This window comes from Streptomyces sp. NPDC057099 (assembly GCF_042671245.1).
Classification (GTDB): domain Bacteria; phylum Actinomycetota; class Actinomycetes; order Streptomycetales; family Streptomycetaceae; genus Streptomyces; species Streptomyces purpurascens.
Genome location: NZ_JBHUTX010000058.1, coordinates 1 through 47,393, shown reverse-complemented (window position 1 = coordinate 47,393; position 47,393 = coordinate 1). Strand labels below are relative to the sequence as shown.

The 47,393-nt window shown below is 71.4% G+C and carries 37 protein-coding genes and 1 pseudogene; 7 read left to right on the top strand and 31 right to left on the bottom strand.

Annotation, left to right across the window (positions count from 1 at the left end; all coding sequences use genetic code 11):
• Positions 1–53: 53 nt before the first annotated feature.
• The 8 genes from ACFT4A_RS37920 to ACFT4A_RS37885 form a co-directional block, all read right to left on the bottom strand.
• The gene (locus ACFT4A_RS37920) at positions 54–551 is read right to left on the bottom strand and encodes a hypothetical protein (RefSeq protein WP_003987988.1); all 498 of its coding nucleotides are present in this window, start codon (positions 549–551) and stop codon (positions 54–56) included.
• 59 nt (positions 552–610) lie between these two features.
• Entirely contained in the window at positions 611–1,210 is a 600-nt protein-coding gene (locus ACFT4A_RS37915; protein ID WP_382839935.1) for a CGNR zinc finger domain-containing protein, read from the bottom strand.
• Between the two features lie 40 nt (positions 1,211–1,250).
• Positions 1,251–2,144, bottom strand: a complete 894-nt coding sequence (locus tag ACFT4A_RS37910) for a universal stress protein (protein WP_382839932.1) — start codon at positions 2,142–2,144, stop codon at positions 1,251–1,253.
• A gap of 162 nt (positions 2,145–2,306) precedes the next feature.
• A complete protein-coding gene (locus tag ACFT4A_RS37905) occupies positions 2,307–2,549 on the bottom strand; it encodes a DUF397 domain-containing protein (protein WP_215123856.1) in 243 nt (80 codons plus the stop codon).
• Between the two features lie 106 nt (positions 2,550–2,655).
• Positions 2,656–3,822: a thiolase domain-containing protein gene (locus tag ACFT4A_RS37900; RefSeq protein WP_382839930.1), complete on the bottom strand. Its 1,167-nt coding sequence runs from the start codon at positions 3,820–3,822 to the stop codon at positions 2,656–2,658.
• Entirely contained in the window at positions 3,819–4,883 is a 1,065-nt protein-coding gene (locus tag ACFT4A_RS37895) for a thiolase domain-containing protein (protein WP_382839928.1), read from the bottom strand. Before ACFT4A_RS37895 ends, ACFT4A_RS37900 begins: the two co-directional genes overlap by 4 nt.
• The gene (locus ACFT4A_RS37890; protein WP_382839926.1) at positions 4,880–5,821 is read right to left on the bottom strand and encodes a Zn-ribbon domain-containing OB-fold protein; all 942 of its coding nucleotides are present in this window, start codon (positions 5,819–5,821) and stop codon (positions 4,880–4,882) included. The genes ACFT4A_RS37895 and ACFT4A_RS37890 overlap by 4 nt, the downstream gene beginning before the upstream one ends.
• A gap of 43 nt (positions 5,822–5,864) precedes the next feature.
• On the bottom strand, positions 5,865–6,665 hold the full coding sequence (locus tag ACFT4A_RS37885) for a crotonase/enoyl-CoA hydratase family protein (protein ID WP_382839924.1): 801 nt from the start codon (positions 6,663–6,665) through the stop codon (positions 5,865–5,867).
• 175 nt (positions 6,666–6,840) lie between these two features.
• Here ACFT4A_RS37885 and ACFT4A_RS37880 point away from each other — a divergent pair, with 175 nt between their 5' ends.
• Positions 6,841–8,460 (top strand): acyl-CoA synthetase, encoded by a 1,620-nt coding sequence (locus tag ACFT4A_RS37880; protein WP_382839922.1) that lies wholly within the window; start codon positions 6,841–6,843, stop codon positions 8,458–8,460.
• A gap of 115 nt (positions 8,461–8,575) precedes the next feature.
• Positions 8,576–10,558, top strand: a complete 1,983-nt coding sequence (locus ACFT4A_RS37875) for a sulfatase (protein WP_382839920.1) — start codon at positions 8,576–8,578, stop codon at positions 10,556–10,558.
• On the opposite strand, the pseudogene ACFT4A_RS37870 reads toward ACFT4A_RS37875, so the two are convergent.
• The 3 genes and pseudogenes from ACFT4A_RS37870 to ACFT4A_RS37860 form a co-directional block, all read right to left on the bottom strand.
• Positions 10,530–11,243: pseudogene (locus ACFT4A_RS37870) on the bottom strand (alpha/beta fold hydrolase); the annotation flags it as partial. The gene ACFT4A_RS37875 and the pseudogene ACFT4A_RS37870 sit on opposite strands and share 29 nt — an antisense overlap.
• Positions 11,244–11,308: 65 nt before the next feature.
• Positions 11,309–12,151, bottom strand: a complete 843-nt coding sequence (locus ACFT4A_RS37865; protein WP_382839918.1) for an alpha/beta fold hydrolase — start codon at positions 12,149–12,151, stop codon at positions 11,309–11,311.
• Between the two features lie 61 nt (positions 12,152–12,212).
• Entirely contained in the window at positions 12,213–13,742 is a 1,530-nt protein-coding gene (locus ACFT4A_RS37860) for an acyl-CoA synthetase (protein WP_382839915.1), read from the bottom strand.
• Between the two features lie 155 nt (positions 13,743–13,897).
• On the opposite strand from ACFT4A_RS37860, the gene ACFT4A_RS37855 reads away from it, so the two are divergent.
• On the top strand, positions 13,898–16,312 hold the full coding sequence (locus ACFT4A_RS37855; protein WP_382839913.1) for an acylase: 2,415 nt from the start codon (positions 13,898–13,900) through the stop codon (positions 16,310–16,312).
• A 38-nt stretch (positions 16,313–16,350) separates the two neighbouring features.
• On the opposite strand, the gene ACFT4A_RS37850 is transcribed toward ACFT4A_RS37855, so the two are convergent.
• From ACFT4A_RS37850 to ACFT4A_RS37840, 3 genes are all read right to left on the bottom strand, one after another.
• Positions 16,351–17,610, bottom strand: a complete 1,260-nt coding sequence (locus ACFT4A_RS37850; RefSeq protein ID WP_382839911.1) for a DUF418 domain-containing protein — start codon at positions 17,608–17,610, stop codon at positions 16,351–16,353.
• A gap of 102 nt (positions 17,611–17,712) precedes the next feature.
• Positions 17,713–19,263 (bottom strand): acyl-CoA synthetase, encoded by a 1,551-nt coding sequence (locus ACFT4A_RS37845; RefSeq protein WP_382839909.1) that lies wholly within the window; start codon positions 19,261–19,263, stop codon positions 17,713–17,715.
• Positions 19,260–20,372: an NAD(P)H-dependent flavin oxidoreductase gene (locus tag ACFT4A_RS37840; protein ID WP_382839907.1), complete on the bottom strand. Its 1,113-nt coding sequence runs from the start codon at positions 20,370–20,372 to the stop codon at positions 19,260–19,262. Before ACFT4A_RS37840 ends, ACFT4A_RS37845 begins: the two co-directional genes overlap by 4 nt.
• A gap of 138 nt (positions 20,373–20,510) precedes the next feature.
• Between ACFT4A_RS37840 and ACFT4A_RS37835 the strand changes: the two genes are divergently transcribed.
• Positions 20,511–22,301: a serine hydrolase gene (locus ACFT4A_RS37835; protein ID WP_382839905.1), complete on the top strand. Its 1,791-nt coding sequence runs from the start codon at positions 20,511–20,513 to the stop codon at positions 22,299–22,301.
• 4 nt (positions 22,302–22,305) lie between these two features.
• Here the strand turns inward: ACFT4A_RS37835 and ACFT4A_RS37830 are convergent, their stop codons facing one another.
• From ACFT4A_RS37830 to ACFT4A_RS37820, 3 genes are all read right to left on the bottom strand, one after another.
• Positions 22,306–23,883 carry a phytoene desaturase family protein gene (locus ACFT4A_RS37830; RefSeq protein WP_382839903.1) on the bottom strand — a complete coding sequence of 526 codons (1,578 nt, stop codon included), beginning with the start codon at positions 23,881–23,883 and terminating at the stop codon, positions 22,306–22,308.
• A gap of 409 nt (positions 23,884–24,292) precedes the next feature.
• The gene (locus ACFT4A_RS37825) at positions 24,293–26,521 is read right to left on the bottom strand and encodes a tetratricopeptide repeat protein (protein ID WP_382839901.1); all 2,229 of its coding nucleotides are present in this window, start codon (positions 26,519–26,521) and stop codon (positions 24,293–24,295) included.
• 66 nt (positions 26,522–26,587) lie between these two features.
• A complete protein-coding gene (locus ACFT4A_RS37820) occupies positions 26,588–27,436 on the bottom strand; it encodes an oxygenase MpaB family protein (RefSeq protein WP_382839899.1) in 849 nt (282 codons plus the stop codon).
• Positions 27,437–27,642: 206 nt separating this feature from the next.
• Between ACFT4A_RS37820 and ACFT4A_RS37815 the strand changes: the two genes are divergently transcribed.
• The gene (locus ACFT4A_RS37815; RefSeq protein WP_382839896.1) at positions 27,643–29,166 is read left to right on the top strand and encodes an ABC transporter substrate-binding protein; all 1,524 of its coding nucleotides are present in this window, start codon (positions 27,643–27,645) and stop codon (positions 29,164–29,166) included.
• A 5-nt stretch (positions 29,167–29,171) separates the two neighbouring features.
• A complete protein-coding gene (locus tag ACFT4A_RS37810) occupies positions 29,172–30,926 on the top strand; it encodes an ABC transporter permease subunit (protein ID WP_382839894.1) in 1,755 nt (584 codons plus the stop codon).
• Between the two features lie 35 nt (positions 30,927–30,961).
• On the opposite strand, the gene ACFT4A_RS37805 is transcribed toward ACFT4A_RS37810, so the two are convergent.
• From ACFT4A_RS37805 to solA, 9 genes are all read right to left on the bottom strand, one after another.
• Positions 30,962–31,945 carry a D-2-hydroxyacid dehydrogenase gene (locus ACFT4A_RS37805; protein WP_382839893.1) on the bottom strand — a complete coding sequence of 328 codons (984 nt, stop codon included), beginning with the start codon at positions 31,943–31,945 and terminating at the stop codon, positions 30,962–30,964.
• A gap of 1 nt (position 31,946) precedes the next feature.
• Complete coding sequence (locus ACFT4A_RS37800) at positions 31,947–33,437, bottom strand: NAD-dependent succinate-semialdehyde dehydrogenase (protein WP_382839891.1); 1,491 nt, start codon at positions 33,435–33,437, stop codon at positions 31,947–31,949.
• 41 nt (positions 33,438–33,478) lie between these two features.
• Complete coding sequence (locus ACFT4A_RS37795) at positions 33,479–34,759, bottom strand: NAD(P)/FAD-dependent oxidoreductase (protein ID WP_382839889.1); 1,281 nt, start codon at positions 34,757–34,759, stop codon at positions 33,479–33,481.
• A 104-nt stretch (positions 34,760–34,863) separates the two neighbouring features.
• Complete coding sequence (locus ACFT4A_RS37790; RefSeq protein WP_382839887.1) at positions 34,864–35,703, bottom strand: ABC transporter permease; 840 nt, start codon at positions 35,701–35,703, stop codon at positions 34,864–34,866.
• The gene (locus ACFT4A_RS37785; protein WP_382839885.1) at positions 35,700–36,602 is read right to left on the bottom strand and encodes an ABC transporter permease; all 903 of its coding nucleotides are present in this window, start codon (positions 36,600–36,602) and stop codon (positions 35,700–35,702) included. Before ACFT4A_RS37785 ends, ACFT4A_RS37790 begins: the two co-directional genes overlap by 4 nt.
• Positions 36,603–36,605: 3 nt before the next feature.
• Positions 36,606–37,742 (bottom strand): ABC transporter ATP-binding protein, encoded by a 1,137-nt coding sequence (locus ACFT4A_RS37780; RefSeq protein ID WP_382839882.1) that lies wholly within the window; start codon positions 37,740–37,742, stop codon positions 36,606–36,608.
• Positions 37,735–38,832, bottom strand: a complete 1,098-nt coding sequence (locus ACFT4A_RS37775) for an extracellular solute-binding protein (RefSeq protein ID WP_382839880.1) — start codon at positions 38,830–38,832, stop codon at positions 37,735–37,737. Before ACFT4A_RS37775 ends, ACFT4A_RS37780 begins: the two co-directional genes overlap by 8 nt.
• 35 nt (positions 38,833–38,867) lie before the next feature.
• Positions 38,868–39,542, bottom strand: a complete 675-nt coding sequence (locus ACFT4A_RS37770) for a haloacid dehalogenase type II (protein WP_382839877.1) — start codon at positions 39,540–39,542, stop codon at positions 38,868–38,870.
• 112 nt (positions 39,543–39,654) lie between these two features.
• Positions 39,655–40,791 (bottom strand): N-methyl-L-tryptophan oxidase, encoded by a 1,137-nt coding sequence (solA, locus tag ACFT4A_RS37765; protein ID WP_382839874.1) that lies wholly within the window; start codon positions 40,789–40,791, stop codon positions 39,655–39,657.
• Between the two features lie 281 nt (positions 40,792–41,072).
• On the opposite strand from solA, the gene ACFT4A_RS37760 reads away from it, so the two are divergent.
• Positions 41,073–42,695, top strand: coding sequence for a PucR family transcriptional regulator (locus ACFT4A_RS37760; RefSeq protein ID WP_382839872.1), 1,623 nt, complete (start codon positions 41,073–41,075; stop codon positions 42,693–42,695).
• 229 nt (positions 42,696–42,924) lie between these two features.
• On the opposite strand, the gene ACFT4A_RS37755 is transcribed toward ACFT4A_RS37760, so the two are convergent.
• The 5 genes from ACFT4A_RS37755 to ACFT4A_RS37735 all read right to left on the bottom strand — a co-directional run bounded on the left by ACFT4A_RS37755 (position 42,925) and on the right by ACFT4A_RS37735 (position 46,977).
• On the bottom strand, positions 42,925–44,310 hold the full coding sequence (locus ACFT4A_RS37755; RefSeq protein WP_382839869.1) for an aldehyde dehydrogenase family protein: 1,386 nt from the start codon (positions 44,308–44,310) through the stop codon (positions 42,925–42,927).
• Positions 44,307–44,741, bottom strand: a complete 435-nt coding sequence (locus tag ACFT4A_RS37750) for a cupin domain-containing protein (RefSeq protein WP_382839866.1) — start codon at positions 44,739–44,741, stop codon at positions 44,307–44,309. The genes ACFT4A_RS37755 and ACFT4A_RS37750 overlap by 4 nt, the downstream gene beginning before the upstream one ends.
• A gap of 23 nt (positions 44,742–44,764) precedes the next feature.
• Entirely contained in the window at positions 44,765–45,067 is a 303-nt protein-coding gene (locus ACFT4A_RS37745; RefSeq protein ID WP_382839864.1) for a putative quinol monooxygenase, read from the bottom strand.
• A complete protein-coding gene (locus ACFT4A_RS37740) occupies positions 45,064–46,146 on the bottom strand; it encodes an Ldh family oxidoreductase (protein WP_382839861.1) in 1,083 nt (360 codons plus the stop codon). Before ACFT4A_RS37740 ends, ACFT4A_RS37745 begins: the two co-directional genes overlap by 4 nt.
• Positions 46,147–46,251: 105 nt before the next feature.
• A complete protein-coding gene (locus tag ACFT4A_RS37735; RefSeq protein WP_382839858.1) occupies positions 46,252–46,977 on the bottom strand; it encodes a GntR family transcriptional regulator in 726 nt (241 codons plus the stop codon).
• Positions 46,978–47,393 lie beyond the last annotated feature (416 nt).

Below are 47,393 nucleotides of genomic sequence, written 5' to 3'. Positions count from 1 at the left end.
ACGCCTGTCCAGGCGTACAGCGGCCCTTTCGTGTGGGGCATACCACCGCCGGTTCAGCCCTGCTGGAACAGCTCCGCGGGCAGGGGTTTGAGGAGGGCGTACAGGTCGTCCGTGATGGGGCGGTCCCAGGCGGCGATGGTCACCAGGACGTTGTCGCTGCGGTCGAACTGCACGCAGGAGATCCGGCCCTCGGAGAGCTTGACGCGGCGCACGATCAGAAGGTTGTCGCCCTGCATCACCGGCACGTCCTCGGTGCTGACGACGGTGACCTCCTCGTCGTTCTCCAGCGCCAGCAGCAGCTGGGCCACCTCGAAGGGGACCTGCCCCTCGGGGACCTCGCGCGCCGGGGAGCCCTCGGGCAGGTTGCCGATGATCATCGCGGGGCCGCGGCCGCCGAACAGGTCGTAGCGCAGGAAGACGCCCTGGCAGGTGCCGTCGGGGGCGGGCAGCAGTCCCGCACCGAGGTTGCCGGGCCAGTCGCCCGGGTCCATGGCCAGTACGTCGAAGTCAGGCCCGGCGGGAGTGGCGCTGCGGCGGCGGAGGAACGACATGTCGCCAATGGTACGTGTCCCGGCCTGCGAAGTGTCGGGAGGGCGCCGTCCCGGTCGGCCTAGACCGACGCCCGGTGCCGCTGGTGGTGGCGGGCGACCCGGGCGCGGTTGCCGCAGGACGGTTTGCACCACTCCTGGCGTGGGTGCTCCTTGAGGAAGTACCGCACGCAGCGCGGTGCGTGGCAGGCTCGCAGCCGGTCGCGGTCGGGGCTCGCGAGGAACGCGATCACGGCGTGCGCGAGGGTTGCCGTCAGGTCGTCGGCGCCGTGTACCGGCCGCTGGTGGACGACGGGTCCGGACTCCCGGGGCCAGTGCAGGACCGGCACGGTGGGGGTGCGGGCGGCCGCCTCGTTGAGGCGCCGCACGGCCTCGGCCTCGGGCAGGAGGCGGGCCGCGTCCGCGGGGCTGGGCTCGCCGGGGCGCACGGCACGGGCGAAGAGCGCGCGGGCGGCGGCACGCAGCTCGCGGACGGCGGCGAGCCGCGCGGCGTCGACGGTGAACCCCTCGGCGTCCGGCAGGACCTCGGCGTGATCCCGGAGCCAGGCGGTCAGGCCCGCCGGGTCGGTCAGATCGTCGGCCACGCCGCCGTCGCCGTCGTGCCGGACGGTGAGGGCCAGGTCCAGGGCGAGCCGGGCGTCCCTGCTGATCGGTTCCCGCATGGGGCTAATGATAGGCCTGCCGGTATCCATTACAGCGAGGTCAGTCCTCGGGCGGTGCCGGCGGGACCACCGCGACGGGGCTAGCGGCGTGCAGCAGGACGGCGTGGGTGACCGAGCCCATCATGCGGGCGGGTGCCAGCAGGTGCCGTCGGTGCCGGCCCACCACGACGAGGTCGGCGTCCTGGGAGGCCGCCACGAGGTGTCCGGCCGCGTCGCCCGCCGCGGCGAGCGGCTCGGCCCGGACGTCGGGGTGCCGTTCGCGGTACGGGGCGAGGAAGCCCTCGGCGAGGACCCGGGCCTCGTCCTCGATGACGTCCTGGTCGACCACCGGCGGGGGCATCTCCCCGGGCATCATCCAGGGCTGCGCGGGCCACGGGTAGGCGGCGACCGCCTGGAGCCGCGCGCCGCGCCGGGCGGCCTCGGCGAAGGCGAACTCGAGCGTGGCCTCGTCGGGGCCGTCCACCTTGAGGCCGACGACGACCCGGCGGCCGGGGCCGTCGTCCCGCACATCGCCTCCGGTCCGGGGCACCACGACGACAGGGCACTCGGCGTCACGGGCGGCGGCCATGCCGTTGGAGCCGAGCATGAGGCCGGCGAACCCGCCACGGCCCCGGGAGCCCAGCACCAGCAGTTGGGCGGAGGCTCCCAGTTCAGGTAGGACGGCGCCGACCGCGCCCTCCAGTCCGACGTACTCCGTATCGGGCTGGTCGGAGCGTGCTTCCAGGCGGGTGCGGACCCGGTCGAGGACGGGGTCGTCCTGTGGGTCCGCCGGCCCGGCGTCGAGGACCTCGGGCTGTGCCCAGTGGGCGTACTGGCGTACATGGACCACGCGCAGGGGCGCCGAACGCCGACGGGCGGCGTCGAGGGCCCACTCCAGGGCGCGCAGGCTGTCGTCCGAACCGTCGACCGCCGCGATGACCGGCAGGGTGCTCATGGATACCTCACCTCCGGGATACGACCGTCCCTTCCGGGGGCCAGCCTGGCTCAGGGGCCGGCCCCGGGAGGATGTCTCAGGTCGCGTGTCCGGAAATGCGGGCGCAACACCCCCGGATCGGCCGTCGGATCACGGCCTCCGGGACGGCTCACCCGGCCCGCGTCACGTGAGGTCGAACTCCCCTTCCCGCGCTCCCGACACGAACGCGCCCCACTCGTCGGGCGTGAAGATCAGGGAAGGGCTTTCCGGGCGGCCACTGTTCCGCATGGCGATGAAGCCCTCCACGAAGGCGATCTGGACATCCCCCACGCCACGGCTGCTGGACTGCCAGTCGGCGTTGGTGAGGTCCAGCTCCGGCTTGTCCCAGCCCATGAGCGGGCGCTGCTGGGTGGTGGTCTCGGCCACGTCCGTGCTCCTCCCGGTTCGTCGTCCGCGGCCAGCCTAGCGATCGCTTCCCATGGCCAACAGGGCACGTGAGGGGGACCTTTAAGGAGTCGTATCGGGAGTCGTTTCAGGACTTGGGGGGCTGTGCCCCCACGAGCCACATCGAGAAGAACTGTGATCCCCCGCCGTAGGCGTGTCCGAGGACCCTGCGGGCGCCGTCCACCTGGTGCTCCCCGGCCTGGCCGCGCACCTGGAGCGCCGCCTCCGCGAAGCGGATCATGCCGGAGGCGCCGATGGGGTTGGTGGACAGGACGCCGCCCGACATGTTGACGGGCAGGTCCCCGTCCAGTTCGGTCACGCCCGCCTCGGTGAGCTTCCAGCCCTCGCCCTCGTCGGCGAAGCCGAGGTTCTCCAGCCACATCGGCTCGTACCAGGAGAAGGGCACGTAGATCTCGGCGCCGTCGATCTCCCGGCGGGGGTCGGTGATCCCGGCCTGCCGGTAGACGTCGGCCGCGCAGTCCTGTCCGGCCTGCGGGGAGACGAAGTCCTTGCCGGCGAAGAGGGTGGGTTCGCTGCGCATCGCGCCGCCGAGCATCCAGGCGGGTGGCCGTGGCGCCCGGGCGGCTCCGGCGCGGTCGGTGAGGATCATGGCGCAGGCGCCGTCGGAGGAGGGGCAGGTCTCCGAGTAGCGGATCGGGTCCCACAGCATGGGCGAGGCCGTCACCTTCTCCAGGGTGATGTCGTGTTCGTGCAGGTGGGCGTAGGGGTTCTTGAGCGCGTTGCGCCGGTCCTTGTAGGCGACCAGGGCGCCGATCGACTCGGGTGCGCCGCTGCGCCGCATGTAGGCGCGGATGTGCGGGGCGAAGAAACCGCCGGCCCCGGCCAGCAGGGGCTGCTGGAAGGGGATCGGCAGGGACAGGCCCCACATGGCGTTCGACTCGGACTGTTTTTCGAAGGCGAGGGTGAGGACGGTGCCGTGGACGCGGGCCGCGACGAGGTTGGCGGCGACGAGCGCGGTGGAGCCGCCGACCGACCCGGCGGTGTGCACACGGAGCATCGGCTTTCCCACGGCTCCGAGCGCGTCTGCGAGGTAGAGCTCCGGCATCATGACGCCCTCGAAGAAGTCGGGCGCCTTGCCGATCACGACGGCATCGATGTCGGCCCAGGTCAGCTCGGCGTCGTCGAGCGCGCGTCGTGCCGCCTCCCGGACCAGTCCGGCGATCGACAGGTCCCGGCGTGCCGCGACGTGCTTGGTCTGGCCGATGCCGACGACGGCCACGGGCTCCCTGCTCATCGGGGATCCCCTTCGAGTACGGCGACCAGGTTCTGCTGCAGGCAGGGGCCGGACGTGGCGTGGGCGAGGGCGCGGTCGGACTCGCCGCGGTGGATGCGGGCGGCGGCCTCTCCGAGGCGGATGAGTCCGGCGGCCATGATCGGGTGGGCGGCGAGCGCGCCGCCGGACGGATTGACGTGGACGCCGTCGCCGAGCCGGAGGGCCTTGCGCAGGACGATCTCCTGCGAGGTGAAGGGCGCGTACAGCTCGGCGGTGTCGACGGGCCGTTCGAAGGCGCCGGCCCGCTCGGCGGCCAGGCGGGTGGAGGGCGAGTCGGTCAGGTCGCGCACGCCGAGGCCGTGGGCCTCGATGCGGTGGTCGATGCCTCGGATCCAGGCGGGGCGTGCGCACAGTTCACGGGCCCGGTCTCCGGCCGCGAGGATCACGGCGGCGGCGCCGTCGCCGATGGGCGGGCAGTCGCCGGTGCGCAGGGGTCGTACGAGGTAGTCGCCCTGCGGCACGGGGCCCTTGAGCTGCGCGTGCGGGTTGGCGGAGGCCGCCTCCCGGTTGCGGGCGGCGACGGCCGCGAGGGCGGGCTCGTCGGTGTCGCCGGCGTCGATGAGGGCCTGTGCCTGGAGGGCGGCGAGCGCCACGGAGTCGGGCCACAGGGGTGCCAGGTAGTACGGGTCGAGCTGGCGGGTCAGGACGTCGCGGACCGGGCCGGGCGAGGACTTGCCGTACGAGTAGACCAGGGCGGTGTCGGCGTCGCCGGTGAGGAGTTTGGTCCAGGCCTCGTACAGGGCCCAGGCGCCGTCCATCTCGACATGGGACTCGGAGATCGGCGGCCAGGCGCCGACGCCGTCGAGGGCGAGGGTGAAGGAGAAGGCGCGGCCGGCGAGGTAGTCGCTGGAGCCGGAGCAGGTGAAGTCGATGTCGGCGGTCTTCAGGCCGGTCCGGTCGAGGACCTCGTGCAGCACCGGCATCAGCATCTCCACCTCGGAGTGCTCCTCGCTGGTGCGCCGGTGGGCGGTCTGGGCGAAGGCGACGACGGCGATCTCGCGGTCCCGCGGTGCGCTCGTCACAGCAGCTCCTTGTAGGTGTCGTAGTCCGCGTCGGGCTCACCCGTAGGCCGGTAGTGGTCGGGGTAGCGGGCGCCCTCCGTCCACACCGGTTCGACCCGCAGCCCCATGCGGACCTCGTCGTAGGGGATGCCGCCGATGCGACCGTGCAGGGCGAGGCCGGCGCCGTCGAGGGCGATGTGGGCGTAGACGTACGGCACCTCGATGTCCAGGTTCTTCGCCTTGATGTTGACGATGCAGAACGTGGTCACCGTGCCGCGCGGCCCCACCTCGACCTGTTCGGCTGTGGCCACCCCACATGTGGGGCACGCGCCCCTCGGCGGGACGTAGACCTTCCGGCAGGACGGGCAGCGCTCGCCGACGGTGCGTCGGCCGCCGAGGGCGTCGATGTAGGCGGTCTGGGCGCGGCCGGGCGAGTAGGTGTAGTCGAGGCGGGCGGCGGCGACGATGCCGGTGACGGGGTTCTCGAACTCGCCCGCGTGGACGGTGACGGTGGAGACCTCGCCGTCGTACGGCTCGAAGCAGGCGATGTCCGTGATGGCACCGGTGCGTTGCCCGGCCCAGCGGACACGGACGCGCATGCCGGTGTGGACGACGTCGGGGCCGGGGGCGTCGAGGGCGTGCAGGAGCGCTGTGTCGGCGCCGTCGAGTCGCACCAGGACCCAGGCGAAGGGCGTGGCCAGCGGTTGGCCCCGACGGGGTTCGTGGTTCCAGGCCCAGGTGGTGACGGTACCCGTGAGACCGACGGGGACGAGGTCGCGGATCTCCTCGGCCGTGACGGGGTCGTACTCGACGGGCGGGACGAGGACGCGGCCGTCGCTCGCCCGTACCCCCAGGACGACGCGTTCGCGCAGGCCGGTCAGGAAGGCGCTCTGGACGGGGCCGAGGGAGCGGGTGAAGGGGAACTCGACGACGAGGGGGGCTTTGAGGACTTCGGGCATGCCACAGGGCTCCTTCGGTCGGGCGCGCGGACGGGAGGGGCGGTCAGGCGCGCTTGTAGACGGGCGGTCGTTTCTCCGCGAAGGCGCGGGCGCCCTCCTTGGCGTCGGCGGTGTCGAACACCGGCCAGCCCCGGGTGAGTTCGGCCGCGAGGCCGTCGGACTCGGTCATCTCCGCGGTCTCGTAGACGGAGGCCTTGACGGCTTCGACGGCCAGCGGGCCGCAGGAGTTGATCTGTTCGGCGATCTCCAGTGCCTTGGCGAGTGCGGTGCCGTCGGGGACGACGTGGCCGACCAGGCCTGTGGCGGCGGCTTCGCGGGCGCTGTAGGGGCGGCCGGTCAGGAGCATCTCCAGGGCGTGGGTGCGCGGGATCTGGCGTTGCAGCCGGACCGTGGAGCCGCCGATGGGGAACAGGCCCCGCTTGACCTCGAACAGGCCGAAGGTCGCCGATTCGCCGGCGACGCGGATGTCGGTGCCCTGGAGCATCTCGGTGCCGCCCGCGACGCAGTACCCCTCGACGGCTGCGATCACCGGTTTTCGGGGGCGGTGATGGCGCAGCATCGCCTTCCAGTGCAGGTCCGGGTCGGCCTTGAGCCGGTCGCGGTACTCCTCGCCGGCCATGCCGTTCCCGGCGAGGGCCTTGAGATCCATGCCGGAGCAGAACGAGCCGCCCGCGCCGGTGAACACGACCGAGCGGACCGAGTCGTCCGCGTCGGCCTCGAGCCAGCCGTCGTAGAGGCCGACGAGCATCGGCAGCGAGAGCGCGTTCCTGGCCTCCGGCCTGTTGAGCGTGAGCACCAGTGTGGCGCCTTCGCGCCGCACGGTGAGGTGTTCCGTCCCACCCATGGCCAACTCCCCTCTCGAAGAACGAGAACAGGTTGCAGTAGGGCGTGAGGCACTTCAAGGGTTTTCTGACAGGTAGTCAGTTTTCTTCGCGCGGACCCTTCACAGTTGGACCGCCCTTTGCTCTGATGACCGGCGAACCGTCCGATGCCAGGCACGTCCCGGGTCAGGAGGAGCGGTGGAGTACAACCTTGCCGACCTGTTCGAGTCGGTCGTCGACGTCGTCCCCGGCCGTGAGGCGCTGGTGTACGCCGACCATCCCGGTACGGGCGCGGAGCGCCGTCTGACGTACGCGGAGCTGGACGCGGCGGCCAACCGCGTCGGTCACCACCTGCTCGACAGCGGGATACGGCCCGGTGAGCACCTGGGCCTCCACCTCTACAACGGGGTGGAGTATCTGCAGACGGTGCTGGGCTGCCTGAAGGCTCGGATCGTCCCCGTCAATGTCAACTATCGCTATGTGGAAGAGGAGTTGGTGTACCTCTACCGGGACGCGGATCTGGTGGCGTTGGTCTTCGACGCCGAGTTCACGGACCGGGTGGCGGCGGCGCGGCCGCGGGCGGCGAAGCTGCGGCATCTGGTCCGGGTGGGGGCGCCGGCGCCGGGGGCCGCCTCGGTGCCGTGTACGGAGTTCGCGGATGCCGAGGCAGGGGGATCGCCTGAGCGCGAGTTCGCGCCGCGGTCTGCCGACGATCAGTTCATCATCTACACCGGCGGTACGACCGGGATGCCCAAGGGAGTGATGTGGCGGCAGGAGGATCTGTTCTTCGCGGGTCTCGGCGGGGGTGCCCCGACCGGTGAGCCGGTGAAGAAGCCGGAGGAGCTGGCCGAGCGTGTCGCGGCAGGCGGGGCCGGGATCACCTTCTTCCCGACGGCTCCGCTGATGCACGGCACCTCCACCCTCACGGCGTTCATCGGGTTCAACTTCGGGCAGCGGGTCGTGATCCACCGCAAGTTCGTGCCCGAGGAGGTGCTGCGGGCCGTGGAGAAGGAGAGGGTCAGCAGCATCTCGCTGGTGGGCGACGCGATGCTGCGGCCGCTGATCGACGCGCTGGGCGGTCCCCTGCGGCACATCGACCGCTCCTCGCTGTTCAGCGTGTCGTCCTCCGGCGCGATCATGTCGGACACGGTGCGCCGGCAGTTCCAGGAACTGGTGCCGAACGCCATGCTGCTGAACAACTTCGGCTCGTCGGAGTCCGGTTTCAACGGCACGGCGACCGAGGACTCGGGCCCCGAGCGGGGCTTCCGGATCCGGGTCCACTCCCGTACGCAGGTCGTGGACCCGGCCACGTACGAGCCCGTGGCGGCCGGTGAGGTGGGGCGGATCGCCCAGTGCGGACATGTGCCGCTCGGCTACTACAACGACCCCGCCAAGACCGCCGGGACCTTCTTCGAGAGGGGCGGCGAGCGGTGGGTGCTGCTCGGCGACATGGCCACGGTCGACGAGGAGGGCGTGGTCACCGTCCTGGGGCGCGGCTCGCAGTGCATCAACACCGGCGGCGAGAAGGTGTACCCGGAGGAGGTCGAGCAGGCCCTCAAGTCCCACCCGGACGTCTACGACGCGCTGGTGGCCGGGGTGCCGGACCCCCAGTGGGGCCACCATGTGGCGGCCGTGGTGCAGCTGCGTGACGGGGCGGCGCGGCCGTCGCTGGAGGACATCCGGGCGCATTGCCGTGACCGGCTCGCCGGCTACAAGATCCCGCGCCAGCTGGTGATCACGGAGTCGGTCCAGCGGTCGCCGAGCGGCAAGGCGGACTACCGGTGGGCGCGAGACGTGGCGGTGGCGGCGGACGAGTGATTCTCCGGCCTGTCGATTGAACCTAAGGTGACCTGCGGACGTACTGGTGGTGGCAGGCTCGGTTCACCGGGCTCTGTTTGCCATGCCTAGCAAGACCGCACGGAAGGACCCCCGGGTGTCGCTCTTCACTCGCTCCCGTCAGCAGTCGGACTCGAACGGGGACGGGGCGGAACCGGATGACGATGCCGGTGGGAAGGGGTCGGGGGCGGACGGAGTCGGAGCCGCGGCGGATCCGGACAAGGACACCGGGGCGACGGCCCCCGAGCCCGACAGCGACACGGGCACCGGCACCGGCACCGGCACGGCCGATATCGACGGCGATACCGACAGGACGGAGTCCGATGCCGGTGCGGTCGAGGTGGAAGCGGGCGGTGGGGCCGATGGCACAGCCCCCGCGCGGAAAGTAGACACCGACGCTGTTCCTGATGAGGCGCCTGGCGCGGCAAAGGCCGGCTGGTTCGGATGGCGGCGGCGCTACCCCCGCACCGCACGCGGCGTCAGCGTCGGGACGACCGTCCTGGCCGGTGCGCTCGTGTTCTTCGCGCTCCTCGTGCCCAACCAGACGGAGAAGGTCGAGTTCGCCTCGTTCGTCCGCATTCCCGCTGAGGGCGTGCTGCTCGCGGGCCTGCTGCTCGCGCTGCCGTCGCGGGCCCGGCGGTTCGCGGCGATCGTCTCGGGTGCGTTCCTCGGGCTGGTCACCATCCTGAAGTTCGTCGACATGGGCTTCTACCAGGTGCTGGCCCGGCCCTTCGATCTGGTCCTGGACTGGATACTGATCGAGAACGCGACGGACTTCCTGAGGGAGACGTTCGGCCGTACCGGCCAGGTACTGGCCGTGGTCGGTGTGATCGTCCTGTTCATCGCGGTGCTGGTCCTCACGACGCTGGCCATGGTGCGGCTGACGAACCTGATGGTGAGCCACCGTCCCGTCGCCGCCCGTACGACACTGATCCTCGGCACGGCGTGGATCACCGCCATGACGCTGGGCGTGCAGATCGGCAGCGTGCCGTTCGCCACCAAGGGCAACGCCGAGTTCATCGGCAACCGGGTGGAGCAGGTGCAAGCGGGCCTGGCGGACGCGCGGGTGTTCCGGAAGCAGGCCGCCGTGGACGCCTTCGCGAAGACGCCGCCCGACCAGTTGCTCACGGGGCTGCGGGGCAAGGACGTGCTGTTCACGTTCATCGAGAGCTACGGCCGGGTCGCGATCGACGACCCGGCGATGGCGCCCCGGATCGACTCGGTGCTCAAGGAGGGCACCGGCTCGCTGAAGGCGGCCGGGTTCGAGTCGCGCAGCGGCTGGCTGCAGTCGCCGGTGACGGGCGCGGGCAGCTGGCTCGCCCACTCGACGTTCCTGTCCGGGCTGTGGATCAAGAACCAGCAGCGGTACCGCAGCCTGACCACCAGTGACCGTATGACGCTGACCAACTACTTCGGCAAGACGAAGGCCTGGCGGACCGTCGGCGTGGTGCCCGGGGTGCGCCGGGCCTGGCCGGAGGGGAAGTACTTCGGCCTGAACCACATCTACGACTCCGAGCACCTCGGCTATCACGGCCCGTACTTCAGCTGGACGCCCGTGCCCGACCAGTTCAGCATGGAGGCCTTCCAGCGCCTGGAGCACGGCAAGAAGGACCGTGAGCCGATCATGGCGGAGATCATCCTCGCCTCCAGCCACAACCCGTGGTCGCCCATCGCGCGGATGATCGACTGGGAGGACCTCGGCGACGGCTCGGTGTTCCACCAGATCAAGAAGGAGGGCACCAACCCGACGGAGGTCTGGAAGGACCCGGAGAAGGTGCGCACCGAGTACCGGAAGGCCATCGAGTACTCGATCCGGAGCATCACCGAGTGGCTCGAGCGCTACGGCGACGAGAACACGGTCCTCGTCTTCCTGGGCGACCACCAGCCGGTGCCGACCGTCACCGCCGGGGACACCGGCAAGGACGTGCCGATCACCATCGTCGCCAAGGACAAGAAGGTCCTGGACCGGGTCGCCGACTGGGGCTGGACCGACGGCCTCAAGCCCGCGGAGAACGCGCCCCGGTGGGGCATGGACAAGTTCCGCGACCGCTTCATGACGGCGTACGGTCCGCAGGGCTGAGGAACTCCTCGACGGCCGCGAGGAACTCCCCGGGCCGAACCTCGTGCACGAGATGCCCGGCGTCGATGGTGACGCGCCGGGCATCGGGAAGCAGATCGGCCAGGGCGGCGATCTGCTCCTGAGGGATGGGACTGGTGGGCCCGCCACCGATCAACAGCGTGGGCATGGTGATCCGCCCCATGTGGTCCCACCACACAGGATCCGGGGCGTTGCGCTGCCGGTCGGTGGCGAGAATCATCGCCCAGTCGTACGGCAGGTCCCCGCCGGGACGTTCGGCGAGCGGTCGCGGCGGGTCCAGGGGAAACGGCGCGGGTACGTCCTCCAGCACAAGGCGCCGCACGAGGTGCGGGCTGTGCTGGGCGAGCAGGCAGGCGACGGCGCCGCCGAGCGAGTGGCCCACGAGATCGGCGCGGGCGATGCCGAGGGCGGTGAGGAAGGCGTGTACGTCGTCGCGCATGGTCTCGTAGGCGTAGTCGCCGGGCCAGTCGCTGCGGCCGTGCCCGCGAAGGTCCGGGGCGTAGACCCGGCGGGGCCCGGCGGCCAGTGCGGGGGCGGTCTCGGACCAGTCGGCACCGTCGGCCCCGCGGGCATGGAGGAGCAGGACGGGCGGCGCGTCCTGCGGTCCCCAGGCTCGGTACGCCAGGGTGATGCCGTTCGCCCGTACGGTACGCCGCTCTGTGTCCATGCCGGGAACGGTAGCCACGGGTGGTCGGAAGGCAGGGCCCCCTCTGCCGACAGCAGAAGGAGGCCTCACTCCCCTCCGGCGAAGAAGGCGGCCACGCGGCGCACGAACCATTCCGGGTCGTCCAGCCACGGGTAGTGCCCCGCCCCCGGCTGCACCGCGAACTCGGCGGCCGGGAAGACCTCGGCGGCGCGCCGGGCGAGGCCGGGACGCGGGCCGCCGTCGACTTCTCCGGCCAGGACGAGCACCGGGGCGGTGACGCGGGCGAGCGCGGTCCGGGTCGCGTCCGGGTCATAGGCGCCGTCCGCACCATAGAGCTCCCCCGCGTCGTCGTTGGTCTCGTCCTCCTCCCGGCCGGCGTGGGCCCGGGCGGCGTAGTCCCAGCGTCCGTAGAAGAACGGGAGGAACACGGGGTCGAAGTCCGCGGTGCCGGTCAGCCAGGCCTCGAACGCCGGGAAGGCGTCGGTGAACCAGGGCTCCGGCTCGCGCAGCCGGGCCGCCGCCAGCCGGTCCTCGGCCGTGGCCGGCAGGCCCAGCGCCCAAGGAGTGGCGGTGACCAGGGCCAGCCGTCCCAAGCGCTCCGGACAGCGCGCCGCGTAGAGCATGGCGAGACTCCCGCCCGCCGAGTGCGCCAGCACGTCCATCCGCTCCAGGCCCAGGTGGCGCCGCAACGCCTCGACGTCGTCCACGAGCCGGTCGCAGCGGTACGTCGCGGGATCCGCCGGGATCTCGGACCGGCCCGTGCCGCGCAGGTCGAGCAGGACCAACTGCCGGTGGGCGTCGAGGCCGCCCAGGTTCCCGAGGTACGCGGAGGCCCGCATGGGGCCGCCGGGCAACACGACGAGCGGCTCGCCCTCGCCACGGATGTGGCAGGCGAGTCGGGTCCCGTCCGGGGCGCTGAAGATCGGCATGCGGTCGATCCTCAGGCTCGACGCCACTGGGGCGCAACCGGGTTCTGCCGGGGGTACGACGTCACCCTTCTGACGCCGCCGACCCCGGCCCGCCGCCTCCGAGGTCCTTCCTGAGCTCCCGCTTGAGGATCTTCCCGCTGGCGTTGCGCGGGAGTCCGTCCACGAAGACCACGCGCTTCGGGGCCTTGAAGGGGGTGAGCTTCTCGCGGACGTGGGCGATCAGTTCCGCCTCCGTGACCTCGCCGCGCGGGACGACGACGGCAGTGACGGCCTCGATCCAGCGTTCGTCGGGGAGGCCGACGACCGCGGCCTCGGCGACCTGGGCGTGGGTGTACAGGGCGTCCTCGACCTGGCGTGAAGCGACCAGGACACCCCCGGAGTTGATGACGTCCTTCACCCGGTCGACGATCGTGAAGTAGCCGTGCGCGTCACGGACCGCGAGGTCGCCGGAGCGGAACCAGCCGTCGCGGAAGGCCTCGGCGGTCTCCTCGGGCTTGTCCCAATAGCCCTCGCACAGTTGCGGGGAGCGGTAGACGATCTCGCCGGGGGTGCCGTCGGGTACGGCCTCGCCGTCCTCGTCCACCACGCGGGCGTCGACGAACAGCACGGGACGGCCGCAGGAGTCCATGCGGCCCTTGTGCTCCTCGGGGGCGAGGACCGTTGCGAGGGGGCCGATCTCGCTCTGGCCGAAGCAGTTGTAGAAGGCGAGCTTGGGGAGGCGTTCCTTCAGCCGTTCCAGTACGGGGACCGGCATGATCGACGCCCCGTAGTAGGCCTTGCGCAGGCCGCTCAGGTCGCGGGTGGCGAAGTCGGGGCGGTTGGACAGGGCGATCCAGACGGTGGGCGGGGCGAACAGGCTGTCCACGCGGCCCGCTTCGACCAGGTCGAGGATCCGGTCGCCGTCGGGCGCGTCGAGGACGAGGTTCGTCGCGCCGACCGCGAGGTACGGCAGCAGGAAGACGTGCATCTGCGCCGAGTGGTACAGGGGCAGCGAGTGCGCGGGGCGGTCCCCCGCGCTGAGGTCGAGGGCCGAGATGGCGCTCAGGTACTCGTGCACCAGAGCCCGGTGCGTCATCATCGCGCCCTTGGGCAGCGCGGTCGTCCCGGAGGTGTACAGCAGTTGCACGAGGTCCTCGGGGCGCGGCTCGGGGCCGTCGTACACGGGCGCCTCGGCCAGCCGCGCGAGCAGCGAGTCGTCGGCGTCGCGCAGGGGCGCTGTGCGTACGCCGTCGGGGAGCCGGCCGGCGAGGACCGGGTCGGCGAGGACCAGGGAGCTGCCGGACTGGCCGACGATGTAGGCGAGGTCGTCGCCGGTGAGGTTCTGGTTGACGGGTACGTGCACCAGGCCCGCTCGGGCGCAGGCCAGGAAGGCGATCAGGTAGGCGTCGGAGTTGTGGCCGTAGGCGCCGACCCGGTCCCCGGGGGACAGGCCCTGGTCGAGGAGGACGCTCGCCGCGCGGGAGACGGCGGTGTCGAGTTCGTCGTAGGTCCAGGTGCGCTCGCCGTACTCCACCGCGACGCGCGCCGGTGTGCGCCGGGCGCTACGTCGTAGGACTCCGTCGACCGTGCTGCCGTGTCCGGGCGTTGTCATGACAAGTGATCCTCGGTCGGCCGCCCGGGGAGGTCAAGGACCGACCGGATCAACCCTGCCGTCGCCAGCGGCGTCCGCTGTGATGGTACTGACATGTGAACCAACAACATTTGTACGCTCAAGTCTCCTTTCCCTCAACGATGTTGGAGGGCACCATGCGCAACCGCCTGAGACGCCTCGTTCTCGGGGCCACGGCGCTGTTCACGGCCGCGTCCGCGTTACCCGCGGCCGCCGCCCCGGGCCAGGGGCGAGCGGAGCAGCACCCTTCGCGTGACGGCCTGTCCGCCGTCATCCGCTACACCGAGTACGGCATCCCGCACATCCTCGCGAAGAACTACGCCGACCTGGGCTTCGGCACGGGCTGGGCGCAGGCCGCCGACGAGGTCTGCACGCTCGCCGACGGGTTCGTGACCCTGCGGGGCGAGCGCTCCCGGCACTTCGGCGCCGACACGGCCGCCGACGGCGCTCTCTCCGGGGCCAGGACGAACCTCGCCAGTGATCTGTACTTCCGCGGGGTCCGGGAGAGGCGCAGCGTGGAGAAGGTGCTCGCCGAGCCCGCTCCCATGGGCCCCAGCCGCGACGCCCGGGGCATGATGCGGGGCTGGGCGGCCGGGTACAACGCCTGGCTGAAGAAGAACAAGATCACGGATCCCGCCTGTGCGGGCGCCTCCTGGATCCGGCCGGTCACCGAGCTCGACGTGGCCGCCCGCTCGCTCGCCATCGCCTCGATCTCCGGCGAGGGGCGCTTCGTGGACACGATCACGACCGCTAAGCCCCCGACCGCCGGGAGCGGCTCCTCTCCCCGCAAGCCGGACGCCAAGGCCGTGGCGAAGGCGGCGGACGAGCTGTGGGGCGACCCCGGCATGGGCTCCAACGCGGTCGCGTTCCGCGGCGACACGACGGCGAACGGCAGCGGTCTGCTGCTGGGCAACCCGCACTACCCCTGGGAGGGCGGGCGCCGGTTCTGGCAGTCGCAGCAGACGATCCCCGGCGAGCTGAACGTCTCCGGCGGCTCCCTGCTCGGCACCCCGGCGATCTCCATCGGGTTCAACGCCAATGTGGCGTGGAGTCACACCGTCTCGACCGGCGTCCCGGCCAACCTCCACCGGCTGACGCTGGATCCGGCCGATCCCACGACCTACCTCGTGGACGGCAAGCCGGAGCGGATGAGGAAGCGGACCGTGACGGTCGCGGTGAAGGACGGCGCGCCGGTGACCCGCACCCAGTGGTGGACCCGCTACGGCCCCGTCGTCACCTCGCTGAGCTCTCAGGTCCCGCTGCCGTGGACCAGCACGACGGCGTACGCCCTGTACGACCCGAACGCCGCGAACCTCCGTTTCGCCGACACCTCGCTCGGCTTCAGCAAGGCGAAGAGCACCGACGACGTCCTCGCGTCGCTCGCGCGGCACCAGGGCATCCCGTGGGTGAACACGATCGCCGCCGACCGGGCGGGACACTCCCTCTACACCCAGTCCCAGGTACTCCCCCGCATCACCGACGGGCTGGCCGAGCGCTGCTCGACGGAGCTCGGCAGGACCACGTATCCGGCGTCCGGTATCGCGATCCTCGACGGCTCGCGCGGCGACTGTGCCCTCGGCAGCGACCCCGACGCCGTGGGGCCGGGCATCTTCGGCCCGGCGAGGATGCCGACGCTCAAGGACGCGCCGTACGTGGAGAACTCGAACGGCACCGCGTGGATGACCAACGCCGACCGGCCGATCACCGGGTACGAGCGGGTCTTCGGCACGGTGGGCACGCAGCTCGGCCTGCGCACGCGCGGCGGGATCGAGGACGTGGCGGCGATGGCGGACAAGGGCCGTCTGACCGTACGCGACCTGCAGCGGCAGCAGTTCGCCAACCGGGTGCCGGCGGGTGATCTCGCCGCCGGGGACGTGGCACGGGCGTGCGCCGCACTGCCCGGCGGTACGGCGACCGGCAGTGACGGCAAGCCCGTCGACGTGTCGGAGGCCTGCGGGGTGCTGAAGGCGTGGGACCGCACCATGGACACCGGGAGCCGGGGCGCGCTGCTCTTCGACCGGTTCTGGCGGAGGCTGGAACAGGCGGTGCCGCCGGGCCAGTTGTGGAAGGTGCCCTTCTCGGCTGCCGACCCGGTACGTACCCCGAACACGCTGAACACGGACGCTCCCGGCCTCGCCACCGCGCTCGCCGACACGGTGACGGAACTGCGGGCCGCGGGCATCGCGCCCGACGCGCCGCTCGGCGCACACCAGTTCGTCGTCCGTGACGGCGAGCGCCTTCCGGTGCCGGGCGGCGCGGGGCAGCTCGGCGTGTGGAACGTGATCCAGCCGACGTGGGACGCGGCCGGCGGTGGCTACACGGAGGTGCCGTTCGGCTCCAGCCACCTCCAGGCGGTGGGCTGGGACGGCGGTCGCTGTCCGGTGGCCCGCACCCTCCTGACCTACTCCCAGTCGTCGAACCCCGAGTCGCCGCACTTCGCCGATCAGACGCGGCTGTTCTCCGGTGAGAAGTGGGTGACGTCGCGCTTCTGCGAGAAGGACATCCTGTCCTCGCCGAAGCTGAAGGTCGTCCGGGTGCACGAGCGGCGCTGACCGTGCCGGTGGGGTGCCGCTCCAGGGCGGCACCCCGTTCATCCCGCCCGGCGGCCGTACATCATCCGGCGCAGCACCGTTTCGGCGGGGCCCCGGCGGCCGGCGCGTTCCAGGGCGTACGCTCCGGCCACCGTGACCAGCCAGACGGCGAACGCGAAGAGCGCCATGGTGGCACTGCCCAGATGCTCGCCGAGGCCGAGTCCCCAGGCGGCCAGCACCGGGGCGAAGAGCAGCGAGTGGGCGAGGTAGCAGGACAGGGACCGCTTCCCGACGGAGGTCACCGCGGCCACCGCCGTCGCTCCGCGCCGGGGCCCGCGGGTGGTCCACCAGTGTGCGAAGAGGGCGACGGCCGCGACATAGCCGAGGCCCGCGGCGTTGCCGGTGATGTCGCGGAGCACCGTGAGCGCTCCGGACTCGCTCTGCATGTCGTCCGGCACGTGCAGGACGCCGATGTGGGCGAGTGCGGCGGGGAGCGCTCCGAGCCAGCCGACCGCGATGCCGAGCACCGCCGTCAGGCGCAGCGGCGTGCGGTGGCGGCCCGGTTCCTCCAGGATGCGGCGGCGCGCGGTCCAGAAGCCGAGCAGGAAGAGGATGTATCCGCCGCCGACGAGGGTCAGCGGGGCGGCGACGAAAGTGACGAACAGGCCGGTCTGGAGTCGGGTGCCCGCCGCGGTGAGCCAGTTCTCCTCCTGCGATGCGTACGCCTTGAAGCCCGGGTCGGCCCCGGCATCGCCGAACGTGCCCAGCTCGCCCCGGAGCAGGGCCGAGAGGACGGGCCCGGCCGAGACGAGCAGGATCAGGGCGACCCCGATCCGGATCCACCACTTCAGGGCCCGTTCGCCGCGCCGCAGGAAGGCCAGGCCGAGGACGAGGCTCAGGACTCCGTAGAAGCCGACGATGTCCCCCGCCATCAGCAGGGTTGCGTGCGTCAGGCCGATGACGATCAGCCAGAGGCTGCGCCTGCGCAGGATTCTCGCGGCGTCGCGCGGGTCGGTGCCGGCGGCGGTCTGACGGAGGTAGAGCTGCGTCATGCCGTAGCCGAAGAGGAACGCGAAGAGCGGATAGACCCGCAGGTCGAGCACGATGATCATCGTGAACTGCACGGCGTGGTCCAGCCACGAGCCGTCCGCGGGCTGCCATCCGGAGGGCCCGCGCCGGGCCGCCCAGAGGTGGAAGGCGGTGTTGGACAGCACGATGCCCAGCAGCATGATCCCGCGGGCGAGATCGGGGGCGAGGGCCCGCTCGCCGGGCCGTACGGCGCCCCGCCTCAGCGGTTCCTCTTCGGTCGCGATCGTCATGTCGTCAAGCTAGGGAAGCGGGGCCCGGCGGGACATCGGCCGGAGGGCGAGCGCCCTCCGACCAAAGGATGACGTCTGTGCGACCAAAGCCGCTGCGTCACCTCACACCGGTCGGTTCCGGCCCTCCCAGTACGGCTCCCGCAGCCGCCGCTTGTACAGCTTGCCGTTGGGATCGCGGGGCATCTCGGTGATGAAGTCGACGCTCCTGGGCCGCTTGTATCCGGCGAGCCGGTGGGTGCAGTGGTCGAGGAGGTCGGCCGCGAGGGCGGGTCCGGGCCGGTGTCCGGGGGCCGGTTCGACGACGGCCTTGACCTCCTCGCCCCAGTCGTCGTGCGGGATGCCGAAGACGGCGGCGTCCGCGACGGCGGGGTGGGCGAGCAGGGCCGACTCGATCTCGGCCGGGTAGATGTTGACGCCGCCGGAGATGATCAGGTCGATCTTGCGGTCGCGCAGGAAGAGATAGCCGTCCTCGTCGAGGTGGCCGAGGTCGCCGACGGTGAAGAAGTCGCCGATGCGGTTCTTGCGGGTCTTGGCCTCGTCCTTGTGGTACGAGAAGCCGCCGGTGTTCATCTTCATGTAGACGGTGCCGAGTTCGCCGGGCGGCAGCGGGTTGCCGTCGTCGTCGAAGATCGCGAGTTCGCTGATGGGCCAGGCCTTGCCGACGGTGCCGGGCTTCTTCAGCCAGTCCTCGGCGGTGGCGAAGGCGCCGCCGCCCTCGCTGGCCGCGTAGTACTCCTCCACACAGGGGCCCCACCAGTCGAGCATGGCCCGTTTCACGTGGTCGGGGCAGGGCGCGGCGCCGTGGATGGCGTGCCGCATGGCGGAGACGTCGTAGCGGTCCTTCTCCTCGTCGGGGAGGGCCAGCAGGCGGTGGAACTGGGTGGGGACCATATGGGTGTGGGTGCAGCGGTGGCCGTCGATGAGGCGGAGCATCTCCCGGGGCGTCCACTTGTCCATCAGGACCAGCCGGTGGCCGATGTGCAGGGACGCTCCGGCGAACTGCAGGACGGCAGTGTGGTAGAGCGGCGAGCACACCAGGTGCACGTTGTCGTCGAACGGCCGGATGCCGAAGATGCCGAGGAAACCGCCGAGGTAGGCCTCCTCGGGCGGCTTGCCCGGCAGGGGGCGGCGGATGCCGCGGGGGCGGCCGGTGGTGCCCGAGGTGTAGTTCATGACCCAGCCGAGGGTGCGGTCGGCGGGCGCCGACTCGGGCTGTCCGTCGAGGAGTTCGGCGTACGGCCGGAAGCCCTCGACCGTGCCGACGGCGTACCGGTGAGTGGCCGGGAGGCCGGCCTCGTCGGCGGCGTCGCGTGCCGCGTCGGCGAAGCGCTCGTGGGCGAGGAGGACCCGGGCTCCGGAGTCGGAGACGATCCACGCGATCTCCGGTCCGACCAGGTGGTGGTTGACCGGGACGAGGTAGAACCCGGCCTGGCTGGCGGCCAGATAGGCGGTCAGGAACTCGACGCCGTTGGGCAGGACCACGGCGAAGGTGTCGCCGCGTTCGAGTCCGGCGGCACGCAGGCCGTGCACGAGCCGGTTGGCGGCGGCGTGCAGGCGTCCGGCGGTCCACTCCTCGCCGTCGGGCGCGACGAGCACCGGGCGGTCGGGGTCCTGTGTGGCCTGGGCCCAGAAGCCCACTGCGGGTGTGCTCACGACTGGCCGCTCCTTCCGGCGATGCGGTTGACGCGGTCCACGGCCTGTTCGAAGCCGCGGGTGAGGTCGTCGAAGACGGCCTGGACGCTGCGTTCGCTGTTCATCCGGCCGACGATCTGCCCGACCGGGGTGCCCAGCAGAGGTTCGACCTCGTGCTTCTGGATGCGCGAGACGGCCTCGGCGACGAGCAGGCCCTGCAGCGGCATGGGCAGGGTGCCGGGCCCGGCCGGGTCGTCCCAGGCGTCGGTCCACTCGGTGCGCAGCTGGCGTGCGGGCTTGCCGGTCAGGGCGCGGGAGCGGACGGTGTCGCCGGAGCCGGCCGCGAGCAGTTTGCGGGTCAGGGCGGGCGAGTGGAGGTCCGCTTCCGTGGTGGTCAGCCATAGGGAGCCCAGCCACACACCCTGAGCCCCGAGGCTGAGTGCCGCGGCCACTTGTTGTCCGCTGCCGATGCCGCCGGCGGCCAGCACGGGCAGCGGGGCGACCGCGTCGACGACCTCGGGCGTGAGCACCATGGAGGCGATCTCACCGGTGTGGCCGCCGGCCTCGTAGCCCTGCGCCACGACGATGTCGATCCCGGCGTCCTGGTGCTTGCGGGCGTGCCGGGCACTGCCCGCGAGCGCGGCGACGAGCACGTCCTGGTCGTGGGCGCGGGCGATGACGTCGGCGGGCGGGGAGCCGAGGGCGTTGGCGAGGAGCCTGATCGGGTAGTCGAAGGCGACGTCGAGCTGGCTGCGGGCGACCTGCTCCATCCAGCCGGTGATGCGCCATCCGGACACCTCGCCCTCGGCGAGTTCGGGCACGCCGTGCTTGGCGAGGGTGTCCAGGACGAACTGCCGGTGCCCCTCGGGGATCATCGCCTCGACCTCGGCTTCGGTCACACCCTCGACCTTCTTCGCCGGCATCACGACGTCCAGGCCGTACGGGCGGCCGTCCACGTGCGCCTCGATCCAGTCCAGGTCGCGTTTGAGCTCGTCGGGGGCGGTGTAGCGGACCGCGCCGAGCACGCCGAAGCCGCCGGCCCGGCTGATGGCCGCGGCGACGGCGGGGAACGGCGTGAAGCCGAAGACGGCGTGCTCGACTCCCAGTTTCTGGCTCAGCTCCGTCTGCATGGGCGCAGGATGCCGGAGTCCTCCGGAGGACGGAAGGGGTTTTCTGATACACCGTCAGATTCTCGGTCAGATTCATGAGGGCGTGCGGCGGACATACTTTCGGGGACATGCGAGACGGTTGAGGCGAAGGGGTGTGCGGTGACCGAGGGAGCGGCAGACAGAGCGGCGACCGCTGAACCGACCCGGCGGCAACTGGGCGGACGGGCCCTGGCCTTGGGCGGTGCGCTCGCCCTCGCCTCCTTGCCCGCGGGGCCCGCCGCGGCCGCCCCGGAGACACGTCACCACCCCACCCTGCGGCACGGCTCGGCCGCACGCGCCGGACTGCTCTCCTCCCACCTTCGCCGGCTCGTCACCGACGCCGAGGCGTTCCTCGGCCCCTCCCCCGCGCACCCCTGGTACGCGGGCGCCGTCCTGCTCGCCGGACGGGGCGGCACCGTCGCCCTGCACCGCCCCATCGGCATGGCGGTGCGCTACGAGGCCTACGACGAGAAGAACGACACCGGTGTGGAGTTCCCGCGGGACCAGCAGATCCCCATGGCCGAGGACACCGTCTTCGACCTGGCGTCGGTGTCGAAGCTGTTCACCTCGATCCTCGCCGTGCAGCAGATCGAGCGGGGCAGGCTGGAGCTGGAGGGCAAGGTCGCCTCGTACCTGCCGGACTTCGGACGCGCGGGCAAACAGGACATCACGATCCGTCAGCTCCTCACGCACACCTCCGGTTTCCGCGCCTGGATCCCGCTGTACAAGGCGCCGACCTACGAGGAGAAACTCCAGCTCATCTGGAACGAGAAACCGGTGAGCGCGCCGGGCACGGCGTATCTGTACTCGGACCTGAACCTCGTCTCGCTCCAACTCGTGCTGGAAGGGATCACGGGCCGCCCCCTGGACACCCTCCTGCGGGACGAGATCACCGCGCCGCTCGGCATGCGCCGCACCCGCTACAACCCGCCCGCCTCCTGGCGGCCGAGGATCGCCGCCACGGAGGACGCACGCCCTCCGTGGTCCGGCCTCGACCGGGGCCTGGTGTGGGGCGAGGTGCACGACGAGAACGCCTTCAGCCTGGGCGGGGTCGCGGGCCACGCGGGTGTGTTCTCCGACGCGTGGGATCTCGCGGTCCTCGGCCGTACGCTGCTCAACGGCGGTGTCTACGGGCGGGCGCGGATCCTGACGCCGGAGTCGGTGGAGCTGATGTTCACGGACTTCAACACCGCCTTCCCCGGCGACGAACACGGCCTCGGCTTCGAGCTCTACCAGCACTGGTACATGGGCGCGATGGCCACGCCGCGCACCGCCGGGCACACCGGCTTCACGGGCACCTCGCTGGTGCTCGACCCGACGACCGACTCCTTCCTCGTCGTGCTCGGCAACTCCGTGCATCCGGTACGGAGTTGGCGTTCCGGGTCCGCCCCTCGGGTCGCCGCCGCGAACAACCTGGCACGGGCCGTGCCGGTCCGGCCGGTGCGAGGACGCGGCGCCTGGTTCTCCGGGATGGCGGTCTCCTCGACGGCGACGCTCGCTCTCCCCGCGCTCGACACGTCCGCCGGCGGGGCGCGGCTGCGCTGCGCGCTGTGGTGGGACACCGAGCCGAAGGCCGACGCCCTGGTCCTGGAGGCCACGACCGACGGTGGCACGACCTGGCAGGCGGTGCCCTTCACGACGTCCCGCCGGGGCGAGGATCCCCGGCAGCATCCGTCGGGCTCGGTCACCGGCTGGTCCGGCCGCGTCTGGCACCGGCTCACCGCGGATGTCCCCGCCGCGCGGGGACTCGCCCTGCGCTGGCGGTACGCGACGGACCGCCTGTACGTCGGGCGTGGTTGCTACGTGGACGGACTCCGGGTCGAGACGGCGGGCGGCGTCCTGTTCGACGAGACCCGCCCGGCGGACGCGTCGCGCCTTCAGGCGGTCGGGTGGACGCAGTCGGCGGACTGAGGGGTCACCGGGGGTCGTCCTCCAGTACCGCCATCGCCGCGTTGTGCCCGGGCACCCCGCTCACTCCGCCGCCGCGCACCGCTCCGGCACCGCACAGCAGCACATTGGCGTGGCCGGTCTCCACGCCCCAGCGGCCGGTGCCGTCCTGGGCCCAGGGCCAGCTCAGCTCGCGGTGGAAGATGTTGCCGCCGGGCAGGCCGAGGTCCCGCTCCAGGTCGAGCGGGGTCCTGGCCTCGATGCAGGGCCGTCCGTCCGCGTCGGTGGCCAGACAGTCGGCGAGCGGTTCGGCCAGGTGTGCGTCGAGCTGGGCGAGGGTCGACTTCAGCAGCTCTTCGCGTACGGCGTCGTTGTCCCGTTCGAACAGACGGGCCGGGGTGTGCAGACCGAAGAGGGTGAGCGTCTGGTAGCCCTGCTCGGCCAGGTCGGGCCCGAGGATGGTCGGGTCGGTGAGCGAGTGGCAGTAGATCTCGGAGGGCGGCGCGGCGGGCAGGTCACCGGCGGCGGCCTGGGCGTGGGCGGTGGCCAGTTGGCCGTAGCCCTCGGCGATGTGGAAGGTGCCGGCGAACGCCTCGCGCGGGTCGACGGCGCTGTCCCGCAGCAGCGGCAGCCGCTTGAGCAGCATGTTCACCTTCAGCTGGGCGCCCTCGGCGGGAACCGGGGGTGTGTCGCCGGTCAGTTCCGCCAGGGCCTGCGGGGAGGCGTTCACCAGGACGTGCCGGGCGGCGACGGTGCCCTCGGTCTCGGACGTCCGGTAGGTGACCTCGGCGGTTCGGCCGTCCGTGGCGATGTGCAGCGCCTCGTGGCCGGTGGCGATGACTGCGCCGGCGGCGCGTGCCGCATCGGCGAGTGCGTCGGTGAGGGCGCCCATGCCGCCGACCGGGACGTCCCAGTCGCCGGTGCCGCCACCGATCACGTGGTAGAGGAAGCAACGGTTCTGCTTGAGCGAGGGGTCGTGGGCGTCGGAGAACGTGCCGATGAGCGCGTCGGTGAGGACCACGCCGCGCACCAGGTCGTCCGCGAAGCGCTCCTCGACGGCGACACCGATCGGCTCCTCGAACAGCGTCCGCCAGGCCTGCTCGTCGTCTAGCCGGTCGCGGAGTTCCGCCCGTGTGGGCAGCGGCTCGGTGAGGGTCGGGAAGACCCGCTGGGCGACGCGGCCGGTCATGCCGTAGAACTCCTGCCAGGCCTCGTACTCGCGGTCCGAGCCCGTGAGGCGGGCGAAGGCCTCCTTGGTCCGACGTTCGCCACCGCCGACGAGCAGCCCGGTGGGCCGGCCGTCACGCTCGGCGGGCGTGTAGGACGAGACGGTGCGGGTGCGGACGCGGAAGTCGAGGCCCAGGTCCCGGACGATCTTCTTCGGCAGCAGGCTGACCAGATACGAGTAGCGCGACAGCCGGGCGTCGACCCCGGCGAACGGCCGGGTGGACACCGCCGCGCCCCCGGTGTGGTCCAACTGCTCCAGAACCAGCACGGAGCGGCCGGCCCGGGCCAGATAGGCGGCGGCGACCAGGCCATTGTGGCCACCGCCGACGATAACGGCGTCGTACGTCCGGTGTGCGCGGGGTCCCTCGGGTGCGGTCATGGTTCTTCGTAACACGGGGTGATCCGGCTCGGCCAGACGACGACGGCCGAGCCTCCAGGTGGAGGTGTCGAGGTGGGCGGCGGGTTCTTTGCTCGTCGGCGTCGGGTCGGGCGACGGGCTCCTCCATCGTCGGCACCAGTCCGGGGCGGCGCGCTCATCGGCCATCGGCGCGATCCGCGCGGCGGGCCCTGCGGTCGTGGCGTCGGTCCGGCGAACAGACCCTCCGCTCGTCGACATCGGGCCGGGCGACGCGATCTCGGGTGCAGGTGTCTAGGCATGCGGTCGGCCCGGCCCGCAGCAGTCGGTGTTCAGGCGTCGGCTCCGGTCGTGTGCGGTCGCCGCGCACGGGCCGGTTCCCGGGCGTCGGCCGACCGGCTTTCCGGGCTGCCCGACCCGGTTGCGCCGTGTGTCACCGCCCAGCCGACGCCCGCTGCTCCCGCAGGGCCGCCACCTGGCGGTAGAGCGCCACGGCTTCGGCACCGCGGCCCAGTTGCTGCAGGCAGTGTGCCTCGTCGTTGCGGCTGGCGAGGGTGTCGGGGTGGTCCGCGCCGAGGACGCGTTCGCGGGCGGCGGCGACGCGCCGGTACTCGGTGAGCGCGTCGGCCCAGCGGGCCAGCCAGCCCAGGCCGACGGCGACCTCACGGAGGCTGACCAGGGTGTCCGGGTGGTCCGGGCCGAGGACCCGCTCGCGGACGGCGGCGACGTCCCGGGACTCGGCGAGGGCCTGCTCCCAGCGGCCCAGCCGTCCGAGGTTGACGCAGCGGCCGTGGCGGGCGCGCAGGGTCTCGGGATGGGTGGGGCCCTGGACGCGAGTGCGGTCCTCGGCCAGGTCGCGGTAGAGGTCCAGGGCCTCCGCGCTGCGGCCGAGGCGGCCCAGGCTGATGCCGATCTCGTGCCGGGCGGCGAGCGTGTCCGGGTGGTCGGCGCCGAGGGCCCGGGCGCGAGCCCCGGCGACCTCACGGTAGGTCTCCAGGGCTTCGGCCCAGCGACCCAACTGTCCCAAGGCGTAGGCGACTTCGTACCGGGTGACGAGGGTGTCGGGATGGTCCGGGCCGAGCACCCGTGCGCGGGCTGCGGCGACCTCGCGGGCCATGCGGTAGGAGTCCTCCAGGCGGCCGAGGCGGCTGAGGTTGAAGGCCAGGTTGTGCCGGCAACGCAGGGTGTCGGGGTGGTCGGGCCCCATCGTGCGCTCCCGGGCGGTGAGCACCGAGGTGTACACCCGGTGGGCGTCGAAGGGACGGCCCAACTGGCCGAGCACGTAGGCCATCTCCTGGCGGGCGGCGAGCGTGTCGGGGTGGTCGGCGCCGTGGCTGCGGATCCTGGCCTCGGTGACGTGCTTGTACTCGCGCAGGGCGTCCTGGGCGCGGCCGGTGCGGCTGAGGGTGAAGGCGACCTCGTAGCGGCTGGCGAGGGTGTCGGGGTGGTCGGGGCCGAGGAGGTGCTCGCGTTCGGCGGCGACCGCCCGGTGCACCTCCCCCGCTTCGGCCCAGCGGCCGAGCCGGCCGAGGCTCAGGCCCGCGTTGTGCCGGCCGGCCAGGGCGGTCAGGACGTCCGGGGACGGGGTGGGCCGTTCCTCGGGGACGGGTTCCTCGACGGGGCCGGCGGCGGGCCGGGCGATCCATTCGCCGGAGAGTCCGGCCGCCGGGTCCGGCGGTGCGGTGCGCAGCCCGGCGCCGGCCGCCTTGTGGCCGGTGGTCATGCCCTGGGTCCAGGACGGCAGCCGGCCCGCTCCCGCCAGCGCGTCAGGCGCGGGACGGGCCGCCAGCACGGTCGGGACATACGCCGGCGCGGCCCGGTGCATGCTGATCCGGCGGGCCAGCTCACGGGCGTCGTCGGGTCTTTGGCCGGGTTCCTTGGCCAGCAGGTCCAGAACCACGCGCTCCAGGTACTCGGGCACTTCGCGGCGGTGTTCGCGCAGCGGCCGGGGCGGGGTGTCGCGGTGGCCGACGAGGATCGCCCAGGGGTCGTCGAGGTCGAACGGCGGTACGCCGGTGGCGATCTCGTAGAGCACGCACCCGAACGAGTACAGGTCACTGCGCTGGTCGACCTCGGTGCCGCTGATCTGCTCCGGGGACATGTAGTGCGGGGTGCCCATGGCGATGCCGGTGCCGGTCAGCCGGGAGGTGAAGCCGATGTCGTGGCCGAGGCGGGCTATGCCGAAGTCGCAGATCTTCACGGTGCCGTCGCCGAGCCGCACGATGTTGGCCGGTTTCAGGTCGCGGTGGACGATGTTCTGTTCGTGGCAGTACGCGAGGGCCGCGGCGACCTGCTCGGCGATCTCCACGACGTCGGCGACCGGCAGCGGGTGCTGCTTGTTGTCCTCCAGGAGCTGACTGAGATTGCGGCCGTCCAGCAGTTCCATGACGAGGTAGAGGACGCCGTCGGACTCACCGAAGTCGTGCACGACGGTGATGCCCCGGTGCTGGAGCGCGGCGGCCACCCGGGCCTCGCGCCGGAACCGCTCCCGGAGTACCCGAGTGAAGGCGTGGTCGTGGTTGGGGCCCAGCGGTTTGAGGCATTTGACGGCGACGTGCCGGCCCAGGGACTCGTCCCGTGCCCGCCACACCTCCCCCATGCCGCCGCGCCCGATCAGATCGAGCAGCCGGTATCGGCCGTGGATGAGCCTGGTCTCCCCCATGTCGCGCGACGCTCCCCCCGGTAGCTGTTCGCCCGCTCCTCCCACTGGCCCACTCAGTATGGCGGCCTATCGTCCGAGTTTGTACGGTGCCGGGCGCGCGTCGGGGCCGAGCCTCGCCATGGCGCTCAGGATGTGTTTGGGCGGGAGTTGCCACCGCAGACGTGCGGGAACCCGGCGCAACAGGAGACCTGTGAGGCGCAGTTGCCGGGCGGCGGTGGCGGGTGCGGGGGCCGGTCTGCCGTACAACTCGTGGGCGTACGGTGGCAGAGAGGCGTACGCCAGTTGTGCCACGTGCCGCCAGAGCACCTCCCGCGCCGGTACGAGGAGCGGGTGCGTCGGCGGGTGGAGGAGGAAGTCGTCCACTTCGCGTGCCTCGGGTCCGGCGGCCAGGTCCGGGCGCACCTTCTCGAAGTAGGCGGCCAGTTCGGCCCGGTCGGCCGGTACGGTGCCCGGATCGAGTCCCACCAGGCGTGCGCTCTTGCGGTGTTCGCCGATGTAGCGGTCGGCCTCGGCGTCGGTGAGCCGGAGCCCGGAACCGCGCAGCACGTGCAGATACGAGTCGATCTCGGCGCAGTGGACCCACAGGAGCAGGTCGGGTTCGTCGACGCCGTAGCGCTCTCCGGTGTCCGGGTCGGTCGCCGTCAGCATGCGGTGGATCTTCCGGACGCGGGCGCCCGCCCGCTCGGCCGCCTCGGTGGTGCCGTACGTCGTCGTGCCGACGAAGTGCGCGATGCGCATCAGCCGGCCCCAGGCGTCCCGGCGGAAGTCGGAGTTCTGCATGACGCCGCGCACGGCGCGCGGGTGCAGGGCCTGGAGGTAGAGCGCCCGGATGCCGGCGATCCACATCATCGGGTCGCCGTGCATCTGCCAGGTCACCGACTCAGGAGTGAACAGCCCCGGGTCCGCGCCCGTCATGCGCCTCACCTCCGCCCGGCGCCCACGATGACACAGCTCGAACAACAGGTCGACACCGCGGGAGCACCAGCAGCACCGTCCAGTCGTTGAGATTTCACCCACCCGGTTAAAGGTTTGGTAAGGCTCCCCTTATAGGCTGACGCCGCCGATCAAGCCCGCACCGGGCCGCAGCGGCATGCCCGGCCTCCCGCACGACAGGACTCGACATGCGCACCACCTCCCGCGGCCTCATAGCGGCACTCGCTCTCATCCCTCTGCTGGCCGGCTGCTTCGCACCGAGCGACAGCGGCGACGGCGAGGGCGCCGGAGGGAGATCGGGCGGTCGGCTGCGGGTCGCGCTGGCCGTGCCGCCGGTGCAGGCGTTGTCCCCGTACAGCAACGACGCCACCGTGCTGAGCAAGCTGTCCGTCGCCGAGGGCCTCACCGCCCTCGACAGGAACGGCACGGCCAAGCCCGCGCTGGCGAAGTCCTGGAAGCAGGACGGCGAGACGAGCTGGACCTTCGAACTGCGCAGGGCCACCTTCCAGGACGGCACCGAACTCACCGCCCGGTCCGTGGTCGACGCGCTCGACCACGCGGGACAGGCCGAGCCCAAGCCCCGCGTCCTGAGCGATGTGGCCCTCACCGCGAAGGCCGAGGACGCCGACACCGTCACCCTCACCACCAAGTCGCCTGACCCGGTGCTGCCGCTGCGGCTGGCCAGTCCCGCACTCGCGATCCTGTCGGCGAAGGCGTACGCGAAGGACGGCGCCGTGAGCCCGGTCGGCACCGGCACCGGCCCGTTCGAGATCACCCGGCTCGGTGGCAAGGCCAAGGCGACGCTCACCCGCTTCGACGACTACTGGGGCGGCAAGGCGAAGGCGCCGGGCATCGACGTCAGCTGGATCGCCGACGGCACGGCCCGCGCGAACGCCCTGCGCGGCGGCGAGGCCGACATCGCCGAGTGGATCCCCACCGCCCAGGCGAAGCTGCTCGACGAGGGCACCCGGCACGAAGTGCCCTCCGTGCGCACCGACAGCCTGATCCTCAACACCGGCGGCGGCCTGTTCACCGACGCCGGTCTGCGTGCCGCCGCCCGCGAGGCCGTCGACGGCTCCGCGCTGGTCGACTCCGTCTTCGGCGGCTACGCCGACCCCGCCGAGGGCCTGTTCGGGCCCGCCGTGCCCTGGGCCGCCGACCGGCGTGTGAAGGTGACCGGGCGTGCCGAGGCGGCGACCACCGCCCGGGTGAAGTCCAAGACGAAGGGCAGGACCCTGCGGCTGGCCACCTACACCAACCGGGCCGAGCTTCCGGAGGCCGCCACCGTGCTCCAGCAGCAGCTGGAGAAGGCCGGGTTCACGGTCAAGCAGGACGTGCGCGAGTACACGCAGATGGAGGCCGACCTGCTCGCGGGGAAGTACGACGCCCTGGTCTTCTCCCGGGTGACGCTCCTCGACACCGGTGACGCGGTCGACTACCTCGCCAGCGACTTCACCAGCGACGGCGTCTACAACCTCCCCGGCCTGAAGGACGCCGCGGTGGACAAGGCCATCCGGGCCGCCGCCGCGGAGCGCGACACGGAGCGCCGCCAGGAGAAGATCATGAAGGCGGAGGCGGAGATCCTGCGCACCGACGCCGTGCTGCCACTGGTCCACGAGCAGGCCGTGCAGGGCATCGCGGCCGGTGTCGAGGGCGTGATCCTCGACCCGCGCGAGCGCTCGCTCGTCGACGTCGACACCCACGTCAAGTAACCCGCATGAGCGTCGCCCACGCCCCGGCCGCCCGCCTGTCCCCCTGGCCGGCGGCGGCCGGCCGTGTGCTCTCCGGAGTCGCGCTGCTCGGGGCGGTGGCTCTGCTGCCGTGGCTGACCGGCGCGGACCCGGCCCGCACGGTGCTGCGCGCCCGCTCCGCCGACCAGAACCCCACTCCGGCCGACCTGGCCGTCGTACGGGAGCAGTTGGGCCTGGACGAGGGGCCGCTCGCGCATCTCGCGCACTGGCTGGGCGGACTGCCGAGCGGGGACGCGGGCGTCTCGTGGGTGTCCGGGGAAGCCGTGATGCCGCAGGTGGGGACCGCCCTTTCGGTGTCGCTGACGCTGATGCTGGGCGCGTTCGTGGTCACCGTCGTGGTGGCCGCGCTGGTGTGCGCGCGGACGGTGTTCCTGGGCTCCCGGCGCCGGCTGCGGCAGGACCGCGCGGGTACGACGGCCGCCGTGCTGGCCGCGCTGCCCAAGTTCCTGCTCGCCTCGGTGCTGGCCACGGTGTGCGGGGTGTGGTGGGGGTGGTTCCCGTCCAGCGGCTGGGAGGGGCCGCAGTCGATGGTGCTGCCCTCGCTCGCCCTCGGCATCCCGTCGGGCGCGATGCTGGGCGGGCTGCTCGACCAGGCGCTGCCCGCCGCGTTCCACGAACCGTGGGCGCGCACGGCGTACGCCGTGGGCCTCCCGCCCTGCCACATCGCCCGGGGCGCGCTGCGCCGCACCCTGCCGGGCATGCTGCCGCAGTTGCTGCCGACCGTCGTGGGCCTGGTCGGCGGTGCTGTCGCCGTGGAGAAGATCTTCAACATCCCGGGGCTCGGCCGGCTCGCCCTGGAGGCCGCCGTCGCGCAGGACCTCCCGGTGCTGCAGACCGCGACCCTGGCCCTGGTCCTGCTCGGCGTGAGCGCCGGCGTCCTGATCCGGGCCCTGCGCCACGCGCTCCTCGGCCGTCCCCTGCGCGACGGCGCCCTGCCGGCGCTGCACCGGCCGCCGCTCACCACACCGCGTCTGCTGCGCCGGCTCACCGCGGCCTGTGCGCTGACCCTGCTCGCCCTCGTCACGGCGGGCCTCCTGCGCGACCCGCTGCAGGTCGACATGACGGCGCGACTGCTGTCCCCGTCCCTCGAACACCCCCTGGGCACCGACGCTCTGGGCCGGGACCTGCTGGCGCGGCTGGGCCACGGTGCGGTGCGCACGGCGGGGGTCGCTCTCGCCGTGACCACGCTCAGCGCCGTCACCGGACTCATGCTGGGCATGGCACCACGGGCGAGCGCCGGTCCGACGGAGGTCGTGTCGACGCTGCCCGCCGTCCTCGCGGGGCTGCTGATCGCGGGCGTGACCGGACCGTCGGTGTGGGGCGCGGCCTGCGCGGTCTGCGCGGTCGGCTGGAGCCCGTACGCCGCACAGACCGCCGCCCTGCTCGAACAGGAACGCGCGAGCGGTCACATCGCCGCGTCCGTCGCGCTCGGAGCGGGGCGGACACACCTGCTGCGCCGCCACCTGCTCCCCGCGGTGCTACCGGCCCTCCTCCGTAACGCCCTGCTCCGGCTGCCCACCACCGTCCTGGTTCTCGCCTCACTCGGCTTCCTCGGCCTCGGCGAACAACCGCCCACCCCCGAGTGGGGCCGCCTCCTCTCGGAGAACCAGCCGTACGCCGAACTGGCCCCCTGGACCGTGCTGGGCCCGGCCGCCGCGCTGGTGGTGCTCTCCGTGCTGGCGGTGACGAGCAGCGTTCTGGGACGCGAGAAGGCCGTGTGACACGGCCTCCACCGGAGGGGCGTCGCTCCTCACTTTCAGGCGGGGTGCGTCACGTCGACCACGTAGCCGCGACGTTTGTCGACGACATTGCGGAGCCGGCGGCCCTCGATATGGCGGGTGAGGTTGTCGAGGAACACCTCGATGAGTGCCTCCCGCTCGCTGGTGGTCTCGCCCGCCGTGTGCGGGGAGATCATCACGCCGGGCATGTCCCACAGAGGCGACCGCGCCGGCAGGGGCTCCTGGCCGAAGACGTCCAGGGCGGCACCTGCCAGCCGGCCGGCGGCGAGGTGGTCGACGAGCGCCTCCTCATCGACGAGTCCGCCCCGGCCGACATTGATCAGTCGCGCGCCCGGCTTCATCGCGGCCAGCACGGACGCGTCGACCATGCCCCGGGTGTCCTTGGTGAGGGGGGCGGCCAGGACGACGTAGTCCGCCTCGGCCAGGGCTGGGGGCAGAGTGGTCGAACCGTGGACGGTGCCGAAGTCGGGGTCGTCGGTACGGGCCTTGCGGCCGGCGCCGCAGACCCGCATCCCGGCAGCGCGCAACAGCCGGGCGGTGGCGCGCCCGATGGGTCCCGTGCCCCAGACCAGCGCGGTGCGTCCGGTGATGCTGTCACTGGGACGCGGACGCCACTCGCGGCGTTGCTGGTGTTCCCAGGTGCCGGGGAAGTCCTTGGCGAGGGCGAGGATCAGCCCGAGCACGTACTCGGCGGTCGGCTGGTCGTAGACGCCGCGGGCGTTGGTGAGGATGACGCCCGGGTCCTCGACGAGGGCGGGGAAGAGGAAGGAGTCGACGCCTGCGGAGGCCGCGTGGACCCAGCGGGGTGCCTTGTCGGGGCTGTCCGGCCAGGCTTCGCGGATGGCCGGGGTGATGGTGACCCAGGCCAGGAGGGCGTCGGCGCCGGGGAGGAGGTAGGGCAGCTCCTCCTCGGTCGCGTAGACCGTGTCCGTGAGCCGTTCGATGAGTGCTGTGGCGGGTGGCCGGTTGCCCCGGTAGAGGACGACGAGGCGGTCGGGCATGTCAGGCTCCGGTCGGGACGGCGATGTACTTGTACTCCAGGAACTCGTCGATGCCGACGCGTCCGCCTTCGCGGCCCAGCCCGGACTGCTTGACGCCGCCGAAGGGGGCGGCGGGGTTGGAGACGAGGCCGGTGTTGAGGCCGATCATGCCGCTCTCGAGGCGTTCGCTGACGCGTAGGGCGCGGTCGAGGTTCTGCGTGAACAGGTAGGCGGCCAGGCCGAATTCGGTGTCGTTGGCGGCGTCGATGGCCTCGTCCTCCTCGTCGAAGGTGATGAGGGCTGCGACGGGGCCGAAGATCTCGGTGTCGATGATCGCGGACTCGGCGGGAACGTCGGTGAGCACGGTGGGCGGGTAGAAGCAGCCCGGCCCGTCCGGGAGTTCGCCGCCGGTGAGCACCTTCGCTCCGCGCTTGACGGCGTCGCGTACCAGGTCATGGGCCTTGCTGCGGCCGGCGTTGTCGATGAGGGGGCCGACGTGGACGCCCGCTTCGGTGCCGGGACCGACCTTCAGGGCGGCCATGCGGGAGGCGAGACGGGTGGCGAACTCCTCGGCGAGGGAGGTGTGGACGTAGATGCGGTTGGCGGCGCAGCAGGACTCCCCCATGTTGCGCATCTTGGCGACCATGGTGCCCTCGACAGCGGTGTCGAGGTCGGCGTCGTCGAAGACGATGAGAGGTGCGTTGCCGCCCAGTTCCATGGAGGTGCGCACCACGGTGTCCGCGCACTGGGCCAGGAGGATGCGGCCCACCTGGGTGGAGCCGGTGAAGGAGAGCTTGCGGATCTTCCCCCAGCCTCCGGCCGGGGGGACTCCCATCTCGCTTCGCCCCCCGCGCAGCAGGGGTTCGACGACACCGGCGGCGTCGGTGGTGGTGACGACGTTGAGGACGCCGTCCGGCAGGCCGGCTTCCTTGAGGATCGCGGCCAGGGCGAGGGAGGACAGGGGGGTCTGAGGTGCGGGCTTGAGGACGATGGTGCAGCCGGCGGCGATGGCGGGGCCGATCTTGCGTGTGCCCATGGCCAGGGGGAAGTTCCAGGGGGTGATGAGCAGACAGGGGCCGACGGGCCGGCGGGTGACCAGCAGGCGGTTTCTCCCGTCGGGGGCGGTCGTCATGCCGCCGTCGATGCGGACGGCTTCCTCGGAGAACCAGCGCAAGAACTCGGCGCCGTAGGCGACTTCGGCACGGGCCTCGGCCAGGGGCTTGCCCATCTCCAAGGTCATCAGCAGCGCGAGGTCCTCGGTACGCGCGATGATGAGGTCATAGGCGCGGCGCAGGATCTCGCTGCGCACCCGGGGCGCGGTGGCGGCCCAGGCGGCCTGCGCGGCGACCGCCGCCTCGACGGCCCGTCTGCCGTCGGCGGGTGAGGCGTCGGCGACCTGGCACAGTTCTTCGCCGGTGGCCGGGTTGTCGACGGACAGGGTGCGGCCGGACTCGGCGTCCTGCCAGCGACCGCCGATGTACAACTGCTTGGGAACATCACGGACGACAGTCATCTTGGGTGTCTCCTTCTACGGGTAGAGGTGCTGCCGACCGGTCAGCGGATGCGGTCCAGCGTCTTGTAGTAGGCGCCCGCGAAGGGCAGGAACCAGGCGGTGCCGTTGTAGAGCGGGATGCGGGGCGGTGCCAGGTCGCGAACCGGGCTGGCCTCGGGGTGGCCGTCCATCACCTCGGCCATGACCTGCCCCATGTGTGTGGCCATCTGCACGCCGTGGCCCGCGTATCCCAGGGAGTAGTAGACGCCGTCCTCGGTCTGCCCGGCGTGCACGATGCGGTCCATCGCGAAACCGACGGAGCCGCCCCACACGTACTCGACCCTCGTCCGGGCGAGTTGGGGGAAGATCTCGCACATCTCACGGAACAGGACGGCCCCGCTCTTCTTGTCCGAGGTGGGGTCGGACGGTGCGAAGCGGGCGCGGCCGCCGAACAGCAGCCGGTTGTCCGGGGTGAGCCGGAAGTAGTGGCAGACCTGGTTGGAGTCGACGATGAGGCGGGCCTTGGGAATGATGTCCCGGGCAAGCTCCTCGCCGAGCGGCTCGGTCACGATGATGAAGCTGCCCAGGCAGACCTGCCGGCGGCGCAGCCACGGGAAGTTCTTGTCGGTGTAGGCGTCGGTGGCCATCATGACCTGCCCGGCGCGGATCACACCGCGTTCGGTGCTGACCTCGAACCGGCCGGCGGCGGTACGCCGTACGCCGATCGCCGCGTTGCGCTCGTGGATCTCGACACCGGTGCGCTCGCACGCCTCGGCCATGCCGCGCACGAAGCGGCCGACGTGCAGTGCAGCGCTGAACGGGTCGAGCAGGCCGCCGTGGTAGGCGTCGGAGCCGATCTCGGAACGCAGCTCGGACTTGCCGATCAGTGTGGTCTCGTGTCCGAAGTACTTGGCCAGGTCGCGCTGTTGGGCCTTCTTGCTCTCGAAGTGCGCGGGGCGGGATGCGACGCCCAGGCGTCCGACGCGACGGAACTGGCAGTCGATGGACTCCTCTTGCACGAGCCGCTCGACGGTGTCCACGGCCTCGCCGTAGGAGTTGTAGATCTCGCGGGCTCGTTCGAGTCCGTACCGGCGGATGGCCTGGCTCACGCCGATGGTGAAGCCCAGGTTCGCCATGCCTCCGTTGCGCGCGGAGGCACCGGAACCGATCTGGCTCTTCTCGACGAGGGTGACACGGGCGCCCTTGCGGGCTGCGTGCAGGGCGGTGGACAGACCCGTCAGGCCGGCGCCGACGACCACCAGGTCGGTGTCCTCGGTCAGTGGCTTGCCGGACCGGTCGGGGAACACCCCGGCGGTTTCCACCCAGTACGGGATCGTCTTCATTTCGGGACTCCTGCGGGAAAGTGGTCGGGGAGGGCGCGGCCGGGCCACCAGGGGCCCGGCCGGCGGCGCTGTCAGCGGTGGCGCGGCCCGTGCCGGCGCGAGGCTCAGGTGAGGGGTTCGACGGGCAGGACGTTCTGGCCGTTGCGGTGGCCGCCGAGTTTGCGGACGAGGGCGACCAGGGCGAGGGCGAGGATGGCGAGCGCGATGAGGACGGCGCTGACCGCTGTGACGGTGGGGTCGACGTCGAACTGCAGGGCGTTGAAGACCAGGACCGGCAGGGTGCGGGTGTCGGGGGTGGACAGGAACTGGGCGATGAAGAACTCGTCGAAGCTGGTGATGAAGGAGAACACCGCTGCGGCGATCAGGCCGGGTGTGGCCAGGGGGAAGGTGATACACCGGGCGATGGTCATCCGGCCGGCACCCATGCTGGCGGCGGCGTCTTCGAGCCGTTCGTCGATGCCCTTCAGGGTGGAGATCATGATGAGGATCGCGATCGGTGCGGCGAGCACCGTGTGCCCGAGGGCGATGGCCAAGGGACTGCCGAGCATGCCGGCCGGTTCGAAGAACAGGAACAGGCCGAGTGCGATGACCACCTGGGGAATGAGCATCGGCGCCAGGACCAGGCCATAGACCGCCGCGTGCAGCGGCAGCCGGCCACGGGCCAGGGCGGTCGCCGCGGTGACTCCCAGGATCAGGGAGAACACCGTGGTCAGTGCGGCGACCAGGCTGGACAGGGCGATGGAGGTCGCCCAGTTGCCGCCGGGCGCGGCCATCTGCTCGTACCAGCGGGTGCTGTACTGCTCGGGCGGGAAGGTGCCGATACCGTCCGCGCCGAAGGAGGTGACCAGGATGATCACGATGGGCAGCGCCAGGAAAAGCAGGATGGCGGTGGCGCTCAGCGCGCGGCCGAGGTGTCCGGCCCGGGTGGGAGGCAGTTCCATCATGAGCTGCTCCTTCGTGCGTGCGCCCTGGTGCGGCGCAGCTTGGCCAGGCCGAGCACGCCCAGGCCGGCGAAGGTGAGCAGGAGCAGGATCACGCCGAAGGCGGCGGCGGAGTTCCACTGGTCCTGCTTCATCACCTGCTGATCGATCAGCGCCGCGACGACGGTCTGCTGGTCGCCGCCCATCAGGGCGGGGGTGATGTAGTAGCCCAGGCAGAGGATGAAGCTGAGCAGACCCGCCGTGCCGATACCGGGCGCCACGAGCGGCAGGTAGACACGGCGGAAGATCGTCAACCGTGTCGCGCCGAAGCCTGCCGCCGCGGCCAGGAGCCGGCCGTCGACGCCCCGCATCGCGCCCTGCAGCACCAGGACGGTGTAGGGGAGCATGACGGAGGTGGTGCCGATGACCACACCGGTCTCGTTGTACAGCAGCGAGTACGGTGCGCCCGGCGCGTGCAGCGAGGTGGCCAGCGTGTTGATGAGGCCGTGCTCACCGAGCATGATGATCCAGCCGTAGGTGCGGACCAGAGCGCTGATGAAGTGCGGCACGACTACGACCAGCATGGCCAGGGCGGCGAAGACGGGCCGCATCCGGGTGATGGCGTGCGCCAGGACGAAACCCACCAGCAGACTCAGCAGCGCGGTCTCGGCGGAGATCCGCAGGGTGGAGACCAGAACGGACAGATTCACGCCGCTGAGCGCGTCGGCGTACCAGTGCAGCGTGAAGCCGCCACTGTCGCCCTCCAGGCTCAGGGAGAGCACCCCGATGATCGGGTAGACGAACAACACCAGCAGGAACACCGTGACGGGGACGGCGTTGACCAGGGCGATGCGGGAGCGGTGTCCGCGCTTCTCGGACGACTTCACACGCACCTTGGTGGGCGCGACAGCGGTGCCGGCCACGGCTCACCCCCCGTCCGTGGCGTCGAAGACACTGACGTCGTCCCGGTCAGCGGTCACACAGACCCGCTCGCCCGTGCGCGGCGGGACGCCGGCGGTCTCGATCCGCAGCGGCGGCGTCCCCGGAGCGGCACCGTCCAGACGGACCGTGATCCGGGTCAGCGAGCCGACGTAGACGGCCGTCTCGACCGTGCCGGTACAGCAGCTCTCCTCGGCGCTGACCAGGCGGAGCTTGCCCGGCCGCACCGCGGCGCGCACGCTCTGTCCGGGCACGCAGGGGTGGGCACGGGCAGTGAGCACACCGCCGGTGTCGAGGCGCACCCGGGTGCAGCCGTCCTCCCCACTGTCCTCGACCTTGCCGGTGAGGAAGTTGGCGGCGCCGAGGAAGTCGGCCACGAACGGGGTGCAGGGGTGTTCGAACAGGCCGCGAGGGGTGTCGAACTGCTCGATGCGGCCGTCCTTCATGATGGCGATCCGGTCCGACAGGACCAGCGCCTCCTCCTGGTCGTGTGTCACATAGACGACGGTCAGGCCGAGTTCACGCTGAATGGACTTGATCTCGGTCTGCATCTGGTCGCGCAGCTTCTTGTCCAGCGCGCCCAGCGGTTCGTCCATCAGCACGATCGGCGGGCGGTAGACCAGTACCCGGCACAGGGCCACGCGCTGCTGCTGACCACCGGAGAGCTCACGGGGCTTGCGGCCGGCGAACTTCGACAGGCCTGCCGCCTCCAGGGTCTCGCCCACGCGGCGGCGGATCTCCGCCTTGGGCACCCCGCGCAGCTGGAGGGGGAAGGCGACGTTCTCCGCGACCGTCATGTGCGGGAAGAGCAGGTACTGCTGGAAGACGAAACCGAAGTCGCGCTTTCCGGGGTTGAGTTTGGTGATGTCCCGGCCGTCTACGGTGATGCTGCCGGAGTCGGGTTCGGTGAACCCGGCGAGCATCATCAGCGTGGTGGTCTTGCCGGAACCGGAGGAGCCGAGGAAGGTGACGAACTCACCGGCCGCGATCTCCATGTCCACGCCATCGACCACCGTCGTCCCGCTGTAGGACTTCCGCAGGCCCGTCACGGACAACGGCTTACCGGTCGGCGAGTTGGACCCCGGGGCCACGGCCGAAGCGAGGAGTTTGGTCCGCTCAGGCATCGGCCCACTCCCGCCAGCGCTTGGTGACCGCCTCCAGGTTCTTGTCCCACCAGGCCACATCGGTGTCGAACCCGGTCTTCAGGTTCTGGGGCGAGGTCGGCAGCGTGGCCAGGACATCGTCCGAGAGCAGCTTGGTGGCAGCGGGGACGACCGGGCCCTGCGGGAAGAGCTTGGCGAAGGCCGCCTGCACCTCGGGACGCAGGGAGAAGTCGATCAGCTTGTAGGCCGCGTCCGTGTTGTCCGCGCCCTTCGGGATGCCCCAGCCGTTGGTGAGCCGCCGGGCGCCGTTCCACTGGTAGGCGACCGGCACGCCCTGCTTGATCAGCTCGTCAGCGCGGCCGCTCCACAGGCTGGTCATGACGACCTCCTTGCGGCCCAGCAGCACCGCCGGGAGGGCGCCGGTGTTCCAGAACTTCTTCACGTCGCCGCGGATCCGTGACATCGAGGCGAACGCCCGGTCCAGGTCGAGCGGGTACAGCTTGTCCAGCGGCACCCCGTCGGCCAGTAGCGCGAACTCCAGCTCCGGGTAGTCCGCTTCGGCGCTCTGCAACGAGCGCTCACCGGCGAAGGAGTGGGTGTTCCAGAAGTCGGCCCAGCTCTTCGGTGCGCGCTTCAGACTGTCCGTGCGGTAGGCCATCAGGCTCGCCCAGACGTTCTTGCCGACCGCGTGTTCCGGCAGCTGGTGCTCCGCGATCCCGGCACCCTTGACGCTCTTCAGCCGGTCGTGGTCCACCGCCTCCAGACAGTCCAGGCGGGCCATCTTCTGGAAGATCAGCAGGGTGTTGTCCATCAGGTCGACCTGCGGCCGGCCCTGCCTGACCTGAGCGATGATCTGCGCGGACTGGTAATTGACCGTGGTGACCGTGATGCCGGTCGCCTTGGTGAACGGCTCGTAGAGCGCCTTGGTGAGAGCGTCGTTGTAGGCGCCACCGCTGTTGCTGACGACGATCTTGTTCTTGCCGCCGCCACCCGAAGAGCCGCGGCTTCCGCCGGAACCCATGAGAGTGCCGCATCCGGTCACCGCAGTGGCAGCGGCCAGAGCACCTGCGGTGCGCAGTACGGTTCTGCGTCCTATCCGGTTGTCTTCCATGGCAGAGCCTCCTGGATATCGCTGGGGTGGGGAGTTCAGATGCCGAGCATGCGGTTGAGCTCGTCCAGGGACTTCACCGGCACGTAGTCGTAGCCGTGGGTCACGGGGTCGTAGCCGCGGTCCAGGAGGATCAGGTTGCGGAAGCCCATGTCGTGCATCGGCATCAGGTCGTAGCGAGTGTGCGAGGAGACGTGCACGAAGTCCTCGGGCGACGCGTCGAGCTGGTCGAGCATGTACTCGAAGGCGGCGTAGCGGGGCTTGTAGTAGCCGGCCTGCTCCGCCGTGTACACCGCGTGGAAGTCCGCGCCGAGCCGGGGCACGCTCTCCTCGAGGAAGGAGTCGTCGGCGTTGGAGAAGATCACCAGTTTGTAGTGCTCGCCCATCTTCTTCAGCGGCTCCGGCACGTCCGTGTGCGGGCCCCAACTGCGCACACCGTCGGCGAACCGCTTGCCCGCGTCCGGGGCCGCCTTCAGACCCCACTTGCGGCAGACCCGCTCGAAGGAGTCCTGGAGCACCTGCTCGTAGGAGTAGTACTGGCCGCGGACCTGGTCGTAGCGGTAGCCGCGGAACTCCCGCACGAACTGGTCCCACTGCGCGGCTGGGATCTGGTCGCCGACCAGCTCACGCGTGATGGGGGTGATCGGGTACTCGATCAACGTGCCGTAGCAGTCGAACGAGACGTACTTCGGCCGGAACGAGGGTTCGCTCATGGAAGAGCTCCAATTCTTCGCTGCAGGAATAGGGCGTGGTTCAGTATTTGTCATTGTTTTTCCGGCACATCGGTGACGGACTTCCCCACGGCGTGGGCGAGGTGACTTCAGGTCAGACGGCGCCGGCTTCGGCCGGTGCCAGAAAGCCGACGGGATGGTCCGTGGTGCCGTCGAGGGCCAGGTCGGCGGCGATCTCGCCCATGGCGGGCGAGAGTTTGAAGCCGCTGCCGGAGAATCCGGCCATGACGATGATGTCGTCCTCGCCGGGGAGATGACCGACGAGCGGGTTGCCGGAAGCGGTGTAGCCCTCCATGTAGACCGACAGCCTGATGGGGTCGGGGTTCAGGTCGGGCATCAACTCGCTGATGAGCTCGCGGAAGGTGGCGAGTTCCTCCGGACGGACCGTGCGGTCGAGGAGTTCGGGGTCGGGTACGGGCAGATAGCGTGCGAGAGAGAGGCCCAGCTTGACGGAGATGCCGTCGGGCGACGGAAGTCCGTAGCAGTCGTGAGGTGTGCTGCGTACGAAGGCGGGGGCGCCGCCGGCGAACCAGTCGTGGCGGGTGGGGAGGTGCCAGGAGCTGATCAGCCGGCGGACGTCGACCGCCCGCGGAAGGTCCGGGAGCAGGGTGTTGATCCAGGGGCCCGCGGTCACCACAGCGGTGTCCACGTGGTCCGTGCCCTGATCCGTGACGATGTGCACCCCGCCGCCTGCCGCGGGCGCGATCTCTCGCACCGGGGTGTAGCGGTGCAGCCTGGCGCCCAGTTGCTCGGCGCGGGTGGCGGCGGCCTGGATCGACGCCTCGGGCCTGATGACGGCGCCCATCCGGTCGAGGACGGCGGTGTGCCCGTCCGGGAGGCGGTGCTGCGGGTAGCGGCGGGCGAGTTCTTCCCGGTGCAGTACCTCGTGATCCAGCCGGTGGGTGGAGCTGGCGGAGAGGAGGAGGCGCATGGACGGCGACGCTGTTTCGCCCATCACCAGGCATCCGCTGCGGCGTCGCAGCGGGAAGCCGGTTTCGCGCTGGAGCCGGTCCCACATGCGGTCGGCGAGCCGCAGCAGCGGAATGTACCCGGGGTCACCGAGGTGCACGGCGCGGAAGATGCGGGTCTCGCCTCCGGCCGCGCCGCGGTCGTGGCCCGGCGCGAAGCGGTCGTAACCGATGACGTCGGCCCCGCGGGCGGCCAGTCGCCACATGGCCTGGCTGCCCATGCTGCCGGCACCGATCACGGCGACGCGCTTCGCTCTGCGCATGGGGTCGCTCCTTTCGCCGGGTGTGGCCTGTGTGGCAGTCGTGGCCCCAGCAGCGTGCGGACACCGTGCGGACGCTTCCAGTCCGTGCCCTGCTGGGGATGGCGTTCACTTTCGACCTGGGCGAATGCCCAGGTCAACCCACACTCTGTTCCACCTTGGGACCTTCTCGAGACGGTGTGTCACGGCGGACGGGCACACTTCGGAAAGTGCTCTTTCCCTCTTGTCACGGTGCTGAGCCGGTGCGAAGGTGACCCCCGGCCCCTCGGACGAAAGCACCCTCAATGCAACCCAGACGTCCCGCAAGCGGGCACTTCCTCACCATCGCGGAGGTTCTGCGCCTGCCCGTGCTCACCGAAGGGATGCCGCGTGTGCTGGCCGGCGAGTCGCAGCTGCACCGTTCGGTGCGCTGGGTGCACGTCACCGAACTGCTCAATCCCGCCGACTTCCTCGAGGGCGGCGAACTGGTCCTGACGACCGGCATGCCGTATCCCGAGGACGCCGCCGGGCTGCGTGACTACGTCGACCAGCTCGCCGATGTCGGCGCGGCCGGCCTGATCGTGGAACTCGGCCACCGGTACCGCAAGGTGCCCGACGAGCTGGTGGCGGCCTGCCGTGCCCGTGAGGTGCCGCTGGTCGAGCTGGCCCGCGGCGTCCGGTTCATCGACGTCACGCAGACGGTGCACGCGCTCATCCTCGACGCTCAGGGGGCACTGCTGCGCCGCGGGAGGGACATCCAGGACATCTTCACCGCCCTGACACTGCGGGGTGCGGGTCCCGAGGAACTGGTGCACACCACCGCCGAGCTCACCGGAGCCCCCGTGGTGCTGGAGGATCTCACCCACCGGGCCCTGGTGTGCGAGCTGCTCGGCCGACCGTACGAGCCGGTGGTGTCGGCCTGGTCCCGGCGGTCCCGGGCCGCGCCCACTCTGGCCAAGATCGCGCCGAGCGGCCCGGAAGGGTGGCTGATCGCGCCGGTGCAGGACCACCACGGACTGTGGGGGCGGCTGGTCCTGCTGGACAGCCGGCTGAGCGCGGAGCCCGACCCGGAACACGTCCTGGTCCTGGAGCGCGCCGCGGTGGCGCTGACCATGGCACGCCTGGCCGGGCCGGCCTGGTGGGAGCGCCGTGCCCACCGCTCGGTGCTGCGGGACCTGTACGAACGGCGTTTCCGCTCCCCCGCGGACGCCCGTGCCCGTGCCGAGGCCTTGGGGCTCCCGGCCTTCGGGCATCGCCTCTTCGCCGTGGTCATCCGGCACACGCGCACCGGCACCGAGGGCGAGCACCTCGACGAACGGGTCGCGAAGGCGCTGGCGCAGACCGGCATCCGGGCCCTGGTCGGCGAGACGGCCCCGGGCCGGATCGGCGTGCTCCTCGCACTGGCCCAGGCCAGCGCCTGGCAGCCGGTCGCCGAGCGGATCGGCCGCCTCGCACGCGAGGAACTCGGCCCGGAGGCCGTGGTCGCCGTCGGCCCCGGCGTGACCGACCTCTCCGGAATCGCCCGGTCATGGCAGGAGGCCGAGCAGACGGCCGAGGCCATCACAGCCGCCTCACCCGACCGCTGGTTCTACGTCCCCGCCGACGTCGAACTCCCCGAACTCCTGGGCGTACTACGGGAGGACACGCGCCTCCAGCGGTACGCGGAACGGCGGCTGGTCCGGCTCATCGAGCACGACGACCGCAACAGCGGCGACCTGCTCCCGGCACTGCGCGCCTATCTGACGGCGGCGGGGAACAAGTCGGTCGCGGCGAAGCGGGCCGGCATGTCCCGGCAGGCGTACTACCAGCGCCTCCACACCATCGAACGGCTCCTCGGCTGCGATCTGGAATCGGGCCTGCAACGCACGTCCCTGCACGTCGCGGTGCTGGTCCTGGACGCGGGAGACACGGCGGTTCCCGGGCCGTGACGCGCGCGTCGGGCGGACCGCGACCTGCGTTCCTGATCAGGCGCCTGCGAAACGAGGGGAGAGAACTTCGGCGCTACCGCGGTCCGCCGCGACCGCCGCCGACCTGTATACAGTCCTGAATCTATCTAGCTGTACAGGGGTGTGTCGACGATAAATCAGGAGGAAACCACGAGGTCAGGGGCGGTCGGCCGGCGGGCGTGCGGGCAGCACGAGGGCAGGGGCCCGATCGTCAGGCGGTGACCCAGTACGTGCGGGTGTTGGTGAACTCCCGGATGCCGGAGGCGGCCAGCTCCCGGCCGTAGCCGCTGCGCTTGGCGCCGCCGAAGGGCAGGCGCGGGTCGGACGCGACGATCGCGTTGACGAAGGCCGCTCCGCTGGTGATACGGCGGGCGAGGGCAACGCCACGGCCCGGTTCGGCCGTCCAGATGCTCAGCCCGAGTCCGAACGCGGTGGCGTTCGCGAGCCGTACGGCGTCCTCGTCGTCCTGGGCGACGGCGAGGGCGGCGAGCGGGCCGAAGGTCTCCTCGTCGAAGGCGGGCATGCCGGGGCCGGTCTCCGCCAGGACGGTCGGCTGGTAGAAGTACCCGTCGCCGGGCAGGGACTTGCCTCCGGTGAGGAGACGGGCCCCGGCGGCGACGGAGTCCTCGACCTGCCGCTGGATCGCCGCGCGCAGGTCGTCGCGGGCGAGCGGGCCGACCTGGGTCTCCCGGTCGCGCGGATCGCCGACACGCAGGGCTTCGACCCCGGCCACGAAAGCGGTGGTGAAGGCGTCCGCCACGGAGGCGCTGACGATGAACCGCTTGGCGCAGACGCAGCTTTGGCCCGAGTTGGTGAAGCGCGCCCGCACCGCCGCCGCGGCGGCCGCCTCGACGTCGGCGTCGTCGAGGACCACGAAGGCGTCCGAACCTCCCAGTTCCAGGACGGACTTCTTCGCCGCGCGTCCGGCCGCCGATCCGACGGCCGCGCCCGCCCGGTTGCTTCCGGTGAGGGTGACCGCGGCGACGCGGTCGTCCTCGATGAGCCGCGCTGTCACGTCCGGTACGTCGGGATCCGCGATGACCAGGGTGGTCACCAGGTGCTCGGGGAAGCCCGCTTCGACGAAGAGGTCCTGAAGGGCCAGGGCGCTGCCGGTGACGTTGGCGGCGTGCTTGAGCAGGACACCGTTGCCCGCCACCAGGGAGGGGACGGCGAAGCGCATGACCTGCCAGACGGGGAAGTTCCACGGCATGACGGCCAGGACGAGACCGGCGGGCTCGTACGCCACCCAGGCTTCCGCTCCGTCGACCTCGACGTGCTCGTCGGCGAGGATGCCGGGGCCTTGCCGGGCGTAGTACTCGGCGGTGACCGCCGACTTCTCCACCTCGCCCTCGGCCTCCCCCACCGGCTTGCCCATCTCGGCGACGGCCAGGGAGGCGAGGTGGTCCTTGTGCTCGCGCAGCGTGCGGGCGAGGCGGGCGGCGCGCGCGGCTCGCTCGGTCACCGGGACCAGCGCCCAGGCGCGGCTCGCGGCGTGCGCCCGCTCCACGGCGACCTCGATGCGGCCCATGTCCCAGCCTTCGTAGGTGGCCGTCTGCTCGCCGGTGGCGGGGTTGATGATCCGGATGGTGGCGCTCATGAGGTGGGTGCCCCTCCCTTGTCGCTCGCGGAGAGGTGCTCGAAGGTCTCGCCGGTCGCGGTGATGGTGCGGGTGACGTCCCGGCCTCCGTAGACCCAGTAGATCCGCATGACGCCCTCGCCCCGGTTGAAGAACCGGTGCGGGACGTCCGCCGGCACCCAGGTCGCCTGGCCGACCTCGAGGTCGAAGAACGCGCCGTCGATCTCGGCGGTGGCCTCGCCCTCGAGGATCAGGACCGACTCCTCGACGTTGTGGCTGTGCAGGGGCAGGCCGGTCCCGGGCTGGAAGACGGTCTGCCCGGTGGTGATGACCGCCTTCTCGGAATTCCACTTGCCGACGTAGGGGACGGTGGCGACGCCGCCGCCGCGGTCGAAGCGTTCGACCGCGTCGGGGTGGATCAGCAGGTTCGGCTGGGCGGGCTGGGTGCACATGGGATACGGCTCCGATCGGTCCGTCAGGAGTGGTGGAACAGGCGGCGGGAGAGGGTGTTGACCTGGCTGCCGGGGACGACGTACTTCGCCGCCGCCTCGCGCCAGACCTTGAAGTGGGGTGCGGCACGGTGGGCTTCGACGGCGGCCTCGTCGTCGTAGATCTCGTGGAAGACGAAGTGGTGGTCGTCCGCCAGGTCGCAGACGACGTCGAAGTAGCGGCAGCCCACCTCGTCGGTGAAGGAACGCTCGGCGTTCTCCTCGATGGCCTTGAGGAAGTCGTCACGGCAGCCCGGGACGACCTGAAGGGACACGGTCAGCGCGATCATGCGGGGAGCTCCTCGGGGGTGGCGGCGGGCAGGGGTACGGCGGTGGCGTCGGCGATGCTCGCGAGGGAGGCCCAGGTGTCGTCGACGAGCGTGATGCCCTCGGTGCGCAGGCGCTCGGCGCTGTGGATCTCCGGCTCGCCGGGGACGAAGATCTCGGCCGTGCCCGGGGCGGTGGAGGTGGACTTGGTCTCCTCGATCAGAGCCTCCATCCGGCGCTCGAAGTCGGCCGGGTCGGCCATCGACCGGATGTCGACGCAGATCAGCAGGTGACCGACGCCGCTGCGGCCGGTGGGCTGGTAGGGGCCGACCACGGACGAGCCGAAGGCGCTGCCGGTCAGCACGCCCGCCAGGACGTCGAACATGAAGGAGATGGCATAGCCCTTGTGGCCGGCCATCGGCAGGATCAGGCCCTCGATGGCCTGACGCGGGTCGGTCGTCGGCACGCCGTCCGCGTCGGCGGCCCAGCCCTCGGGGATCGGCTCGCCGCGCTCCCTGGCGTGGTAGATCTTGCCGCGTGCGACGGCGGTGTTGGCGATGTCCATCACGACCGTGCCGTAGCGGCCGCCCGGCGCGGCGATCGACCACGGGTTGGTGCCGACCCGCTTCTCCTTCCCGCCCCACGGCGCCATCGCCGGACTGGCGTTGGTGGCCAGCAGCGCCACGCAGCCCTCTTCGGCGGCCCTGCGGGTGAAGTACGCGGCCGTCCCGAAGTGCCCGGAGTCGCGCACCGCGACCGCGCTGATCCCGTGGCGACGGGCTCGCTCCACGCCCCACGTGACCGCGCGGTCGGTGAGGACCTGGCCGAGACCGTCGCGGCCGTCCACGACGAGGACGGCGCCGTTGTCGCTCACCACCTCAGGGGTGGCGACCGCGGCGGTCGCGCCACTCTCGATACGGCTGAGGTACCACGGCAGGCGCAGCATCCCGTGCGACGGATGCCCCCACAGCTCCGCGGTCACCAGCGTGTCGGCGAGCAGCCGGGCGTCCGCGGGCGGAACGCCGTGGGCTTCGGTGGCGGTGGCGGCGAACCCCAGCAGGTCGGCGGCGCCGACGGTGTGCGGCATAAGACGGCCCCTCATGTCGAGCAACTCTGTATCCATCACTGTATACAGCAATGGATCCCAGGAAACCACAGCGGGAAGAGCGCGGACATCACGCTCCCCGCCAAGTCCTCGAGCTGTGACTCAGCCCGCGATGTCCACTTGGACACCCACCCCAAGCGCCAGGTCGTGGCTGGTCAGACTGTCGATGAGAGCCTGCAGGGTCTGCGCGAGATGGTGCCGGCAGGCGGCCTCCGCCGCCTGAGCGTCCCCCTGCGTGATCGCCTTCAGCATCGCGCGATGCTCCTCCAGCGACGTCAGCATGCGCCGCGGTCCGCTGTGCGAGAGGTGCCGCAGCCGTACGGTCTGGCCGCGCAGGTCCCGGATCGTACGGGCGAGGTACGGATTGCGGCACGCGGCGATGACCGCCTGATCGAAGCCCTCCGTGACCTCATAGAACTCCTGGTAGGAGCGGACCTGCTCAGCGGCGTCCAGCGCACGGAAGGACTCGTCGAACTCCTCCAGCCGCTCCAGCAACCCACGGAACGGCACCAGCACCCGCTCGTCACCCGCCCCCGCCGTCGCGACCGACGCGGCCGCACGGGGCTCCAGCAGCATCCGGAACTCGAACAGGGCCCGCACCCCGCCCAGCGAGATCGCGGCGACCCTGGCCACCTCACCCGGTACGAAGTCGACCAGGCCGTCCCTGGCCAGCCGTCTGATCGCCTCTCGTACGGGCGTCCGCGAAGCGCCCAGCTCCTCGCTCAACTGGACCTCACTGAGCTTGGCGCCCGGGCGCAGCCGCAGCGACTCGATGTCACCCTTCAGCCGCTCGTAGACCGCTTCGCTCTTACCGGTTGCCCGAGCCATGAAACTCCCCGTCGCTCCGCCGCACATCACTCTGTATACAGAGTAGCGCGCGACTCGGCGTCAAACCTCTGACCGAGCGATTGACGCGAGTGCCCACCCCTCCTACTGCAGCGATCATTCCAGATAATCGTGTAGTGGTCACTACGGGAACCGGGTGCCCCGACAAGCGCCCGCACGCCCTCCCGCGTCCCTGGAAGGGGTCCTCCATGACTGACCCTCAGCACTCACCTGCTGGGCTCCGTCAGCCAGGGCATGCTGCACCACGCACACTGCCCGGTCATCACCGTCCCGCACGCGTCGGACGACGGAACGGCCCCATCTCCGAGCCTCCGCCAACTCGAAGTCGCAGGTAAAAGGGCTGGTGTGGCGGTCTCTCGGGATGCTCGTGCTGGTCGCGGGCGGCAGTCTGCTGAGAA

Bases quoted from the DNA above. Each gene is read 5' to 3' on its own strand.
- ACFT4A_RS37920 (WP_003987988.1), bottom strand. From the start codon at position 551: ATGTCGTTCCTCCGCCGCCGCAGCGCCACTCCCGCCGGGCCTGACTTC.
- ACFT4A_RS37915 (WP_382839935.1), bottom strand. From the start codon at position 1,210: ATGCGGGAACCGATCAGCAGGGACGCCCGGCTCGCCCTGGACCTGGCC.
- ACFT4A_RS37910 (WP_382839932.1), bottom strand. From the start codon at position 2,144: ATGAGCACCCTGCCGGTCATCGCGGCGGTCGACGGTTCGGACGACAGC.
- ACFT4A_RS37900 (WP_382839930.1), bottom strand. From the start codon at position 3,822: ATGAGCAGGGAGCCCGTGGCCGTCGTCGGCATCGGCCAGACCAAGCAC.
- ACFT4A_RS37890 (WP_382839926.1), bottom strand. From the start codon at position 5,821: ATGCCCGAAGTCCTCAAAGCCCCCCTCGTCGTCGAGTTCCCCTTCACC.
- ACFT4A_RS37885 (WP_382839924.1), bottom strand. From the start codon at position 6,665: ATGGGTGGGACGGAACACCTCACCGTGCGGCGCGAAGGCGCCACACTG.
- ACFT4A_RS37865 (WP_382839918.1), bottom strand. From the start codon at position 12,151: ATGCCGATCTTCAGCGCCCCGGACGGGACCCGACTCGCCTGCCACATC.
- ACFT4A_RS37860 (WP_382839915.1), bottom strand. From the start codon at position 13,742: ATGACAACGCCCGGACACGGCAGCACGGTCGACGGAGTCCTACGACGT.
- ACFT4A_RS37855 (WP_382839913.1), top strand. From the start codon at position 13,898: ATGCGCAACCGCCTGAGACGCCTCGTTCTCGGGGCCACGGCGCTGTTC.
- ACFT4A_RS37850 (WP_382839911.1), bottom strand. From the start codon at position 17,610: ATGACGATCGCGACCGAAGAGGAACCGCTGAGGCGGGGCGCCGTACGG.
- ACFT4A_RS37840 (WP_382839907.1), bottom strand. From the start codon at position 20,372: ATGCAGACGGAGCTGAGCCAGAAACTGGGAGTCGAGCACGCCGTCTTC.
- ACFT4A_RS37830 (WP_382839903.1), bottom strand. From the start codon at position 23,883: ATGACCGCACCCGAGGGACCCCGCGCACACCGGACGTACGACGCCGTT.
- ACFT4A_RS37825 (WP_382839901.1), bottom strand. From the start codon at position 26,521: ATGGGGGAGACCAGGCTCATCCACGGCCGATACCGGCTGCTCGATCTG.
- ACFT4A_RS37820 (WP_382839899.1), bottom strand. From the start codon at position 27,436: ATGACGGGCGCGGACCCGGGGCTGTTCACTCCTGAGTCGGTGACCTGG.
- ACFT4A_RS37815 (WP_382839896.1), top strand. From the start codon at position 27,643: ATGCGCACCACCTCCCGCGGCCTCATAGCGGCACTCGCTCTCATCCCT.
- ACFT4A_RS37810 (WP_382839894.1), top strand. From the start codon at position 29,172: ATGAGCGTCGCCCACGCCCCGGCCGCCCGCCTGTCCCCCTGGCCGGCG.
- ACFT4A_RS37805 (WP_382839893.1), bottom strand. From the start codon at position 31,945: ATGCCCGACCGCCTCGTCGTCCTCTACCGGGGCAACCGGCCACCCGCC.
- ACFT4A_RS37800 (WP_382839891.1), bottom strand. From the start codon at position 33,437: ATGACTGTCGTCCGTGATGTTCCCAAGCAGTTGTACATCGGCGGTCGC.
- ACFT4A_RS37795 (WP_382839889.1), bottom strand. From the start codon at position 34,759: ATGAAGACGATCCCGTACTGGGTGGAAACCGCCGGGGTGTTCCCCGAC.
- ACFT4A_RS37790 (WP_382839887.1), bottom strand. From the start codon at position 35,703: ATGATGGAACTGCCTCCCACCCGGGCCGGACACCTCGGCCGCGCGCTG.
- ACFT4A_RS37780 (WP_382839882.1), bottom strand. From the start codon at position 37,742: ATGCCTGAGCGGACCAAACTCCTCGCTTCGGCCGTGGCCCCGGGGTCC.
- ACFT4A_RS37775 (WP_382839880.1), bottom strand. From the start codon at position 38,832: ATGGAAGACAACCGGATAGGACGCAGAACCGTACTGCGCACCGCAGGT.
- ACFT4A_RS37770 (WP_382839877.1), bottom strand. From the start codon at position 39,542: ATGAGCGAACCCTCGTTCCGGCCGAAGTACGTCTCGTTCGACTGCTAC.
- solA (WP_382839874.1), bottom strand. From the start codon at position 40,791: ATGCGCAGAGCGAAGCGCGTCGCCGTGATCGGTGCCGGCAGCATGGGC.
- ACFT4A_RS37760 (WP_382839872.1), top strand. From the start codon at position 41,073: ATGCAACCCAGACGTCCCGCAAGCGGGCACTTCCTCACCATCGCGGAG.
- ACFT4A_RS37755 (WP_382839869.1), bottom strand. From the start codon at position 44,310: ATGAGCGCCACCATCCGGATCATCAACCCCGCCACCGGCGAGCAGACG.
- ACFT4A_RS37750 (WP_382839866.1), bottom strand. From the start codon at position 44,741: ATGTGCACCCAGCCCGCCCAGCCGAACCTGCTGATCCACCCCGACGCG.
- ACFT4A_RS37745 (WP_382839864.1), bottom strand. From the start codon at position 45,067: ATGATCGCGCTGACCGTGTCCCTTCAGGTCGTCCCGGGCTGCCGTGAC.
- ACFT4A_RS37740 (WP_382839861.1), bottom strand. From the start codon at position 46,146: ATGAGGGGCCGTCTTATGCCGCACACCGTCGGCGCCGCCGACCTGCTG.
- ACFT4A_RS37735 (WP_382839858.1), bottom strand. From the start codon at position 46,977: ATGGCTCGGGCAACCGGTAAGAGCGAAGCGGTCTACGAGCGGCTGAAG.